A 57428-nucleotide genomic window follows, 5' to 3' on the forward strand; every position below is an offset into this window, starting at 1 on the left:
CCACTCCTTCTTCAGGACACCGACGCCGTGTTCGCCCGTGATCGTGCCGCCCAGGGCCAGGCCCAGCGCCATGATCTCGTCGAACGACTCGCGTGCGCGGCGGGATTCGTCCGGGTCGGTGGGATCGAAGCAGACGGTGGGGTGGGTGTTGCCGTCGCCCGCGTGGGCGCAGACGCCGATGGTCAGCGCGTACGTGCGGGCGACGGCGTCGATGCCGTGCAGCATGTCGCCGAGGCGTGAGCGCGGTACGCACACGTCGTCGATCATGGTCGTGCCCGTGACGGCCTCCAGGGCCGGCAGGGCGAGCCGCCGCGCCTGGAGGAGCAGCTCCGACTCGGCGGCGGTCTCGGCGGGGACCACTTCCGTCGCGCCTGCCGCCGTGCACAGTTCGCCCACGGCCGCCAGGTCGGCCGCCGGGTCCGGGGTGTCGAAGGCGGCGAGGAGCAGGGCCTCGGTGGTCTCCGGCAGGCCCATGGCGGCCAGCGCGTTGACGGCGCGGACCGTCGTACGGTCCATCAGCTCCAGCAGGGACGGTGTGTGGCCGCCCTCCATGATCCGGCAGATCGCTTCGCAGGCGGCGGCGGCCGAGGGGAACTCGGCGGCGAGGGCCAGTTGCCGCGGTGGGGTTGGCTTCAGGGCGAGGACGGCCTTGACGACGATGCCGAGGCTGCCTTCCGAGCCGACGAAGAGCCGCGTCAGGTCGTACCCCGCGACCCCCTTGGCGGTGCGCCGTCCCGTGCTGAGCAGGCGGCCGTCGGCGAGGACGACGTCCAGGCCGAGCACGTACTCGGCGGTCACGCCGTACTTGACGCAGCACAGCCCGCCGGACGCGGTGCCGATGTTGCCGCCGATGGTGCAGGTCTCCCAGCTCGACGGGTCGGGCGGGTAGCACAGGCCCAGCTCGCCGGCCGCGCGCGAGAGTGCGGCGTTGACGACGCCGGGCTCGACCACGGCGATCCGGTCGACCGCGTTGATCTCCAGGATCCGGTCCATCTTCACCAGGGACAGGACGACGCATCCGTCGGACGCGTTCGCGGCGCCGGACAGGCCGGTACGCGCGCCCTGCGGGACGACCGGGACGCGCAGCGCGGTCGCGGTGCGCATGACGTGCTGGACCTGTTCGACCGTACGGGGCAGGACGACCACGGCGGGGGCGCCGGCCGCGCAGAAGCTCGCCATGTCGTGCGCGTACGAGGCCGTCACGTCCGGATCGGTGATCAGGGCCTCTTCGGGCAGGCCGGACCGGAGCCGCGCGAGCAGATCGTCAGGATTGTCCATGATCCAAGAGTCGCACCCGGGGCCATCGGTGTGAACCCGAAAGCGATCCTCAGCACAACACCGGGTGTGTTCGTCGTATTGACGCACAGTAATCCGTATGAACGCCATGAAGACGGAGCAGGTCAAGCAGGTCCGAAGGGCGGCGCTGGCAGCGGGGGTGGGCGCTGTGCTGGTCGTCGGCGTCCTCGTGTTCGTCCCTGACAAGGACGAGGGGGCGCCACCGGCGGCCGGCCCCGAAGCCAGGGCGCTGGCGGCGGCGGACGCCGGGGCGCCGGCCTCGCCGGCGGATCTGACGGCCCTCGTCCACGACAAGGAGACCCGGGTGCGTGAGCATCCGGCGGACGACCAGGCGTGGGCGGTGCTCGGCTCGGCGTACGTGGAGAGCGGGGAGCGGCGGGCGGACCCGGCGTTCTACCCGAAGGCGGAGCGGGCGCTCCGGCGCTCGCTGACGGCGCGGACGGCGGCGCGGGGCAACACGGCGGCGCTGATCGGGCTCGGTGCGCTCGCCAACGCCCGGAACGACTTCGCCACCGCCAAGAAGTGGGGCGAGCAGGTACGCGCGCGGCAGCCGAAGCAGTGGGACGCGTATCCGGTGCTGATCGACGCGTACGACGGCCTCGGCGACTACCCGGCGGCGGCCAAGGCGCTGGACAAGCTCACGAAGCTCCGGTCGGGCGCGCTCGTGCTGGCCCGTTCCGCCGACGTCTTCCGGGCGCGCGGCTGGCGCGAGGACGCGACCGCGAAGGCGACCGAGGCGGTCGAGCGCGCCACGTCCCCGACGGAGAAGGCCGCCGCACTGCACGAGCTGGGTGAACTCGCCTGGGAGCGCGGCGAGCCGAAGGAGGCCCTGGCCCACTACGACGCGGCGCTCCAGGCCGCCAAGGACCACCACCCGTCCCTGGCAGGACGGGCGCGCGCGCTGGCGGCGCTGGGCAGGACGGACGAGGCGTACGGCGCGTACCAGTCGGCGATCGCGCGGCTGCCGCTGCCCGAATACTCCCTGGAGCTGGGCGAGTTGTACGACGCGGCCGGGCTGGACGGTGACGCGCGGAGCCAGTACGCGGCGCTGCGCTCCCGGGTGGCGCGCGCCCAGCGGAACGGCGTGGACGAGGAGTTGGTCCTGGGCCGGTACGAGTCCGACCACGGCGACCCGCAGGCGGCCGTCGACCGGCTGACGGCGGAGTGGGGTCGCGGCCACCGCAGCGTGGAGATGGCGGACGCGCTGGGCTGGGCGCTGTTCCGGGCGGGCGACGCGACGGGGGCGCTGCCGTACGCGACGAAGGCGACGGACAAGGGCCCGCAGAGCGCGCTCTTCGCGTACCACCGGGGGGAGATCGAGCGGACGCTGGGTATGACGGGCCCCGCGCGCCGCCACATCGACCAGGCGCTGCGCACCAACCCGCACTTCTCGCCGCTGCTGGCGCCGAGGGCACGGGAGGCGAGGGAGGCGCTGGGGCAGCCGGCGGCGGGCGGCCCGGCCGACATGTCGGGTGGCGGCAGCGGCAGTTCGACGGGTACGGGTACGGCGGATACGGGTGTCGGCGCGGGTACGGCGGGCAACGCGGCGCCGCCCGGCGCCGCCGCGTCCCCGCAGGCCGATCCGCTGGCGGAAGGACCGGGGTTCGTGGCCCCGGTCGCCCCCCAGCCGGACGTACCGGCCCCCAAGACCGGCGCGGCGGGACCACCGGCCCCTGCGTCAGCCCTCCCGTAACCACCGAACCGAGGCGAACCCCGGTCAGCCGCAGGTCACTTCTTCTTGCCGCTCGAAGCGACCTGCGCGAGCGTGCTCGCGGCGGCGGATTTCTCCGACTTGGTCGCCTTCTTGCTGTTCAGCACCTTCGCGGCGGCCGTTGCTGCCTTCTTGCTGGTCGTGCCCTTGTTCTTGGGCGCCTGGGAGACCGCACTGGCTGACGCGGTCTTCTTGGCCTTGGTCGCCTTCTTGTCCTTCAGCGACTTACCGGCAGCGGTAGCGGCCTTTTCTCCGGTCTGGCTTGTCTTCTTCGCGATGACAAAAACCCCCTTCAGAGTCAGGTCTTCTACGATTCGCGGTCTTTTGCCGTAGAGACCGAGTACCCCTCAACCGCCGGTGCACGCACGGCGGTTCTCAGAGAGCGGCGGTTCCGGAAGAGCGGGCGCCTCAGAGCGCGGCGGTGCCGATCAGCGCGTTGCGGGTGACGAGTCCCGCCAGTGCCTCCTCGTCGAGTCCCGCCGTGCCCTCGGGCCTGCGGGGCAGCACCATGTAGCGGGTCTCCGACGTGGAGTCCCAGACCGTGATCTCGGTGGTGTCGGGCAGGGTCACCCCGAACTCGCCCAGGACCGCCCGGGGTTCGCGTACCACGCGGGAGCGGTAGGCCTCGCTCTTGTACCAGCTCGGGGACGGGCCGAGCAGCCGCAGCGGATAGCACGAGCACAGCGTGCAGACGATGACGTTGTGGGTGTCGGGGGTGTTCTCGACGACGCGCAGCCGCTGCGGGTTCACTCCCCCCGCCGACAGGCCGAGTTCGGCGACGGCCGCCGTCCCGTCGGCGAGCAGGCGGGCGCGGAAGGCGTCGTCGGTCCAGGCCCTGGCCACCACGCGGAAGCCGTTGGCGGGGGAAGCGCCGGCCAGGAAGCCGTCGATGACCTCGTCCAGGGCCTCGCCCGAGACGATGCCGCGCTCCTCCAACAGGGTTTCCAGACGCCGTACCTGACGGGAGATCAAGGCGTCGTCGTGCGTACCGCTCACTGCGGATCGTCCTCCAGATAGCTCTCGAACAGGTCGAGTACGACGTGGTGTTCGCCCCGGCCCCACAGCTCGCTCGCCGCGAAGCTCACGGCGTACACCTGCTCAAGCGGCGCGTCCCCGCGCCCCTGTGAGTTGACGTCGGAGAGCGGCGACCGGCCCTCCGGCTCGACCACCGTGCCCCGCTTGCCCCGGGCGTAGCGCGGCAGGCGGGTGTGGTGCGGCGGGTCGTGGCGGCTGGTGCGTACGGCCGTACCGGGCGGATAGCGGTCGGGGCCCCGGCCGACCGTGTCAGTCATCGAGTTCCCCGGCCGCGACGACGCCCTTGCGCTCCAGCAGCGTACGGATGCCGTAGAACCAGCGCTCGTAGTACGAGGCGGCCAAGTACGCGGCGGGCGGCATGGATTCGATGGCGTCGCGGAACTCGTCGAGGTTGAAGACCTTTTCGGCGACGAGGGCCCTGTTGAGGGCGAACACCCGCGCCTCCCAGTCCGCGTGGAAGGGTTCGGTGTCGTCGGTGGTGTCGATGGGGCCGAAGCCCTGCATGCCGCCCACGTCGTTCATCCTGGCCATGCGTCGCACCTTACCGACAGCGCGGCCCCCCACGGGTCAGTTTCCGTGGGGGGCCGCCGGTGGCCGTTCGCGAGGGTGGGGCGCGTCAGAGATTGCCGCGCTTCTCCTGCTCACGTTCGATCGCCTCGAAGAGCGCCTTGAAGTTGCCCTTGCCGAAGCCCATGGAACCGTGCCTTTCGATCATTTCGAAGAAGACTGTCGGGCGATCCTGAACGGGCTTCGTGAAGATCTGCAGGAGGTAGCCGTCCTCGTCGCGGTCGACGAGCAGTTTCAGCTCGCGCAGCGTCTCGATCGGCACCCGGGTCTCGCCCGCCCACTCGCCGAGTGTCTCGTAGTACGAGTCGGGGGTGTCCAGGAACTGGACGCCCGCCGCACGCATCGCGCGTACGGAAGCGACGATGTCGTTCGTGGCGAGCGCGATGTGCTGGACGCCGGCGCCGCCGTAGAACTCCAGGTACTCGTCGATCTGCGACTTCTTCTTGCCCGCCGCGGGCTCGTTGATCGGGAACTTCACCTTGAGCGTGCCGTCGGCGACGACCTTCGACATGAGCGCGGAGTACTCGGTGGCGATGTCGTCGCCCACGAACTCCTTCATGTTGGTGAAGCCCATGACCTTGTTGTAGAAGCCGACCCACTCGTTCATCCGGCCCAGTTCGACGTTGCCCACGCAGTGGTCGATGGCCTGGAAGGTGCGCTTGGCGGCGGGCTCGACGATCGGGTCGGCCGCCGCGTACCCGGGCAGGTACGGACCGTCGTAGCCGGAGCGCTCGACGAGCGTGTGCCGGGTCGTGCCGTACGTGGCGATCGCGGCGAGCACGACCGTGCCGTGGTCGTCCTTGATCTCGTACGGCTCCTGGAGCCCGGTGGCGCCGTGCTCCGTGGCGTACGCGTACGCGGCGCGCGCGTCGGGCACCTCGATGGCCAGGTCGACCACGCCGTCGCCGTGCTCGGCGACATGGCCGTCGAGGAAGCGGCCCCAGTCGGAGGACGGCTTGACGACGGACGTGAAGACGAAGCGCGCCGAACCGTTGGTGAGGACATAACTCGCGGTCTCGCGGCTGCCGTTCTCCGGGCCCGCGTAGGCGACGAGTTTCATGCCGAAGGCGGTGGAGTAGTAGTGCGCGGCCTGCTTGGCGTTTCCGACGGCGAAGACGACCGCGTCCATGCCCTTGACCGGGAAGGGATCGGCCTCACGCGCGGTCGCAGGGGCGGTGTCGGGGGTGGGGACAGAGGCGGTGTCGGTGTGCATCGAGGTGTCTGCCATGGGCTCAGCGTCTCCTCGTTTGACAAGGTGCGCAACAGTTCTCGTATTCGCTGGGCACTTTGTACAGCGGATAGCGACAATGGTCGGGCTATCTGCACAGGCTGCCCTGCATGGGGGTGCCCACGGGTTTTCGAGGGAGGCGGCGGGTATGGACAGCGGTTCCGGCATCGACGCGCTGGACGGCAGGCTCATCGTGCTGCTGGCGCGCGAGCCGCGCATCGGGGTGCTGGAGGCATCGCGCCGGCTGGGGGTGGCGCGCGGGACCGTACAGGCGCGGCTCGACCGGCTTCAGTCGAATGGCGTCATCCGGGGGTTCGGGCCGAACGTCGACCCGGCGGCGCTCGGCTATCCCGTCACCGCCTTCGCCACGCTGGAGATCAAGCAGGGCCAAGGCGCCGACGTACGGGCCCACTTGGACACCGTGCCCGAGGTGCTCGAACTGCACACCACGACGGGGCAGGGGGACATGCTCTGCCGGCTCGTGGCGCGCTCCAACGCCGATCTTCAGCGGGTGATCGATCTGGTTGTCGGTTTTGATGGCATTGTGCGGGCCGCCACGGCGATCGTCATGGAGAACCCCGTACCGCTGCGGATCATCCCGCTGGTGGAACAGGCGGCGGCCGACGGCGACTGACGGACGGGAACCGACGGGCGGACAGGAACCGACGGGCGGACAGGAACCGGCTGACGGACAGGAACCGACGGGCGGACGGGAACTGGTCGGCCGGGTCCCCGGAGCGAGGAGAGCGCGTGAGCTTCTGGGCGTATCTGGGCAACCGGCACCAGCAGCTCGTCACCGACGCCCTGCAGCATGTCAGCGCGGTCTTCCAGTGCATGGTCATCGCGACGGCGCTGGGCGTGCTCATCGGGGTGGTCAGCTACCGCAGCCCCTGGGCGGGCAACCTCGCGATCCTCTCCACCGCTTCCCTGCTCACCATCCCCTCGCTCGCCGCGATCGGTCTGCTGATCCCGCTGGTCGGGCTCGGCGTACCGCCCACGGTCATCACGCTGACGCTGTACGGGCTGCTGCCCATCGTCCGCAACGCCGTCGTCGGGCTGCGGGGCGTCGATCCGGCGCTGGTGGACGCGGCGAAGGGCATCGGGATGTCCCGCGCCGCCCGGCTGCTCCGGGTGGAGCTGCCGCTCGCCTGGCCGCCGATCCTCACCGGGATCAGGGTCTCCACGCAGATGCTGATGGGGATCGCCGCCATCGCCGCTTACGCGTCGGGCCCCGGCCTCGGCAACGAGATCTTCCGCGGGATCGCCTCGCTGGGCAGCGCCAACGCGATCAACCAGGTGCTGGCGGGGACGATCGGGATCGTCATCCTCGCGCTGCTGTTCGACGCCGCGTACATCCTGCTCGGCAGGCTGACCATTTCCAGGGGGATCCGTGTCTGAGACGACGGGTTCTGCTGCCACGGGTGCTGCTGCCACGGGTGCTGCGTCCGGTGGCTCTTCTGCCTCAGGCGCCGGGATTCGGCTGGACGCCCTCACCAAGCGGTATCCGGGCACCCCCGAGCCGGCCGTCGACGCCGTCACCATGGACATCGCGCCCGGCGAGACGGTGATCCTGGTCGGTCCCTCGGGGTGCGGGAAGTCCACCACCCTGAAGATGATCAACCGGCTGATCGAGCCGACGTCCGGCCGGATCAGGATCGGTGACGAGGACGTCACGTCGATCGACCCGGTGAAGCTGCGCCGCAAGGTCGGCTACGCCATCCAGTCGTCCGGGCTCTTCCCGCACATGACGGTCGCCGAGAACATCGCCCTCGTACCGAAGATGGTCGGCTGGTCCAGGTCGAAGGTGCGGGAGCGGGTCGAGGAGATGCTCGATCTGGTCGGGCTCGACGCGCGGGAGTTCCACGGCCGGTATCCGCGCCAGCTCTCCGGCGGCCAGCAGCAGCGGGTCGGGGTGGCGCGGGCGCTCGCCGCCGATCCGCCGGTGCTGCTGATGGACGAGCCGTTCGGCGCCGTCGACCCGATCACCCGCGACCATCTGCAGGACGAACTGATCAGGCTCCAGCACGAACTGCACAAGACGATCGTGTTCGTCACGCATGACTTCGACGAGGCGATCAAGCTCGGCGACCGGATCGCCGTGCTGCGCGAGCATTCGCACATCGCGCAGTTCGACACCCCGGAGGCGATCCTCACCAACCCGGCCGACGACTTCGTCTCGGGCTTCGTGGGAGCGGGGGCCGCGCTGAAGCGGCTCAATCTGACCCGGGTACGGGAGGTCGGCGTCGCCGCGTTCCCGACGGTGTCGGTCGACGACCCGCTCGAAGCGGTCTCCGCCAAGCTGCGCGCGGGACCGCACAACGAGCTGCTGATGCTGGACGGGGCGCACCGCCCGTACAAGTGGCTGCGGCGCGGCGATCTGGCGCGCGCCGAGGGGTCGCTCGCGCGGGCGGGACAGCTCGTGGGTGACACGGTGACCAGGGACGCGACGCTGCGCGACGCGCTGGAGGCGGTGCTCACCGACAGCGGCGGGCGGGTGGCTGTGACGGGGCGGCGCGGCGAGTACCTCGGCGTCGTGGACATCGAGACGCTGATGGCCTCCGTGCAGGAGATGCTGGAGGCGGACCGGCGCACCGCTTTCGAGCACCAGGAATACCAGGAACACCAGCAGCACCAGCAGCAGCACGGGCAGCGGGAGTTGGCGGAGGACGGCGGTGCCGGGTGAGCGCCCCGGTCAAGGTCCCCGAGCGGCCGGAGCGGCCCGAGCGCTTCAACGACGAGCCGGAGCCGACCGCGTACGTGCCGACGGCGCCGAAGCGGCGGATCACCTGGCAGAAGCTGGTCGCCGTACCGCTGGTGGTGGCGCTCGTGCTGGCGGCGACGATCCTGTGGATCACCCATATCCACCTGGACTCCATCGCTGAGAACTCGCTGTCGGGCGGCAATGTCCAGCTACGGCTGTGGCAGAGCGTCCGGCTCACCGCGATCTCCACCTTCTGGGTGCTGCTCATCGCGCTTCCGGTGGGCATCGCGCTGACCCGGCGCCGGCTGACCAAGGCGGCGCCCGCGGTCACGGCCCTCGCCAACATCGGCCAGGCGACCCCGGCGATCGGGTTGCTGGCGCTGCTGGTGATCTGGCTGGGCATCGGCCCTTCGACGGCGATCACCGGCATGGTGATCTACGCCGTGCTCCCGGTGCTCTCCAACACGGTGGCCGGGCTGCGCGCCATCGATCCGGATCTGGTCGAGGCCGCCCGCGGCATCGGCATGTCGGCGGCGGGGACGCTCGGCAGGGTCGAACTGCCGCTGGCGGTACCGCTGATCCTCGCCGGCGTACGGACGGCGCTGGTGCTGAACGTCGGTACGGCGACGCTGGCGACCTTCGGCGGTGGCGGCGGCCTCGGCGACCTGATCACGTCCGGGATCCAGACCCAGCGGATGCCGGTCCTGATCATCGGCTCGGTGCTGACGGTGACGCTGGCGCTGATCATCGACTGGCTGGCTTCGCTGGTGGAGGTCGTCCTCACGCCGCGCGGGCTGGAGGACGAGTGATGCGGCGCCGTCTGCTTCGGTTCGCCGGGCCGGTGCTGGCCGGGGCGCTGCTGAGCGGGCCGTTGCTGGCCGGGTGCGGTCTGAAGAGCGGTTCGCCGCTGGTCGACGACGTGGTGCCGGGCAGGCTGGGCATCGGTCAGCCGCTGCGAGGCGCCTCGCTGACCGTCACGTCGAAGAACTTCAGCGAGAACATCATCCTCGGCGAGATGATCGGCCTGATCTTCAAGGCGGCGGGCGCCGAAGTGCTCGACCGGACGAATCTGCCGGGCTCGATCAGCGCGCGCGAGGCGATCGTGAAGGGCGACGCCGACGCCATGTACGACTACACGGGCACGGCCTGGATCACCTATCTGGGTAACGCGAAGCCCGTCCAGAACCCGCAGAAGCAGTGGGAGGCGGTACGGAACGCCGATGTCGCCCACGGCGTGACCTGGCTGCCGAAGTCGACGCTGAACAACACCTACTCGCTCGGGATCAGCCAGGCCAACAACAGGAAGTACAAGCTCAGGACGCTCTCCCAGGTGGCGGCGCTGGCGAAGAAGGACCCGTCGGCCGTGACGGTCTGCGTGGAGAACGAGTTCGCAGCGCGCGACGACGGACTGGTCGGGATGGAGAAGGCGTACGGCATGAAGCTGCCGGCCGGCAACATCAAGAAGATGGACGCCGGAATCATCTACACCCAGGTGTCCAAGGGCGGCTCGTGTCTGCTGGGCGAGGTGTACACGACGGACGGCCGGATCAAGGCCATGCACCTGGACACCCTGGACGACGACAAGCACTTCTTCCCCATCTACGACGCGGCGCCCGCGCTGCACACCGCCACCTTCAAGAAGCACCCGGAGATCGCCCGGCTGCTCGATCCGCTGTCGAAGCGGCTGACGACACCGCTGGCGCAGGAGCTGAACGCGCAGGTGGACGTGGCGGGCCGGGATCCGCACGACGTGGCGAAGGACTGGCTGATCAAGGCGGGCTTCATCAAGGCGGGCTGACCCGGGCGGGTGGTCATGGGCGGGTGGTCATGGGCGGCTGTCACGGGCGGCTGCGCCGAACGAGTGACCCGGCGAAGTTGCAAAGACTCTCTGCAAAAAATCCTTGCAATGGTGTCTTTGCAACTCTACTGTTGAGCCATGCCCGACGACAGCACCCCCGACGCCGAAACCGACGCTGACACCGACAGCACCTCGGAGCCCGAGCTGCACAAGCTCGATCCGCGCACCCTGCGGGGCCTCGCCCACCCGCTGCGGATGCGCATGCTCACCAGCCTGCGCCACAACGGACCCGCGACCGCCTCCCAACTGGCCGAGGAAATGGGCGAGTCCAGCGGATCCACCAGCTACCACCTGCGCCAGCTCGCCGCTCACGGCTTCGTCGAGGACGATCCGGAGCGCGGCAAGGGCAGGGAGCGCTGGTGGAAGGCGGCCCACGGCGGCGTCCTGGTCGACGCCGCGCTGTACCAGAACCCGAGTCCCGAGGTGCGCGGTGCCCTGGACGTGCTGGTCCACGAGGTCGCCACCATGCACGGCCAGGAGATCGGGGGGTTCCTGGGCACCCGGCACGACTGGCCCGAGGAGTGGTCCAGCAGGGCCGATCTCAGCGACTTCACCCTGCGCCTGACGCCCGAGCTCCTGGGCGAGCTGGACGGCAAGATCCACGCGCTCATCGACAGCTACCGCGACCGCGCCCTGCCGGAAGCGGACGAGAACACCGCGCAGGTCCGCCTGCACGTACACGCCTTTCCGCTGAAGAAGAACTGAAGGGATCACCGCCATGAATCCGCACACCGCACTCCAGCTCCACGCCCTGCGCTCGGCCGAACTGCGCGCCGAGGCCGCCGCGTACGCCACGTACCGCCAGGTGGTCGCCGACCGGCAGCCGGCCCGGCAGCTCCGCCCCCGACTGGGCTGGGCGCTGGTCGAGTTGGGGCTGCGCCTCGTCAACAACCCGGGTGCCGCGAGCCAGTTGGTCCGTACGGCATGAGCGCGCCGGGGGGACGCGAAACGGAACCGAAGGCGTCACGCGTACCGCTGACCACGGTGCTGGGCGCCAACGCCGTCTCCGCCGCGGGTACCGCGGTGAGTGCGGTCGGCATTCCCTGGTTCGTGCTGCAGACCACCGGCAGCGCGGGCCGCGCGGGTGTCGTGGCCTTCTGCGCCACACTCCCGATCGTCGTGTCGGCGGTGATCGGCGGCCCGGTGATCGACCGCATCGGCCGGCGGCGGGTCTCGATCGGCACGGACGCGATCTGCGCCTTCGCCGTGGCGGCCGTACCGCTGCTCCACCGGGCCGGGATGCTGCCGTTCTGGACGCTGTGCGTGCTGGTCGGCATCGTCGGCCTGGTCCACACACCGGGCAAGACCGCCCGCTATGTGCTCGTGCCCGACCTGGCGGCCCATGCCGGCACCACACTCCCCCGGGCCGCCAGCCTCTTCGACGCCGTCGAGCGCGGGGCCCGGATGATCGGCGCGGCGGTGGCCGGTGTGCTGATCGCGGTCCTGGGCGCGCAGTGGGCGCTGCTCGTGGACGCCGCGTCCTTCGGCCTGTCGGCGCTGCTGGTCGCCGCCGGGCTGCGCGGAATACGCTCCGCCGAACCCGTCAAGGCCGCCGCACCGGTCTCGTTGCGGACGTACGGCACCGAACTGCGCGAGGGCTACGCCTACTTGCTCAAGTCCCGGCTGCTGCTGGCCGTCGTCCTGATGGTGATGGTGATGAACGGCCTCGACCAGGGCTGGGTCGCCGTACTGCTGCCCGTCCACGCCGAGCAGGACCTCGGCGGCCCGACGGCGCTCGGCGTCGTCTCGGCGGTATGGGGCGCGGGTGGACTGCTCGGGGCGCTGCTGTACGGGGCGTTCGGCCACCGCTTCTCGCGCTACGCGGTCTTCGCGGTGTGCGTGGTGCTGTGCGGCGCGCCCCGGTACGCGACGGCCGGTCTCACGGACTCGGTGATCGCGCTGGCCGTCACGATGGGCGCCGCCGGTGTGGCGGCGGGGGCGCTGAACCCGATCCTGACGACCGTGACGTACGAGCGGGTGCCGCAGGCGCTGCGCAGCCGGGTGTCGGGCGCGCTGACGGCGGGCTGCGAGCTGACGATGCCGCTGGGCGGTCTCACGGCCGGACTGCTGGTCGCGGGGGCGGGACTCGGTCCCGCACTGCTGGTGATGGGCGGGGCGTTTCTGCTGGTGACGCTGAGTCCGCTGGTGTTCCCGGCCTGGCGGGGGCTCGGCGGGCGCGGGCTCGGCGACGAATCGATCACCGACGAGGTCAGGGACGCCGAGGTCGGCGCCACCGAGGTCAGCAGCTCGGGACGTGGGCTCCCCGGCCCAGCGCCCGCAGCGCGGACACCGCGCCCTTCAGCGTCGTGACGGGGATCAGCCGCATCCCCTTCGGCAGCTCCGAACCCGCCTCCCCGCACTCCGCCTTCGGGACGATGAAGACCGTCGCCCCGTCGCGGGACGCCGCCTGAGTCTTCAGGGAGACACCGCCGACCGCGCCGACCTTGCCGGAGCTGTCGATCGTGCCCGTACCGGCGATGGTGCGGCCGCCGGTCAGATCGCCGCCCGAGCCGTTGCCGTCGAGCTTGTCGACGATGCCGAGGGCGAAGAGCAGACCGGCGCTGGGGCCGCCGACATCGGCGAGATGGAGGCTGATGTCGACGCTCTTCGGGCTCCTGCCGAGATAGCCGAGCGCCGCGTCGACCGCGTCGTTCTGCGACTCCACCATGTCGTTGGTGTTGTGCTTCAGGATCTGCTTGTCCGACTGTCCCGCCGGATAGACGGAGTCGCGCGGCAGCACGGCGCGGTCCGTACGGAACCAGCCGTCGAGCACATCCCCGAAGTCGACGTCCTCCGAGGGCCCCGTCGCCACGATCGTCGTCATCCGCAGTTGCCCCTTGGTCTTGCGGGTGGGCGACTTCGTGATCGTGATGACCTGCTGCCCCTTGTCAGCGCCGAGCACATCGGCGGTCAGCCCGGGTCCCGCGACGGCGTACGGCAGCGGCGCGAGACCGACGACGACGAGCAGCGCGGCGACCGGGAGGGCACACAGGGTGAGGCCGAGGGGGCGCGAGAGACGAGAGAACACGGTGCCAATCTATCGGCCCCCGCCCGTCCCCCGTTCAGCGCAGTGCGTCGGCCACTTCGCGGGCGGCGTCGACCACGCGCGGACCGACCCGTTCCGGTACGGCGTCGGCGAGCATCACCACCCCCACACTCCCCTCTATGCCGGTCACCCCGATCAGTGCGGCGGCGGCTCCGCTCGCACCCGCCTCCAACTCACCGTGGGTGAGGGTGCAGCGCGGCTCGGTGAGGGTGCTGCCACGGGCGGCGAGGATCGCCTTGCCCGCGGCGCCCCGCTCCAGCGCGTGCCGGAAGCCGGCCCGGTAGGCGACGTGGTAGTCGGTCCAGGTCGGTTCGACGACGGCGACGGCCAGCGCCTCCGTACCGTCCACGAGCGTCAGATGCGCGGTGGCGCCGATGTCCTCGGCGAGCGAGCGCAGGGCCGGCAGGGCGGCTTCCCGCACGAGCGGATGCACCTGCCTGCCCAGCCGCAGCACACCCAGGCCGACCCTGGCCCGGCCGCCCAAGTCGCGGCGTACCAAGGTGTGTTGTTCGAGTGTGGCGAGAAGTCGGTAGACGACGGTCCGGTTGACGCCGAGCTTGTTGGACAGCTCGGTGACGGTCAGGCCGTGGTCGGTGTCAGCGAGCAATTTGAGGACACGCAGTCCTCTGTCGAGCGTCTGAGATGTCTCCGCGGTCACGACGCCCTCCCCCTTCGGAGTGTGTGACGGCGGCCGTCCAGCGAGGTGGCGGCACCGGTCCCACGGCGACGCACGCGAGAGGCCGCCGACAAAATCTGGCACACCGGCTGCGCTCCGAGGCTGCGTTGCCACGGCGCGTTTACATTTCCGCGAGATTATCGACCGGCACCGCTCACTGGAAGACCTCGTCCAGAATCCGGGCATCGAAGGGCAGTTGGTGGCTATTCGGGCTTCGAGTCCGACCGAATGCCGATGTTTCGTGACAATTCATGGGATGGAGGATGACAACGGGTCACTGCCGCAGGGCGCGACAGGCGCACCGCCGCAGGGCGCCACGGGCGCACCGCAACAGGACGACGGCGGCGCGCCGCCGCCCGGCCCGCTCAGCGCATCCGGGTGGCCCACTCCTGGACTTTCTTGATCCGCTCCCCGAGCTGCCCCGCCGTCGCCTCGGCGCTCGGCGGCCCGCCGCACACCCGGCGCAGCTCCGTATGGATCACCCCGTGCGGCTTGCCGCTCTGGTGGACGTAGGCCCCGACCATGGTGTTGAGCTGCTTGCGCAGCTCCAGCAGCTCGCGGTGGGAGACGACGGGCCGCCGCTCGGCGGGCAGCTCCAGCAGATCCGCCTCGTCGTCCGGCTTCTTGCGGCTGTGCGCGATCTGCCGCGCCTGCCGCTTCTGGAGCAGTATCTGCACCTGGTCGGGTTCGAGCAGCCCGGGGATGCCGAGGTAGTCCTGCTCCTCGGCGCTGCCCGGGTGCGCCTGCATACCGAACTCGGCGCCGTCGTACATGACCCGGTCGAAGACGGCGTCGGACTCCAGCGCCTCGAACGACATCTGGTCGTCCTCGCCGGTGTCCTCGTCCAGCTCCTTCTCGGCCTCCGCCATCTCCTTCTCGGACTCGGCGTACACGTCGTCCTCGCCGGCCTTCTTGGGCTTGTCGAGCACGTGGTCGCGCTCGACCTCCATCTCGCTCGCGAAGCCGAGCAGGTTCGGGATGGTCGGCAGGAAGACGGAAGCGGTCTCACCGCGCCGCCTGGACCGTACGAAACGGCCGACGGCCTGGGCGAAGAACAGCGGCGTCGAGATCGTCGTCGCGTACACGCCCACGGCGAGCCGCGGGATGTCGACGCCTTCCGACACCATGCGGACGGCGACCATCCAGCGGTCCTCATTGGCGTCGAAGTCCTCGATCCGCTTGGACGAACCCGTGTCGTCGGAGAGGACGACCGTCGCCTTCGTACCGGTGATCTCCTTGAGCAGCTTGGCGTAGGCGCGCGCCGATTCCTGGTCGCTCGCGATGACCAGACCGCCGGCGTCCGGAATGCCCTTGCGGACCTCGGTGAGCCGCTGGTCGGCGGCGCGCAGCACGTTGGGCATCCAGTCGCCGCGCGGGTCGAGCGCGGTGCGCCACGCCTGCGAGATGGCGTCCTTCGTCATCGGCTCGCCGAGCTTGGCCTCGATCTCGTCGCCCGCCTTGGTGCGCCAGCGCATGTTGCCGCTGTAGCTGAGGAAGATGACCGGCCGGACGACGCCGTCGCCGAGGGCGTTGCCGTACCCGTACGTGTAGTCGGCGGCGGAGCGGCGGATGCCGTCGTTGTCTTCCTCGTACGCCACGAAGGGGATGGGGTTGGTGTCGGACCTGAACGGCGTACCGGTCAGGGCGAGCCGACGGGTGGCGGGCTCGAAGGCCTCAAGACACGCATCGCCCCAGGACTTGGAGTCCCCGGCGTGGTGGATCTCGTCGAGGATGACGAGGGTCTTGCGCTGCTCGCAGCGGTTGCGGTGCAGCATGGGCCGTACGCCGACGCCCGCGTAGGTGACGGCGACGCCCTGGTACTCCTTGCTCACCGGGCCGGCGCTGTAGTCGGGGTCGAGCTTGATCCCTATCCGCGCCGCGGCGTCGGCCCACTGCGTCTTCAGATGCTCGGTCGGCGCGACGACGGTCACCTGCTGCACGACGTGGTGGTGCAGCAGCCAGGAGGCGAGGGTCAGCGCGAAGGTCGTCTTCCCTGCGCCGGGGGTGGCGACGGCGAGGAAGTCACGCGGCTGCTCCTGGAGATACCGCCCCAGCGCCGTCTCCTGCCAGGCGCGCAACTTGTTGGCGGTACCCCAGGGGGCCCGGCCGGGGAAGGCGGGTGAGAGGTGATGCGAGGGGGAGGCGGAAGTAGTCACGGTCTCCGGTTCGGACGTGGGTGGCGCGGGCGGGGGTTACTGCGTACGACAACCGGGCCACCCTACCGGGGGCGCGGCGCGGTCCTCGTAGGAACGCGGACGGCGGCCGGGATGGGACGGGAGTCACACGCGCGCGGCTTGAGGCGTCCGCTCCCGGGTGGGCGCCCCGCCAGGCGCCCATATCGCCGGGGCCCCACGCGTGCGGCTGCGGCGTCCGTGTCCGAGCGGCCCGGGGAACGACCCGGGCCCCGGGCCCCGGCCCCAGTCCCCCGGCCGGCGCGACTGCCGTCAGACGGCCGCCGGAGTCATACGGGCGCCGGCGCCGGCCCGCGCTCCGGTTATCGGGTCCGTATCCGAGAAGCCCCGAGTGGGCGCCCCGCACCCGCCGGACGCGACCGGCGCGGTGCCCGTACCGACACGCCCCTGTGCCTACGGCTACGGCTGGGGCTGGGGAGTCCGGACCCGAGTGGCGACCCAGACCCCGGCGAGCGCGACCGCCGCCATCGGCAGGAACACCCCGACGAAGGCGGCCGGGTGCGCGGCTGTCGCGTCCGACGCGTGCACCGAGGCCTCCCCGACGGCGCCGCCGCCGAGCGCCGCGAAGGCCACGCCGCCGACCACCAGCAGGAGCACGTTCGACAGGCCGTCGGAGATCTGCAGGGACGCCGAGTTGGCGCCCGCCTCCTCCGGCGCCGACAGCTTGAGCATCAGCACGCTCGTGGAGGCGGTCACCGCGCCCATGCCGAGGCAGCCGACGCCCCACGCGACCGCGAGTGTCCAGACCGGTACGGACTCGATCAGCACGCTCGGCGCCGCGGCGACGGCCGCGGCGACCAGCACCATGCCGGCGGCCATCAGCCGCTCCCGGTGCCGCTCCATGCGCGGCCGTGACTGGAGGTACGAGCCGAGCGCCCAGGTCGCGCCGCCGGCCGCGAGCGAGAAGCCCGCCATCGTCGGCGACAGGCCGCGCTGGGTGACCAGCATCAGCGGTACGAAGCTCTCGGCGGCGATGAACGACCCGGCGGCCACACCGCGCAGCAGGATCACCGAGGGCAGCCCGCGGGCCGCCCGCCAGGTGCCGGCCGGCAGTAGGCCGAGGACGGCGGGCACGAGCAGCGCCACCCCCGCGGCGGCGGGGAGCAGCGAGAGCCAGCGCAGGTCCTGTCCGGCGTACTGGAGCAGCCCGGCGCCGAGGGAGATGCCGAGGGCGAGCCGGATCCTGGGCCGGTCGAAGGCGCGGACGGGGGCGGCGAGGTCGGCGGGGCCCGCCGCCATCCGCCGGATCGCGGGCAGGGCGAGGACCAGCGGCGCGACGATCAGGACGGGGATGGCAAGGAAGACCCACCGCCAGCCGAGGTGTTCGGTGATCGTGCCGGCGGCGAGCGGCCCGACCACGGAGGGGACGACCCAGCTCGCGGCGAAGGCCGCCATGATCGAGGGCCGCAGCCGCTCGGAGTAGGCGCGGCTGACGACGACGTACAGCGCGACGATGACGAGCCCGCCGCCGAGCCCCTGGACGGCGCGGCCGAGGATGAAGAGCCACATCGAGGACGCCGTCCCCGAGATGACGAGCCCGGCGGCGAAGGCGCTGATCCCGGCGGCGAGCGGCGCGAGCGGACCGTTCCTGTCGGCCCACTGGCCGGAGAACACCATGGCGAACAGGCTGGTGGTGAAGTACGCGGAGAAGGCGAAGGCGTACAGCGGAATGCCGTGCAGCTCCCGCGCGGCCACCGGCATCGCCGTACCGACGGCGGTCGCCTCGAAGGCGATCAGCAGGACGACCGAGACGATGCCGATGCTCAGGGCCCGATGGGTCTTCCCGAGCACCCCGCCGGTGTCGTCGACGAACGCGCGCGGCTCGGTCCCGCTCGCGGTCGCGGGGGCGAGGACGTCGGCGCGAATCACATCGGCGTGCACGACATCGGCGTCGCGCGGTTCCAGGGCGGTCATGGGCTCAGCGTAAGGGGCTCAGCGGCCGATGACCCCTGTCGCGGGTCGGAGCGAGGCTGGTCCCTTGGTCGTACGACCGGGGCCCGCGCACTGTGAACGGCGTATGGCGGTCGTATGGCAGGGCGCGAGGCACTCTTGAGCGGGACGGCACGACGGCCGTACGGTCATGGAAGTGAAGCGCTCGGCCGTGTGCCCGAATGGCTCAGGGGCTCGTCTGCAAAGCGAGTTACGCGGGTTCGATTCCCGCCACGGCCTCGGACTGCCTGAACTGGCAAGACGAGAGGGTGGCACCTCAGGCAGGGTGCCACCCTCTCGGCGTCCGTCTCAGTTGACGGATACGAGCGAAGACGGCGCGATGCCCGGCACCGTAGCTAGCGAGCGGGGCAGCGCGTCAGACGGAATTACTCGAAGATGTTCGGGACGGGGATGCGGTTGACACGACGGTTGGCGTTCCAGGCGGAGGCAACCGCCAAGTGAGCCGCCTTGAGGCGGCCCTTGGTGCCGTCGTGGCGCGTGTTGTTGTTGGTGGCGATGGTCTGGATCTTGGCCCTGAAGGATGTGGGGTCACCTTGGCGCTTGAGCTTCTGCGCCAGCTCCTGGGGATCCAGTTCACCGGAATGCTTGGACATCACCGTGGCAATGCCTCCGATAGTGACGGAGTGCCAGGTGTCCGGGGTACGACCCCAGGCATCCTCAGCAATGGTGAGCGACTGGTCCAGGATGTCGGGGCCGTGCTCCATGACGATGCTGAGGATCCCCTTGATGCCGCGCACGCCGTTGACGCTGCTGCTGCCTACCTTGAGCTGGTGCTTCTCCAGGACGGTGTTGGTGTCCTGGAACAGCGGATGCCCAGCCAATACACCGATCCTAAACTCGTCATTCGGACCGACCTTCGAGGACTCCTTGTTCTTGATGATGAACAGTGACGCCTCATTCGCCATAGAGACTCCGGAGTGGACCTCACAGGTGATCGTCTGGATAGCCTCGCGAACCTCCTCCGGGACTGAAACCTTCCCGGTCAGGATAAGTTGGCAGGCGTAGACGCGATGCATACCGTCCACCGCGTAAAGACCGTCATCGCGCTGAGAGAGGATCGGCGTCCCGAGTGCGGTGGGAACCAGCTTCTCAGCGATGGCTGCCGCACGGGCCTTGTTGAGGTTGCGCTGCGCGCGGTGGTCGAACTTGATGGTCCTCGGGTCCACCTTGGTGTACTCAATCGGGTGGTCCGGGATGTCGTAGCTGTAGTCCTTGCCGGGCAAGGCTCCTCCTCCTGTGTCAGCACTCCAGCGGGGGTGACGACGACACATGTCAGCTCCCGTATGCGGGAGACGATGACTAAGCGATGATCAGACTATCGGGCAACGGGGCTATTGAGCGCCCGAATTACCGACTCAGACGGCACGCCCACACATGCACGTAAGGCACTCCCACAGACTCGCCGAACGAGATGGCTTGTCAGGTCAGGTACACCTGTCTCGCGTCGTCCGTCCGCAAGTCATCCAGCACGCGCCGATGGCGGTTGGCAATGGCCGTGGTTGACCAACCCAGGAGGCCCACAACGGCACACTCCGGAACGCCGAGAATCAGTCGAACTGTCGCGGCCAGATCGCGGGTGTCATGTAGACGTCCGTCGCAAACGCGCCTCCTTGAGCAGGGCTTTCCATTCGGTCCGGTCCCGGCGGTGGGACGGGCTGGGGCCGTCTTCATCCGAGAAGACCAACCCGGTTCTCCTCTCAGTGCTCAGAGGTCGTCGAAGCCTCTGCGGGTAATGTCCAGCGGCCTTGCACCCGCAGGGGTCCACGCACGCATGGGCGGACTGCGGCCGGTGTCGGCTATGCCGGACAACAAGGAGTCCATCGCCAAGGTCCACCTCCTCCCGTCTCAGACCGAGCACTTCCCCGTGGCACAGTCCGAGGGCGAGGGGTGCAGGCGTGAGCCTGTCGAGCCGATGGGCCCTCAATCCGGGGATCAAGTGCCTGCGCGCGGCGACGCCGTACTCGACCATCGTGTTGTCGTTGACGGCGAGGGGCGCGACGATCTCACTCCAGTGCCTCAGCCACGCGTGGACCCTCCACGCCTTGCCGGGCTTCTTCACAGTCTTGGCGCGCGTTGCTACACCAACTCACCTACAAGGAAGCTCGCTTCAGCGTGGTCTTGCGTTCGACACGGCCTCGGTCGCCCGGCGTGCCGTCGTGTAGGAGGCCGACCATGCCGCTTACCGGCCTTGCCGGCGAGGGCGGGGGCTGTCCTGGTGGGGACTGCCGCCGCCCCGGGCGTCGTAAAGCGGCGCGTTGGGCTGCGCGGAGACGGGCGACGTACGCGGCCGGGGCTTCGGTGGAGGCGGCCCACGGCTCACTCCTGTGAGGCTAAGTCCAGGCAAGTCCTGCCGCCCAACCGCAATATCCGGAAACGCGGGGATGGCCGTTGAGCTGCGGTGATGTCGTGCACGGGGTGGTAACGGGCCGCGCTCCGCAGAACGCCGCGATACTGCGAAAACCAGGGGCAGCCGACAGCCGGTCCCCAAGGGCGAGGTGATGCCCGATTTTCAGCCGAATGTCGCGGCATTGCACGACGGGACCCGTCCCGGGTTGGCTTGGGAGCCCGTCGCAGTCAGCGTGGGTGCCCGGTGTTTCTGCGGTTTCGCGGTTTGCGAGGGGTGATGTGTGCCTGGGCGGGGGAGTCCCCGGCCGCCCTGGTGCAGGACGGGTGGACCTGTAGCGGCGGGGGCGGGCGATGTCGACGCTTGCCGGTGTGCTCTAGCAGGTAGGACTGCAGGTATCGGCAGCCTTTCAGCAACGCGGTCACCCGACGGAATCGAGGGGACGTCGCCCCTCCACCGCCCGACGTCCGGCGCCCGCAGGATCAGCCTTGGCCAAATCACCCCCCGAGGCGATCGCGACCACCGGTTTGAGCGGGAGAGTCGGCTTGACAAAGTCGACCACCCCGAGGGCACCGAGGGCGACACCACTGACCGGCGGCGCTCACGGAACGCATGACGGACGCGATTAAGACGACCACTATCAGTAGGGGGCAAGAAGCCCCAGCCGTCCGCCGCCTTTCACAGCGTCTCGGCAATGATCAGGTAGGTTCGGCGCGGACTGGCCTGGGCGCTTCGACGCCTCTCGCAACGCCTCATCGCTCACCAGCTCACGCGAATGGCCCCACGACCCAACGACATGCACCTTCTACAGACGGTCACGGACCGCGCCTCCAAGCCGGCCCTCGCGTCGCCAGCGGTGCCACGCAGTTGCGCGTTTGGCACAGAAATCATCGGTAGCCCCGCTTCGGGGATAACGCTACGTCTACGATCAACCACGGGCCAGCGAGGCACTTGGCCCCCTGGACCGCTCTACAGCAACCTGCCAATAAGGCTGGTAAGGAGATCTCATGGCGGACAACGAACAGCCCGGCGCTGAAGTCGAAACGGAAGATGATGAGCAGGTTCTAGATATCGACGCAGAGGAGGAAGTCCTTTCCGTCACATATGAGATCACATCATACGGAGCAGACTATCCGGTCGATGGCCTAGTTAAGCGCCTCGATCGAGGCGATGTTCAGATCCCCTCATTTAATCCCGCATATACAGAAAGTGACGAGATCCGAGGATTTCAGCGAGGGTTCGTTTGGAATCGACCTCAAATGGATCGATTCATCGAGTCTCTTCTCCTCGGACTGCCAGTCCCGGGCATTTTCCTGGTTCGCGAGAAATCCAATGCACTACTTGTTCTCGACGGACAGCAGCGACTCCGATCTCTCCAATCCTATTATGCCGGAATTCACGCCGGTCGCGAATATCGCCTAAAGTACGCGCAAGAGCCGTTCTATGGTAAGACATACGAAGAACTGGATGATGAGGACCGACGTCGCCTTGACGACAGCATCATCCACGCGACGGTACTGAGGCAAGAATCCCCTACCGGATCTCAGCAAGCAGTCTATTCAATCTTCGAAAGGCTCAACACGGGTGGGAGCCCCCTACAGCCTCAGGAAATTCGAATTGCACTCTTCAACGGACCCTTCCTTCAGCTCCTCGGGGAGCTCAACGAAGATCCTAACTGGCGCGAGCTGTACGGCCCCCCATCAAAGCGCTACAAAGATCACGAGCTAACTCTTCGAGTGTTCGCACTGTTCGAAGACTTCGATTCATACTTCCGCCCCGTAAAAGGGTTTCTCAACCAATATCTGGAAAATAATCGAGACCGAACCCCTGAAGACTCAGAAGAGATTGCCGGGCTATTTCGATCCGCATGCCATCACATCAACAAGGCGATTGGCGCACGCGCCTTCAAGCCGGTTAGAGCACTCAACGCCGCCGTCCTCGACTCGGTGATGGTGGGTGTTATGCAGCGACTTGCATCCGGCGACATCACAAGTCATGAGCAGCTCAAGCGAGCATATGAAGCGCTCATGATAAACAAGAAATATAGAGCTGCCACCACCTACTCGACAGCCGGTGAAGAGTCAGTCGCCGAACGCATCCAACTGTCCACCGATGCGTTCGCGAGCGTCGCATGACCTCGCGCGGAAGAGCGGAAGTCACTCGAAGAAAGCAGCGCCTCACATCCCTGTTTAAAACAATCGACGGGGCAGATTTGAGCGGGGAGTTAATATCTCACTACTCTCGCTACCTCTGCATCCTCACTTCCGGATTCGTAGAGCAATCCGTCAAAGAACTCGTCACCGAATACTGCAGGAAGCGCTCCTCAGAACCGATCCAGCGGTATGTTGGAAGCCAGCTAAAAAGACTACGCAACATCGACTCCGAGAAACTGAAACAGCTTATCGAGTCTTTCAGCGTAGAATGGTGGCGAGAAATTTCGGACAAATATCCGGACCAGCTCGAATCAATCGGCAGTATCGCAACCGTTAGGAATAACGTTTCCCACGGCGGAGACACTGGCATCACCATGTCAACGATGCTGCAATACTTCAATGACGCATGCATCCTAATGGACAAGCTGTCAGAAGTTTTCGATCCGGAGTGATCCTGGAATTTCTGTCAAGCGCCCCAGGAGACGCAGGCACGCAACGCAGATATCCCACATTTGGAGACTTGAGCCGAGTCGGGGCGCGAGCCTCGCAGAATGCTCGCGCTCACGTCTCACCTTAGGTCCCGTTCCTAGCCGTTCACGAACGATCGGGCTCGTTCAGGGAGCCCGCGCCCTCTCTGTCCACGGATGGATATGGTCCCCTCTGAGCGAGGCCGAATCACGCCCCCACCGAGCCCGGACAAACCTACAAAGCGAGTTGCAGGTCGATTCCCGCCACGGCCTCCACCACAGCCGAACGACCGGACCACTCAGGGGCCCGGCCGTTCGGCTTTTTCTTATGGCTCGGGGGCGTCATCCGGTCGCTGCGGTGTGGGCGGCGGCGCCGGCCCGGGCGGCCTTGGCCATGTCGATGAGCTGGTTCTCCTCGTCGTGGCTGAGCGAGGTCTGGACGAGCTGGCCGCCGAACTGCGCCAGCTCGGGCACGACCTTGTCGCGGGCCGCCTGCTTGACGAGTACGAAGACGGCGGCGGCCCCGGGCCGCAGGTTCTCGCTCAGCTCCCGCATGAAGTCGTCGTTGACGCCGGTGTCGGTGGCGGCCCCGCCGGCGGCTCCGGCGGCGGCGCCCACGGCAGCGCCGAGGAGTGGCACGAGGAACAGCAGCCCGATGACACTCCCCCACAGCGCCCCGCCCACGGCCCCAGTGGCGGCGTGGTTGACGGTCTGGTGCAGCTTGACCTTGCCGTCCTTGGCCCGGCGCTCCACGACGACGATGTCGTCCAGCTCGACCAGGTGCTCCCGGTTCATGGACAGAAGCTTGTCCCGGACCTGCTGGGCGGTGGCGAGGTCGTCGTAGGCGACGACGAACAGATTGCTCATGGGGCTGGCTCTCCTCATCGGATACGGCACGAGGCCCGGCGAGGACCGGGCCAGATCATCCCATCACCAATATATGAATAAGTCGCAAATAGGGCACGCGGAGCGCACCCCTCTCGAGCCGGCCGGGGGCGACGGGCCGGAGATGCCTGGCAGATCCCGGGATCAGCCCTTGCCGGTGCCCTGCGGGGCGGCCTTGAGCGCCGGATTCGCGGTGAGGCCGCCGTTGTCCGCGCAGCCGAGTTCCTGCGCCACCTTGAGCGCGACGGAGTTCACCACGGTCAGATTGGCCTCGCGGAACGCCTTCGACGCACTCTTCGGCTGATACTTGCCCCGCACCGTAGGACCGGCCTGCAACGCCGCCGCGACGATCGCCGGCTTCTCCTTCGTACTTCCGGGCAGCTTGCCGCTGACGCAGTCGAAGTACAGGTCGGCGAAGCCCGGCTTGGTGAAAGCACTCCGCCCCACCGCGTACCGCACAAGATCGGCAGAGGCCCCGACCCCGTTCGACTCGTCCGCGGACCCGAAACGCAGATCGATGCTGAGGTACGCGTTCCCTGCCTGCGTCGCGTCGTCGATCGAACACGCCTGCTCGGCCGAATCGCTCGCTGTCCCGGGCACATATGTGTCCGCCAACGCGGAAACCGCCTTGGCAGGATCGTCGCCGCCCGGGGAATCCGGCGCGAACGTCTTCACTCCTGTCAGGAACTCAACCGACTTCGCCGCATCCGGGGAAACGACACCGTGGCACGCGGCACCGGCCGCGATCGTCCTGGGCTCAGCAGGCCTGTCACCGCCGCAGCCGACGACAACGCCGATACCGAAGACCACAGCCCCCACCCGCACCCCCCGTTGTCCCATCACCGGGTGGCGGGTTTGAGGGGCAACTTCGCTTCGGGCCGCCGTTGTTCGCGCAGGCGAGTTCCTTGGCCATGCCCAGGGAGAGGGAGTGCAGCACGCTGAGATTGGCTTCGCCCACCTTCTCCGGCCCGCCCCTCGGCTGGTACCGGCCCTTTCCTTCCGCGTTGTTGGTCAGTTCCCCCCGCACGACTGCCGCCGAGCTTGGGACTCACGCAGTTGAAGTACAGATACATGCGCGCGATACCCACGAAGGCGTCGTGTCCCACGTCGGTCACGAAGGCGACCGACAGGTCCGCACTGCCGCCCTTCGGCCGATCGGTGAGAGCTCCTTCGTACCGGTCAGGGAGGTCCGCTCCCAGACCGCATGCCAAAGCACCCGCCCGTACCATCCCGCGCCCCGTCACCCGGCGTCCGGGGCGGGGCGGAGGGTCGGGTTCGCGGTGAGGCCCGCGTTGTTCTCGCACTGGAGTTTGGTCGCGACCTTGAGGGCCACCGAGTTGAGCACCATCAGGTTGGCCTCGTTTATCTGCTGTTGCGTGCCCTGCGGCTCGTTCCGGTGCTGACTGAGCACGGCGTTCGACAGGATCGCGTTCACGATGGCCGGCTTCTTCGCTGTGCTGCCCTTGAACTTGGGGCTCACGCAGTCGAAATAGAGGTATGCCCAGTCGGAGTTGACGAACGAGGCACGGCCCAGTTCGTACCGGGTGTGTTCCGAGAAGGTCTTCCTGTCGGCTTCCTCGGCTGTGGCGAAGTTGAACTGCACGCGCACGTCGGAAGTGCCGACCGTCTTGAGGTTGGGGATGGCACACGCGGTTGTCGTCCGCACATGGAGGTCGTCAGCGTCGACCCCGGCAACGTATCCGTCTGCCAGATCGGCGGCACTCCCCGAGAGGTCGGCCTCGCTGCCGCTGGACGGCAGGTACTCCTTCGAACCCGTCAGAAAATCCAGCGACTTCGCAGCCTGCGGCGAAAGCGCCCCGCCGCAGACCTCGGACGCCGAAATCGTCTTCTGCGAACCGTCTTCGTCACCGCTGCAGCCGAGAACGCCTGCCCCTAGACCGACAACCAGCCCGGCGGCCCCGACTGCCCTCCATGCGCGCACGTCAATTCCTATCGATCAGCTTGAACCATCGCCTGCCACCATCAGTCTCAGCCGGTCTGGGACTGATTTCCCTGCTGAACCTCCCGGAGGTTTCCGGTGTTGTATCCGTCCTGGGCGCTCTGCCGCAGATCCTCTGCGAAGTTGCCGTTGCCGACATGGTTGAGGTTGTGCCGGTCGATGAAGACGCTGGCGGGGACTTCGACGTTCTCCTCGCCCGCCTTGAAGACCGCGGCCCGCTCCTGGTGTGCCTTGTCGCCGAGACCGTCCGTGTACTTGTCCTGCGAGGCGTCCGACCAGTCGCCCATCATCTGACCCGCGTACTGCTCGATGACTCCCCGGCCGTTCTCCACAGCGAGCGGAACGAGCACCGCTGCCGCGCCGGCGGCCGGCGCCGAGATCGGCAGGAACGCGGCGCCTGCTCCCACGGCCGCGCCGACGCCCAGATCGATCCAGCCCGACTTCTTCTCCATGGCCTTCGAGTAGTCCTCGGCGGTCTTGCCGTACTCGGCCCCGATCTGGTCCGCGCGGGACTGGTCGAGGATGCCCTGCGTCTGCGCACCGATGTTCACCGCGTGCCGCGCAAGACCCTCGTTGGTGATCGTGCCGTCCGGATTCACCTGCGCCTCGAGCACCGAAGTGGTGTAGATCCGCTGCGCATCGGTGACGGAGGCGTAGGCATCGGGATGCTGGCCGAGCGAACTCAGGAACCCACGGGCGTCGGCGCGACCGAACTCGGCGTGCGAGCCGGTGTTCTTGCCGGGTGCGAAGACGCTGTCGTCGGCGTTCTTGTCGAGTCCCCAGTCCAAGTCGTCGATGTATCCGGCCCCCATGTTGCCGAGACTGTCGGACAACGACTCCTGCTTCTTGAGCAGTTCGGCGTCACCGCCGTACTGCGCCACGACCTTCTCCATCACCTTGGCGCCGTCGTCGGTCCGTACCAGCGCGGCGTTCGGGTCGTCGTACGAGTGGCCCAGGGTCGCCGACTCCAGAGCGTGGCCGAGGCTGTCGTAGCCGTACTTGTTGCTCTCGCCGCCGTCGACGACGTCCTTCGGCCAGTCCCGGTCCTTCGTGAAGTAGTCGAAGGCATCGAGCTTCTTGTCGTCCGTCGTGTCACCGGGCGTCAGGTCGATACTGCTGTTGAAGAAGTCGGCGGACGCCTTGGGGTTGTGTCCGAGCGACTCCATGAACCCTTCCATCGGGTCACGCCCGATGTCGGTCCCGCTCCAGTTCAGATGCGTCATGCCGCCGAGACTGGACGTCCAGAACATGCTGGGCTTGCCCATGCCGTTCTTCGTCATCTTGTTCTCCGTGACCACCAGCGCGTCGCCGTAGTCGTGGAGGAACTTGGAGTCGAAGTTCCCGTACCGCATCAGGTTGCTCATGACCTGGAAGCCGTACGGGGACGTCGCCCGCGTGCGGATCAGATCGTCGCCCGCGTTGATGGTGTCGGTCTTCCACTGGTTCATCGCCGGGCTGTCGGAGTGCGTGGCGCTGGCCAGCGTCAGACTCCAGTTCTTCTGGAGTTCCTTGAGCATGTCCTGGTGGTCCGCGCCGAGACGCGAGCCGTCGCTCGGGTCGCCCATGTCGGCCCAGAAGTCCAGGTTTCCCTTCGCACCGACGTCCAGGGCGAACTGCTCGGCGAAGTACTGGTCGCCCTTGTTGTCCCTGAGGTACTTGTTGAGCCGCTGAATCTCGGCGGGAGTCGCGTCGTCCCCCTTGGCCACGATCGCCGCCGCCGCTTTCGCGTCCTCGGCGTCCTGCGCCTTGGACGCCGCCTTCAGGGAGTTGTAGTCCGTCCCCGAGAAGTCGTTCTTGTCCTTGCCCACGAGCGTACGCAGAGCGCGCGACGCGATCTCGTCCGCGTCGTTGGCCCGGTCGACCGCCGACTTGATGGCGGACCTGGTGGCCTCGAACTGCTCCTGCGTGGGCTTGGGCCCGTCGTAGTCCTTGGGCCTGCGGTCGGGATGGATCAGATAGCTGACGACACCGTCGGGATCTATGCGTATCCCTTTGGCAGGAGCCTCGTCCACGACCGTGTTCAGGCTCTTCTTGGCCTCCGCGAACTCGGTGTGCGCGTCCCGAAGGATGTTGCGGATGCTGCTCGCTTCCGTCTTCGCGTCGCCGAACTCCTTGGCCGTCTTCGCCACGAACTCGCGAGTGACCCCGGCATTCTCCCCGGCCCAGTCCGCCTTGTCGGCCTTGGACTTCATATCGCCTGCCGATTCCTCGATCGTGGCAAGCTTCGTGATCGTGGCGTCCCAGTCCTTCACCGCTCCGTCGAGACCGGTCAGGTTCGCATGAAGGACCTGCTCAAATTTCAACATGCGCGGCCCTCACTTGAAGTGCTTGTTGATCTGGGACATGGAGAAGTTGCTGATCAGGGTCTCTTCGTGGTTCTTGTGGCTGACGACGGTGTCTTCGAGATGATTGTGGATATGCGCGCAGGCGCTCAGCAGGGTCTCCGCCTGGCTCCGCCAGGTGTCCCAGGCGGCCCAGAGAGCCGAACCGGTCGCGAAACCGTCCGAGTTGAGGGCGCTGGCGGCGGTGTCCGTCTTCGCACCGGCGTGGAACGCGTCGGTCTCGAAGCTGTGGAAGAGCCCTTGGGCGTCATTCCCGATGGACCGCAGGTCGGGCGAGGTGACTTTGTAGTCGGCGGCTCCCCCGCCGCCCCCTCCCCCGCCTCCGTCGCCACGAGCCGCACTGTCGAGCCGCATCTTGGTGTTGTCGGCGGCAGCGCTTCGGACAGACGCCCATTCTTGATCGAACGACATGTGTTCCCCGTTGGTGAGAATCTCGAACTGGTCGCACCGCCCCGTCCTCTACCGGTTCCCTCGGCGGGGGCGGGCCGTGCTGCTACTGCGGACGTCCCTGCTCCCGCTGATGGCCGGGCGGCGGGGGGCCGTATTGGGGCGGGCCGCCGTACTGGGGCGGGCTGCCGCCGTGTTGGGGCGGCCCGTAGCCGTACGGGGGCGGGCCCTGGGGCGGTGGGTACGAGGCGTACGGCGGCGGGGGCGCGGCGGCGGCGGCCTGGCGGCGCGCGTTGACGCGCAGGGCCACGGCGGCCGCGGCGATGACGACGACCACGCCGATGCCGATGCCCACCCACAGACCGGTGTTCCCGCCACTGTCGGACGCTGCGACGGCGGCCGGCTGCGTCGTGCTGTCGCCCTTGGGCCCGGCTGCGGGCTGGGAGGCGGGCGCGGAGGGGGACTTGGACGCGGCGGCGGCGAGGTCGGGGAGCGGGTACTGGTCGGCGGGACCGGGGTCGCCGGGATCGTTCAGGGCCTGTAGGGGGCGTACGGCGCCGTAGCCGAGCCCGTCACTGCGCTTGGCGCCGTCCTCGGCGCCGCCTGCGGTGTTGAGCATGACGCGAAGTACTTGGTTGTTCGTCCAGTCCGGGTGCTTGGACCAGATGACGGCGGCCGAGGCGGAGGTGAGTGCCGTTGCAGGACTGGTGCCCGTACCGTGACAGATCTCGCTGCCGCTGCTGCAAGCATTGTTGATGTCCTCGCCAGGCGCTGAAATATCCACCTGCGGACCGAAGTTGGACACAGGCAGGTGGGATGCCTTCTTGGTGAGCCCGCCGACCCCGACCACACCCGGCGTTGCCGCCGGATACTCCGGAAAGTTTCCCTTCTTCGCGTCGTTCCCTGCTGCAGCAAAGATGAGCGCACCCTTGTCATGCGCATACCTCGCTGCTTCAGCGAGTTCAGGCCCCGTCGAGAGCGACCCGACCGAGATATTGATGACCTTCGCATGCTGATCAACGGCAAAGCGGATGGCCTTGCTCATGCTCTGCGCGTAGCTGTCCTTGACTCCGTCCTTCCCGAGACGCTCCTGTGAGTAAGGAACACGGATGGGAAGGATCTTGGCGCCAGGCGCAAGTCCATAGGAGCCGTTCTGCGCGCCGCGCTTACCGGTCGCCGCAATCAGCGCCGCCATGGCCGTGCCGTGATTGTCGATGTCGTTGTTCTCATCACCGGCCAAGCCCGACAGGTCCTCCCCCTTCAGAACCTGGCCCCGGAGATCGGCGATCGAATCATCAACACCCGAATCGACCACAGCAACGATGACGCCACGCCCCGTGCTGAGCTTCCAAACCTCGTCGGCCTGCATGGCATCCAGATGCCACTGGGCTTCCCGCACGGTCTGGGCATGCGCAGGGGTTGCTGCCAGGCCGAACAACAGCAACCCCAGCGCGGACGCCACAGCAGACTTGAACCCGAGCGACCGCCCGCGACTACTACGCATTTCCCCTCAACCCACTCGGTACGGACGCGATCAGTCGATGACAGGTGGTACGACCCGACGGTCGCCCTGCTGCCAGGTCTCTTCGTCCTCTGTCAGGTATTCGGGACGCTCGCCGTGCTCGTCCTCGCCGTGCCCGCCTCGGCCACGACCCGCGCCAGCCATGCCACCGCGCCCCATCGCTCCGGATCCCGGGCCTGTGCCCGTACCCGATCCCGATGTGCCACCACGGACCAGCCCTGACCCACCAGGAGTGAACGGCCTGCCACTGTTCCTGCCGCCCGCTTGGGGACGGCCGCCGACCACACCGCCGGTCTCGGAGGCGAGCCGACGCCCGCCTGCCATGCCACTGCCGGCCCCACCCGCACCACCGCGGCCCATACCGCCGCCGGCCATGCCGCGGCCCATCATCTGACGACCGTTGCCCTCTTCGCCGCCGATGACCATCCCGCGCGGGATCCTGTTCGGTGGACGACCGGAAGGAGACTGCACCGGACGGCCGCCGACGATTCCGGACTCACGTCCCAGCGGTGCTCGCGAGTTGAGCCCACCAGGACCGAGTGCCGACGGGCGGCCGGCGACACCACCGGGAATCGTTCGTCCCGGCGCCAACGACCCGGTCTTCCCGCCACCCTGGCCGTACGAGCCGCCGAAGGCGGGCGGTATGGCTCCGGGAGGCGGCAGCGGCGGACCCTCCGGCCGAGGAGCCACCTGGTTCATGTTGCCGGGAGGAGTCGTCGAGTGCGCCGACGGCAGCGTCCCTGGCGGCGCTGTGTCCACGCTGTCGATACCCATGTGCGCAGGCGGGTCCTGAGGCACGTGCCCCTTGATCGGGACATCGTGCGAACCGCCATGGCTGCCGCCTACCGCGACGCCGAGTGCACTGTCGCTACCAGGAGGCCGGTAGTGCTTCGATCCGCCGGAGGAACCACCGTCGGAGTACATGGCACTGCCGACCGCGCCCCCCATGCCTCCGCCGGTGTACTTGGAACCACCGCTGATTCCGTCCGACTGAGGAGCCTGCCAGGCAGTGCCCAGGTAACCCGCCGGCGGCGGAAACGTCGGCGGCTCGAACCTGTTTATCTGCGTGCCCGACTGCACATACGTCTCAGCCAGCTTCTGCATCTGCTGCGCCGCCTGAAGCCGCGTCGACTCCAACTGCGCCTCCGCACCCGTCGCCTTGGTGTGGTACGTCGCGGTCAGCGTCTGTCTGTCCGGGTCGTGCCGGTTCGCCGGGTCCTTCAGTGCGTCCAAGTTGCTGTTGGCCGTCTTGAGGGCCGCCTTGGCGTCGTCCGTGTCCGACTGCGGTGGCATGTTGGCGTGCGCCTCGGCGATGGCCTGGGAGACGTCTTCCATCCACTTGCCGGCGTTGCTCGCGTACTCCGACAGGTTCAGCGTGGCGCTGGCCGTCTGGTCGCCCCAGTCCTTGAACGCCTCGGCGCCGGTGCCTTCCCAATTGACCAGTTGGACACGGGTCTTGAGCTCGTCACCGATGTCGTAGATGGTCTTCGCCGCCGCCGTCAGCTTCCCGGCCAGGCTCATCGCCGTACTCATGTCGGCCGAGGACAGCAGCGCCCTCAACTGCTCGTGCGTCATGGACTCGAAGGACGTGCTTCCCGGTCCTGACTTCCCTCCGTGTGGTGCCTCAGGCATGTCTCGTCATCCCCCTGTGTGCCCACTGACTGATCTGTATTCACTGGAGCCGTGATGCTTGGCATACGGATCGCGCGACTGGTCATAGTGCGCGTCGATCTGCGTGTTCAGCGCCTGCATCTTCTGCTTGACGTCATCGTCCAGGTTGTCGTAACTCGCCTGCGACGCCTGTACCGCGAGGTGCATGCTCTCGATCTGCAGGCCCAATACCTTCGACAGAGTCTCCAGTTGGTCATGGACCGTGCTGTATGCCGCGTACAGGAACTCCGCCTCCGCGAAATCGCCGCCCAACTTGGCGCGCGCGATGCGGTCCTGGCCCATCTTGGTGGGGGCCGCCTGCGAGTCGTTCAGGATGTTCAGTAGCTCGTCGACGCGGCTCTTGAACGAGTCCATCGCCGTCAGGTCGACCATCATGTCCATGGCGTTCTGCGCCATCGACTCGACCATGCCGAAGATGCCACCCGGTCCCGCCGGCGCTCCTCCGCCTGCCCCGTTGTCCAGCACTGCGCTTCCTCCCCGTTGCCCGACCGCTGCACCGATCACTGTAGCGAGCACCGGTGACAACGCGCATCCCGGGATTGCAGATGCAACGGGATTGATACGGTCACGAGTTGGGAACAGCCACCGCTGCCTGCGGGCGGATCGGGAGTCTGCTGACCGGGCGGCCCGTTGCCGCGCGGACGGCGGAGGCGACCGCTGCCGGGGACGTGACCACCGGGGCTGCGCTGGCCGGTTTGGCGCCGAAGGGGGCTACCACGTCGCGTTCTTCCACCAGTTTGACGATGCGAATGTCCGGCGCGTCCAGCGACGTCGGCAGGGCGTAGCCCGTCAGGTCCGGGCGGCGGACCAGGCCGCGGGTGGTGCGGAGGTTCTCCGTCAGGGCCGTGCCGATGCCCTGGGTGATGCCCGCCTCGATACGGGTGGCGAGCTGCGCCGGGTTGAGTACGCGGCCGACGTCCTGCGCGACCGCCATCTCCACCACCCGGATCGAGCCGAGTTCGATGTCGACGTCCACGACCGCGCGGATCGCGCAGAACGCCAGGCCCACGAACGCGTCGCCCTGGCCGGAGCCGTCGAGCGGCTCCGTGGGGTGGGGGCGGCACTGGGCCGTCGCCCACAGTTCCTTGCCGTCCATCGCCTCCATGACGGTGGTGGACAGCACACCGTCGTACGAGGTGATCTTGCCGTCGGTGATCTGCAGCAGCTCGGTCGACATGCCGAACTTGTGGGCCAGCGGCTGGAGAAGCTGCGTACGGACCATCTTGGCCGCCCGCTCCACCGCGCCGCCCGACACCCACGTGTGTCTGCCGTGCGCCGCCGCGCCCGCCGGGGGCTGGTCGGTGTCGACCGACGCGACGTGGACCTCGTCGATGCCGAGCGTCTCCTGCACGATCTGCCGGGCCAGCGTGGAGAAGCCCTGGCCGGTCTCGACCGCGGCGCAGATGACGGTGGCGATCCCGTCGTGGACCTTGACCGTGGCCGTGGACACCTCGTCGGCGCCCTCCGCGCCGAGCATGTGGACCATGCCGAGCGCGTAGCCGACGCCGCGCCGTACCGCGCCCGGTTCGCCCGCGCCCTCCGGGCCGCCGGGCAGCAGCCAGGCCGCTTCCGGGGTGTCCTTGGGCAGCGGCGGCAGCGGGTAGTCGCGTACGGCGCGCAGCAGTTCGGCGACGGGCGCGGGGCAGGTCACCGTCTGGCTGGTGGGGAGGATGTCGCCGGTGGCGAGGGCGTTGCGCAGCCGGAGCTCGGCGGGTTCGACGCCGAGTTTGGCCGCCAGCTTGTCCATCTGGCCCTCGTAGGCGGCGCAGACCTGCATGGCACCTTCGCCGCGCACATGCCCCGAGGGCGGGTTGTTGGTGCGTACGGCCCAGCCTTCGATGAAGGCGTGCGGTACGACGTACGGGCCGCAGGCGAACGCGACGGCGGCGGCCAGGGATTCGGACGAGGAGTCGGCGTACGCGCCCGCGTCGAGCAGGATCTGGGCCTCGACCTTGACCAGCCGGCCCTCGGCGTCCGCGTGGTGGCGGTAGCGCAGCAGGGTGGGGTGGCGGTGCGCGTGGCCGAGGAACGACTCCTCGCGGGTGGCCGCGAGTTTGACGGGGCAGCCGGTGCGCAGCGCGAGCAGGCCGAGCGGGATCTGGAAGCCGGGGTCCTCGCGGTCGCCGGTGGCGCCGGGGACGCCGGTCACGACGAGCTTCACCCGGTCCTGGTCGAGGCCGAAGCAGGCGGCGGCGAGGTCGCGGTCGGTGTGCGGGTCGGTGGAGGCGGTGTAGATCTCCACGCCGCCGTCGGGGCGCGGTACGGCGAGGCCGGCCTCGGCGCCGATGGGGGCGGGGTCCTGGCGGCCGATGCGGTACAGCCCTTCGACGATGACGTCGCCCTGGATGTCGGGGTCGCCGTAGCGCAGCGGGATGTGCCGGATCAGATTGCCGTCGGGGTGCAGCGGTTCGGCGGCGAACGCCTTCTCCGGGTCGGTGACCGGGTCGAGTACTTCGTACTCGACGGCGATGGCGGCCGCGGCGAGCCGCGCGGTGTCGGGGTGGTCGGCGGCGACGGCGGCGATGGCCTCGCCGTGGTGGCGTACGACCTCGGAGGCGAAGACCGGGCGGTCGACGACATGTCTGCCGTACGCCGGGTCGCCGAGGACGTCCTCGTGGGTCACCACGGCCCGTACACCGGGCATTTCGGCCGCGGCGGCCGTGTCGATCGACACGATGCGCGCGTGCGGGTGCGGGGAGCGCAGGATGGCGGCCCACAGCAGGCCCTCGGCCCACAGGTCGGCGGCGTAGGGGAAGGTGCCCTCGGTCTTGGCGCGGGCGTCGGCGGGCGGCAGCGAGGCGCCGAGGCCGTGCGCCGGCGGCTCCTGCTGGGGACCTTCGAGCGTCGGGGCCTCGGTGGCCGCGTCGTTGCTCACGCCATGCCTCCGTCGTGCGAGTTCGGGTGCGGTGCCTGGGCGCTGCCCGCCCCTGCCGGTGCCTGGTGCGGGATGCGGGCTTCCTCGGAGGCGGCGGCAGCGGCTTCGGAGCTGGCCGCGCGCGCCGCGACGACCTCGTTCACCGCGTCGAGCACCCCGCGGTAGCCGGAGCAGCGGCAGAGGTTGCCGCAGAGGGCCTGGCGGGTCTCCAGCTCGCTGGGGGCGTGGTTGCCTTCCAGCAGGTCGTGGACGGTCATGGCCATGCCCGGGATGCAGAAGCCGCACTGCACGGCGCCGCAGTTGGCCAGCGCCCGCTGGACGTCGGACGGTTCGCCGTCCACGGCGAGTCCTTCGACCGTACGCACTTCGGAGCCCGCGGCTGTGGCGGCGGGTACGAGGCAGGAGGCGACGAGCCGGCCGTCGACCTGGACGTTGCAGGCGCCGCACTCGCCCTGCGAGCAGCCGTCCTTGGCGCCGGCGAGGCCGAGGCGCTCGCGCAGCACGTACAGCAGCGACTCGCCGATCCAGGCGTCGGTGACGGGCCGGTCGGCGCCGTTGACCCGCAGGACGTAGGAGTTCGCGGCGTGTTCGGCGCTGTCGTTGCTGCTGGTGAGGGGCGCGGGCTCGGGCTCGGGTTCCGGAAGGGGCTCCTGGAAGGACTCAGGTTCCGGGGCGGGCTCGGGCTCCGCCTCCTCCGCCTGCGACACCGGGTCGGGTACGGGCTCCTCAGCGGCCGGCTCGACCGCCTCAGGCTGCGGCTCCGGCTCCGGTTCCGGCTCCGGTTCCGGCTCCGGTTCCGGCTGCGTCGCCCACGGGGCGGGCGCGCCGCCCGGCAGGGTCGCCGGCGGTGCGCCCGCGCTCCAGGGGGACGTGTGCAACCCGGCGCTGTACTCGCCCGATTCGTCCAGCAGGTCGCCCTCGGCGACCGGGATCCGCCACTGTCCCGTGAGATCGGCAGGACGCTCGCCGGTGCCGGTGCCGGTGCCATTGCCCGTGTCCTGTCCGGCGCCCGCAGCGCTGAAGTCCCAGTGCCCCGTCACATAGCCGTCGTGCATGGCCTGCGCCTGGTGCTGATGCTGGTGCTGGCCGGACGCGGGCGCGTGCTCGGCGCCCGGCTCGGGCCAGCGCACACCGCCCGTGTCGCCCTGGTCCAGGGGCTGCTGGGCCCAGCTCCCCGCCACCGAGGGGTCGGGCGTCAGGGGGACGATCTGCGGGGGTACGTATCCGTGGCCAGGCGCCGCCAGCGGGGCGTCCATGGCGTCCTCGGGCGGCAACTGCACGAACGCGGTCGCCTCGGCGTCGTACTCGCCGCCGTGCGGCACGGGCCGCCAGCCGCCCTGCCCGTCGGGGCCGGGCCCCGGGCCGGGGCCCGACCTGGGATCGGAGCCGGAATTCTCTTCGGTGGTCACGACAGCGCCCTCCCCAGTGCTCGTCGGGCCAGGGCTGCGACGGTACGCCGCAGATGCAGTACGGCGGGCGCCGGGGCGGGGGGCTCTCCGCCGTCGGCCGGCGGCGCCGGGTCAGGGATGCAGGCCGCCGCCACGTACTCGCCGAAGGCCACCAGGGCCTCCTGGGCGAGCCCGCGTGCGCCGTCCCAGTCGATCAGTGAAGCGATCCAGCGCTCCGCCTCAAGGGGGCGCAGGGGCATCGGGGCGATCGCGCCGACGGCGCAGCGCACTCCGCGGCGCGCCGGGTCGAGCACGACGGCCACCGAAGCGGTGGCGCGGCCGGGGCCCGTGCGGCCGGTGGCCTTGAGGAAGACTTGGGGGGCGTGCAGCAGCGGGACCCGTACGAAGCCGATGAGTTCGGCCGGCTCCAGCATCTCGCGGCCCGCCAGCAGATGGGTCGCCGGGATCTCGCGGCGGGAGCCGCCGGGGCCTGCGACGACGAGATCGGCTTCCAGGGCGGCGAGGACCGGCAGCGCGTCGCCGGTCGGGGCGGCGGTGGCGATGTTGCCGCCGAGGGTGCCCGCGTTGCGGATCTGCGGCGGTCCCGCGGCGCGCGCGGACGCGGCGAGCGCGGGGATGAGCGCGGCGAAGTCGGGCCTGCCCATGCGCGCGTGGGTGAGACCGGCCCCGAGGAGGGCGTGGCCGTCCTGGTAGTGCCAGCCGCGCAGCTCGCTGATCCTGCCGAGGCCGACGAGCCCCGCCGGCCGCAGCAGGCCCTTGTTGACGGACGCCATCAGGTCCGTACCACCCGCGACGGGCACGGCGGCAGGCATGGCGGTCAGCGCCGCCACGGCCTCGTCGAGCGAGGTCGGCAGCGTCACGGACTGCGCCGTCTGCGGTGCGTGCGTGGTCAACCCACTGCCCCTTTCCGGTGTCCCGGCTGTCCCGCCTGTGTGCCGTACCGTACGTGCTCACAGGCCGGACGTGGCAACTCTGGCACATGTTGAGGGCCGCCCGACGCGAGGGTCCGCGAAGGGCGCATCCGTCCCGGACCAGGGTGTAGGTCCGCTTTCGCCCGCCTTCGGCGGCACACCCGGAATGCCACCCTTCGGCAGTCCTTGTACGACTTATCCGCACGGTTCCGGCGCGGACTTCGTCAGCCGCGCGGGGCCGTCCTCAGCCGCGCGGGGGTTGTCCCTCGCGCGGGCGGCCGAGCACGCCGGGCCGCCGCTGCCACGGCAACGGGCCGCCGGGCGGCCGGTATCCGACGCCGAGGACGTCCAACCGCGCGTAGTGCGCCGCCATCCGCCGCTCGAAGCCGGCGAAGTCGCGGTCGGCGGGGGCGGGCAGCGCCGACCAGGCGACCTCGGCGAACGCGGCGAGCCGCGGGAAGACCTGGTAGTCGACGCGGGAGCGGTCGTGCATCACCTCGGTCCAGACGTTGGCCTGGGTACCGAGGACGTGCGCGGCCTCGGCCTCGGTGAGTTCGGCCGGTACGGGCTCGAAGCGGTAGACGTCCTCCAGCGTGCGGACGTACCCGATGGGAATCGGCTCGTCGTCGCCGGCCGCCTGCCGGTGGTCCAGGTAGACGTACTGCTCGGGGCACATGACGACGTCGTGGCCCGCCCTGGCCGCCGCGATGCCGCCGGAATATCCGCGCCACGACGAAACGGCGGCGCCGGGTGCGAGTCCGCCTTCCAGGATCTCGTCCCAGCCGATGAGCCGCCGGCCCCTGACGCCGAGCCAGTTGTCGAAGTGCCGGATGAACCAGGACTGCAACTCGTCCTCGTTCGCCAGGCCCTGTTCCTGAATCCGGTCCTGGGCGGTCGGTGAGTCCTTCCACTGCTCCTTCGGGCATTCGTCGCCGCCGACGTGGATGAAGGTCGAGGGGAACAGTTCGAGGATTTCCTCGAACACGTCCTCGTAGAACCGGAGGGTGATGTCAGTGGGGGCGAGTACGTTCGGATTCACGCCCCAGTTGTCCCAGACGGTGAGGGAGGTCGTGTCGATGACGTCGGTGTTGCCCAGTTCCGGATACGCGGCGATGGCTGCCTGCGAGTGCCCGGGGATGTCGATTTCGGGGACGACGGTGATATGCCGCTCGGCCGCGTACGCGACGATCTCGCGGATGTCGTCCTGCGTGTAATAACCGCCGTGCGGCTTCTCGTCCCACAAGTCGGAAGCGCGGTGGCCCCATTTGGTGCGGGAGCGCCAGGCCGCGGTCTCCGTCAGCCGCGGCTTGCTCTTGATCTCTATCCGCCACCCCTGGTCGTCGGTGAGGTGGAAGTGAAAGACATTCAGTTTGTGGGCGGCGAGCAGATCGAGATAGCGCAGCACGCCGTCCTTGGGCATGAAGTGCCGTGCCACGTCGAGCATCAGGCCGCGCCAGGCGAAGCGGGGGCTGTCCTCGACGGTGCCCACCGGCAGTTCCCAGCCACGCGCGGGGGTGACGGGCGCGCTGCGGTACGCCTCGGGGCCCAGCAGTTGACGGAGCGTCTGGACGCCCCAGAAGACACCGGCAGCGCCGCCGCCCTCGATCGTGACGTCCCGCGCAGGGCCTGCCTGGTCGGCTGCGGGGACGGTGAGGCGGTAGCCCTCGGGGCCTGACGCGCGCTCGACGGCCGGGCTGATGCTCAGGGCGATCCGGGGCCGCCCCGCGCCGTCAACGCCGTCAGCGCCGTCAACGGCCGCAGTTTCTGCGGCTCCTGCGGGCTCCAGCGGCAGTCCCGTCGCCGCGCCGACGCTCGCCCGCAGCCAGCGCGCGACGCCCTCGGTGCCGGGCCCGGCGGCGAGCCGCGTCCCCGCGTCGATGACCAGCCGTCCGGTCCCCTCCGCCCCCTCCTCCGCGCGGACGGTGCGGGCGGCCGGTATGAGATCCGCCGCTGTCGCCGAAGACGTCACGGAAGCGGAAGAGGTCATGTTCATCAGTCCTTCACCCGAGGTACGGACGCGAGATACGCATGCGCACGGCCCTCGGGGACGCGCAGACACACGCGTCCCCGAGGGCCGTCACCAGACACCGGAGCACCAGACGGAAGCAGCGACGGCTACGTCACTACTTCTTGCTGCTGTCCTTGCCGCCCTTGCCCTTGTCCTTGTCCCCGCCGGGGCCCATGGACTCGTAGATCTCCTTGCACATCGGGCAGACCGGGTACTTCTTGGGGTCGCGCCCCGGTACCCAGACCTTGCCGCACAGCGCCACCACGGGAGTGCCCTCCAGGGCGCTCGCCATGATCTTGTCCTTCTGAACGTAGTGGGCGAAGCGCTCGTGGTCGCCGTCGCCGTGCGACACCTGCGGTGTCGGCTCCACGAGGGTGCCCGTACCTGCCCCGCGCTCGGGCTCAAGAGTGCTCATAGTCGTCAAGGGTACCCACGCATGAGCCGACCCGGCCTCTCCGGGGCCGTGCTCTCCGCAGCCGGCCGCTCACCCATCGCTCGCTCAGGTCAGTTGAGCGAGGGGTCGTCGGGATACGTAGCGATCATGGCCAGTTCGCCGCGCTGCCTGCGCAGCACCGCGCGCCACAGCCCCTCGGGGCGGGGGGACGACACGTCGCCCGGCTCCGACTCGACCACGTACCAGGCGCCCCGCTTGAGTTCGTCCTCCAGTTGGCCGGGGCCCCAGCCCGCGTACCCGGCGAAGATCCGCAGCGAGCCGAGCGCCTTCACCAGCAGCTCCGGCGGGGTCTCCAGATCGACGAGGCCGATCGCGCCGTACACCCTGCGCCAGCCGAGCGGCCCCTCGTCGCCGGGGATCACGGCGAGGCCGAGCGCCGAGTCGAGTGAGACGGGGCCGCCCTGGAAGACCACCCCCGGCTCGCCGGCGTGGTCGGCCCAGCTCTCCAGGATGTCCCCGACGTCCACGGGGGTCGGCCGGTTGAGGACGACACCGAGCGAGCCCTTGCCGTCGTGGTCGAGCAGGAGGACGACGGCACGGTCGAAATTCGGGTCGGCGAGGGCGGGTGCGGCAACGAGCAGCCGCCCTGTGAGCGAGGACACCTCCGTCATGCGAGCCATGATCTCGCACATTCGCCTTATCCGGGGTACGAGCGGCAGAGTGTGCGTGCGCGCAGCTCAGGGCGCACCGTCGCACCGGGAGCGCACAGCCGCCCCCGCAACCGCCCGGTCACTGTCAGCCAGTGATCGCGAACAGAACGTGTTATGCCCAATTCATTACACCCTTGGGGCCTCCTCGGCCTTACGGGACAGGGGCCTTGGCCCCTTACCCTTTTCCTTGGCCACCCGCCCGCCCACTCCGGAACGCGAGATTCATGACCGGCACAGACGATGTAATGCTTGTCCACGGTGGGACCCCGCTGGAGGGCGAGATCCGCGTCCGCGGCGCGAAGAACCTGGTGCCGAAGGCCATGGTGGCCGCGCTGCTCGGCAGTGGTCCGAGCCGGCTGCGCAACGTGCCCGACATCCGCGACGTGCGTGTCGTACGGGGGCTGCTGCAACTGCACGGGGTGACGGTCCGCCCGGGTGACGAGCCCGGCGAGCTGATCCTCGACCCCACCCATGTCGAGAGCGCCAATGTCGCCGACATCGACGCCCACGCGGGCTCCTCGCGTATCCCGATCCTGTTCTGCGGCCCGCTGCTGCACCGGCTGGGCCACGCCTTCATCCCCGGTCTCGGCGGCTGCGACATCGGCGGCCGGCCGATCGACTTCCACTTCGACGTGCTGCGCCAGTTCGGCGCGACGATCGAGAAGCGGGCCGACGGCCAGTACCTGGAGGCCCCGCAGCGGCTGCGCGGCACCAAGATCCGGCTGCCGTACCCGTCGGTGGGTTCGACGGAGCAGGTGCTGCTGACCGCCGTGCTGGCGGAGGGTGTCACGGAGCTGTCGAACGCGGCGGTGGAGCCGGAGATCGAGGACCTCATCTGCGTCCTGCAGAAGATGGGCGCGATCATCTCCATGGACACCGACCGGACGATCCGGATCACCGGGGTCGACCGGCTGGACGGCTACAACCACCGGGCCATCCCCGACCGGCTGGAAGCCGCGTCCTGGGCCTCGGCGGCGCTGGCCACCGAGGGCAACATCTACGTGCACGGCGCGCAGCAGCGCTCGATGATGACGTTCCTCAACACGTACCGCAGGGTCGGCGGCGCCTTCGAGATCGACGACAAGGGCATCCGCTTCTGGCATCCGGGCGGCTCGCTCAACGCCATCGCGCTGGAGACGGACGTCCATCCGGGGTTCCAGACCGACTGGCAGCAGCCGCTGGTGGTGGCGCTGACCCAGGCGTCGGGACTGTCGATCATCCACGAGACGGTCTACGAGTCGCGGCTGGGCTTCACCTCGGCGCTGAACCAGATGGGTGCGCACATCCAGCTCTACCGGGAGTGCCTGGGCGGTTCGCACTGCCGCTTCGGGCAGCGCAACTTCCTGCACTCGGCGGTCGTCTCGGGACCGACCAGGCTGCAGGGCGCGGATCTGGTCATCCCGGACCTGCGCGGCGGTTTCTCGTACCTGATCGCGGCGCTGGCCGCGCAGGGCACGTCCCGGGTGCACGGCATCGACCTGATCAACCGCGGCTACGAGAACTTCATGGACAAGCTCATCGAGCTGGGCGCGAAGGTCGAGCTGCCGGGCGGCGCGCTGGTCTGACCGTCTGTCACCGCCGGACCGGCCGTCACCGCCGGACCGGCCGTCACCCGCCGCCGTAGGGCTTGGCGGCCGGTGTACGGCTTTCTGCCGGGCGAACGACACAGGGGCGGCCACCTGAGAAGGTGGCCGCCCCTGCGTACTGCTGTGTTGCTTGTACTGCTTACTGCCGTGGGATTACTTCCCCTTGGCGGCTTCCTTGAGCTTGGAGCCCGCGGAGACCTTCACGCTGTAGCCGGCCGGGATCTGGATCGGGTCGCCGGTCTGCGGGTTACGAGCGGTGCGAGCGGCACGGTGGGTGCGCTCGAAGGTCAGGAAGCCGGGGATGGTGACCTTCTCGTCGCCCTTGGCGACGATCTCGCCAACGGTCTCGGCGAGGGCGGCCAGCACGGCGTCGGCGTCCTTGCGAGTCACCTCGGCGCGGTCGGCCAGGGCGGCCACCAGCTCACTGCGGTTCATGTTGTTACTCCCGTGTTCTTCTTGCCTGTGAGGCGTGAGATCGAAGCCGATGCTGCCAGGGCCCTCGGACAGTCCCCGGACCCGGGTCTGCTGACAGACCCTCGCGCCCGAATACGCATCCTGCCCCCACCAGCGGCGGGAAAGCCAATCCGGCACCCACCGGCGTCACTCCTGTGGAGACACCTTGGGAACCCCTTAGCCCCCTGAAGGCCCTGAAACCTCCGAGGAGTGGCGGGCTCATGGTCCGCCACCCTAGACGGGGCCCAGCGGCCCCGCGAATCGCGACGCGCCGGACAGATCGGGCAGAGCGGACGTGTCAGGCGGACACCGAGGTGGCCACCGTCACACCTGCGGCTTTCGCGGCTTCCCTGACGGCTCCCGCGACCGCTCCCGCGACCTTGTCGTTGAAGACCGAGGGAACGATGTAGTTGGGGTTGAGTTCACCCTCGGTGACGACATCGGCGAGCGCCTTGGCGGCTGCCAGCATCATTTCGGTGTTGACCGTACGCGACTGGGCGTCCAGCAGGCCGCGGAAGACCCCCGGGAAGACCAGCACGTTGTTGATCTGGTTGGGGAAGTCCGAGCGGCCCGTGGCCACGACGGCGGCCGTCTCGCGGGCGATCGAGGGCTCCACCTCGGGGTCCGGGTTGGCCAGCGCGAAGACGATCGCGCCTTCGGCCATGGCGGCCACGTCGGCGCCGTCCAGCACGTTGGGGGCCGAGACGCCGATGAAGACGTCGGCGCCGACCACGGCCTCTTTCAGGGTGCCGGTGATGCCCTCGGGGTTGGTGTTGTCGGCCACCCAGCGCAGCGGCGACTCGGGGGCGGCCTCGACGAGGTCCGCGCGGCCCGCGTGCACGACGCCGTGGATGTCGGCGACGACCGCGTGCTTGACGCCGGCGGCGATGAGCAGCTTCAGGATGGCCGTACCGGCCGCGCCGGCGCCAGACATGACGACGCGTACGTCGCCGAACTCCTTGCCGACGACGCGCAGCGCGTTGGTCAGGGCGGCGAGCACCACGATGGCCGTGCCGTGCTGGTCGTCGTGGAAGACGGGGATGTCCAGGGCCTCGCGGAGTCTCGCCTCGATCTCGAAGCAGCGGGGCGCCGAGATGTCTTCGAGGTTGATGCCGGCGAAGCCGGGGGCGATGGCCTTGACGATCTCGACGATGGCGTCGGTGTCCTGGGTGTCCAGGCAGATCGGCCAGGCGTCGATGCCGGCGAACCGCTTGAACAGGGCGGCCTTGCCCTCCATCACGGGCAGCGCGGCCATGGGGCCGATGTTGCCGAGGCCGAGCACGGCCGAGCCGTCCGTGACCACGGCGACGGAGTTGCGCTTGATGGTCAGGCGCCTGGCGTCCTCGGGGTTCTGGGCGATCGCCATGCAGACCCGGGCCACTCCCGGCGTGTAGATCATCGAGAGATCGTCACGGTTGCGGATGGGGTGCTTGGACTGCATCTCGATCTTGCCGCCGAGGTGCATGAGGAACGTACGGTCGGAGACCTTGCCGAGCACGACCCCCTCGATGCCGCGCAACTGCTCCACGATCTGGTCCGCGTGCCCGGTGGAGCTCGCGGCGATCGTGACGTCGATCCGGAGCTTCTCGTGCCCGGACGCCGTCACGTCGAGGCCGGTCACCGAGCCGCCGGAGGACTCCACGGCTGTGGTGAGCTGCGACACCGCTGTACCGCTAGCGGGCACTTCCAGACGGACCGTCATCGAGTACGAGACGCTTGGCGCCGTTGCCATGCCGAGTTCCTCTGCTTTCCCTGAGCCTCATTGCCACTCCGCCCGACCGACGTCGCGCGGAGCCTCCCGATCGTCGCACCTACCACCCGGTAATCGGTAAAGTCCAACTTTTTCGGAAAGTGTTTTCCGTCAGGCGAGAGAGCGTAACAGCGGCGCCCCCAACAGAAGCAGGCCCCCACCGATTTCCGGTGAGGGCCCGTTGTCGTGCTGTTGTCGTACTGGTGAAGAAGTCGTACCGGCGAAGAAGAGGTGGCACCGACCCGCCATGCTCGCCTCGCGGCAAGTGGTCGCTCGAAGCGACGAAGGTTGGGCCCGGGGGCTTGGATCGAGTCGGTGCCACTACCAATCTAACAAAACACTCCGGGAAGTGATCCCCTCCGCGCGAGTTGACTCGAAGTCAATCCCGCAGGAGGTCGGGTACTCCCTCCGCGTCAGGTTCGTCGCGGGCCGCCGAAACGACCGTGAGCTGCTGCGTCGCCCTGGTCAGCGCCACATAGAGCACCCGCAGCCCCGCCGGTGACTCGTCCGCGATCTCGGCCGGCGAGACCACCACCGTCGCGTCGTACTCCAGTCCCTTGGCCTCCAGGCTGCCCAGGGCCACGACCCGGTCGCCGAGCCCGGCGAGCCAGCGCGCCGCCTGCTCGCGCCGGTGCATCGCGACGACGACACCGACCGTGCCGTCGACCCGCTCCAGCAGCCGGGCCGCCTCGTCCCGTACGGCCGAGGCGAGGTCGTCGTCCCGTACGACGCTGAAGCGCGGCCGCACGCCGGTGGAGCGCACGGCGGTCGGCGACTCCATCCCCGGCATGGCGAGCGCCAGCACCTTCGCGGCCAGTTCGGCGATCTCGGCGGGGTTGCGGTAGTTGACGGTCAGGGTGAACTTGCGGCGCGGCCGGGTGCCGAGCGCCTCGTCGCGCGCCTCCGCCGCCTCCTCCGGGTCCGACCACGACGACTGGGCCGCGTCGCCGACCACCGTCCAGGTGGCGTGCCTGCCCCTGCGGCCGACCATCCGCCACTGCATGGGGGTGAGGTCCTGGGCCTCGTCGACGATGACATGCGCGTACTCGGTGCGCTCCGCCGCCAGCCGCTCGGCGCGCTCGCGCTGCGACTCCTCGCGCTGCGGCATCAGCTCTTCGAGCCCGGTGAGCTGGTCCAGCGGGTCGAGTTCCCTGCGCTGCTTGCGCTGCCTGGGCGGTGCGCCGAGCAGCGTCTCCAGCTCGTCCAGGATCGCCACGTCGTGCACGGAGAGCGGTCCTGTGCCGTCGGGGCCCACCCGCCGCAGCGAGCGGGCGAGCCGGCGGATCTCGCCCTGGCCCAGGATGCGCCGGGCCCAGCGGCCGAGCCGCCGCTCGTCGGCCATCGCGGCGAGGACCCCGCGCGGGGTCAGCTCGGGCCACCAGGCGTCCAGGAACTCCAGGAAGCTGTCCTCGGACGTGATGTCGTCGTCGAAGCCGCCGCGCAGCTCCGCCGCCAGCTCGGCGTCGCCGCGCGACGCGTACTCGCCGGCCCGCGCGGCGGCGCCCGACTTCGCCCACAGGGCGTCCAGCAACAGCTTGCGGGCGCGGGGCCGCAGCAGGTTGACGGGGGCCGTGCCGCCGAGCACGGACTGCCGGATGCGGTTCAGCTCGTCGGCCTCCAGCTCCAGCCTGCGGCCGAAGGCGACGACCCGGAGCCGGTCGGTGGCCACGGGCCTGCCGGGCGTCTCGTCGCCGTCGTCACCGGCCCCGCCGGACGCCTCGGTCTCGCCGAAGGCGAGCTGTCCGGCGCCGGGCGCCTGCTGACGCGCCTGGGCGCCGCCCCTGCCCCGTCCACGCGCGCCCCGGCCTCCCTGGTCACCGGCGCGCGGCGCGGGCTCCAGCGCGCCCCTGGCGGCCTTGCGCAGCACCTTCAGCATGTTCGCCGAGCCCTTGACACGGGCCACGGCCGGATCGTCGTACGCGGTGGCCTCTGCGCCGTCCACCAGCGAGCCGACAGCGCGGATCGCGACCTGCCCCTCCTCGCCGAGCGAGGGCAGCACGCCTTCGGTGTACGCGACGAGCAGCGGCGTCGGTGAGACGACGAGGATGCCGCCCGCGTACCTGCGCCGGTCCTGGTAGAGCAGATACGCGGCGCGGTGCAGCGCGACAGCGGTCTTGCCGGTGCCGGGGCCGCCCGCGACCTCGGTCACGGACGCCGCCGGCGCCCTGATCACCAGGTCCTGCTCGGCCTGGATCGACGGGACGATGTCCCGCATGGTGTGGCTGCGCGCCTGGCCGAGCGCGGCCATCAGCGCGCCGTCCCCGATGACGGGCAGCGCGCCGCCGTCCAGCGAGGCCGTCAGCTCGGGCCGCATCAGGTCGTCCTCGACGCCGAGGACCTTGCGGCCCTTGGAGCGGATGACCCTGCGCCGGACGACCCGCCCGGGATCGACGGGCGTCGAGCGGTAGAACGGGGCAGCGGCCGGCGCGCGCCAGTCGATGACCAGCGGCGAGTAGTCGGAGTCGAGGACCCCGATCCGGCCGATGTGCAGCGTCTCAGCGATGTCGGCGGTGTTGTCGGGGCGTACGGCTTCGTCGGCGGGCTCGACCGAGGTGTACGCGCCGTCGGGGCCCTTGTCGCCGTCCTTGCCCGGCAGCAGGTCGATCCGGCCGAAGAGGAAGTCCTCGAACTCGTTGTTGAGCCGGCTCAGATGGATACCGGCCCTGAAGACCTGGGCGTCCCTTTCGGCGAGTGCGCCGGGCGTGCCGACCTGGCCACGCTGGGCTGCGTCCTTCATCAAGAACTCCGCCTCGTGGATCTTCTCCTCAAGGCGGCGGTAGACCTGATCCAGATGGTCCTGTTCGACACCGATCTCGCGGGCGCGCACGGAGTCGTTCCCCGTGTCGCGTCCGGGATCGGAGGCGGGTCCTGCGGATTCAACAGCGGCATCCTGCGCGGCCACCGAGGCCCCCTTCGTGACGTGCATCGGGCAGCCGTCAACCGTACGCGAAGGGGGCGGGGATGTCAGGCGCCGACCTGGACCAAACGCTTGCCGTCGAATGTCCGTACGTCGAAGTGGTCGATGTCGTTGGGCTGGATGGCCGCACCGCCGTGGATGTACAGCGGCTTCTGCGCCACCTCGTGCGGGCTGCCGGGGATGCCGTACCCCCACTGCGGCACCGACCAGGAGGAGACGACCTGCTCGTCGCCCGACTTGGACACGGCCACCAGACTGCACTTCAGCGGTCCTTTGACGTTCTTCAGCTCCAGTACGGCGTTGGTGCCCCAGCCCCGCTCCTCGAACCCGACCGTCGCACTGACCTTGGTCGTCGGATCGGTGCCCGAGACCTTGTCCGGCATCTTGGCGAACGCCTCGGCGTCGGTGGGACCGCCGGACGGCCGGACCACGGCCTCGTTGCGGACCGGGTCGTCGCCGGAGGTCGCGACGATCGCGATCGTCGGACCGCCGATGATCAGCGCGGCGGCGGCGGCGATCAGATAGAAGCCGCGCCTCTTGCGCTGCGCCCGCTTGACGGCGACCTCGTCGACCAGCCGGTTCAGCAGGTGGTCGCTGGGCTTCACCGAGACGGACGGGGTCGGCGGCAGCGGCACGGCCCGCGGCGGGTAGCCGCCCTGCCGGGGGAACGGCTCGGCGGCCGGGGCCTGGGGCTCGGCGGTCGCGAAGGTGCCCGGGGTGTCGGCGAGCATGGCCAGCATCGGTTCCATGCCCGAGAACTCGGCCATGTTCGCGGTGCACAGTTCGCAGGCCGCGAGATGCGCTTCGAAGGCGGCGGCATCGGCCTCGTCAAGAATACCGAGCACGTAGGAGGCGACCGCGTCGTGCACAGTGCCCTCGCCGTCCAGTCCGTACTGATCGTGCGTGGTCATGCCGAGACCCCCCTCTCCTCCAGAGCGAGCTTCATGGAACGCAGTGCGTAGAACACGCGTGAACGCACGGTGCCACTGGGAATGCCGAGCGTCTCGGCAGCCTCGTTGACCGTGCGCCCCTTGAAGTACGTCTCTACGAGCACTTCCCTGTGCGCCGGGGTCAAATCTTCGAGCGCATCTGAGAGCGTCATCAGCCACAACGCCTTGTCGATCTCGTCCTCCGCGGGCATGACCTCCAGCGGCGACGGATCGACCTCCTGCGGCCGGGCCTGCCGGCTGCGGTGGCCGTCGATGACGATACGTCGAGCTACCGTCACCAGCCAGGGGCGGACAGAGCCGGTAGCCCGATTGAGCTGACCGGCGTTCTTCCAGGCACGGATGAGCGTCTCCTGCACGACGTCCTCGGCACGCTGGCGGTCGCCCGCCACGAGACGCAGCACATACGCCAGCAACGGCCCGGCATGTTCCCGGTACAGGGCGCGCATCAGCTCTTCGTCGGGGACGGAGAGGTCGGTGCGCGGTGCCTCGCTCCGGTGTCGGGCCCGTTGAGGACGGTCATCGGCCACGGCCGCATCCTTGCGCACCTGAACCTCCCGGTCGAGACCTTCTTGACTGCTTCTCCCTCATCACTACGGAGGAACATCAAGGAGCACTCAACGGCGGGCCGAAAACTTTTCAGGTTCTTCGCCGCGGGACGCCCCCGTCGGACGCCCCGACAGGTGCGCCTGTCAGGTACGGGCCAGGGCCGCCCTGCGCCGGTGCCGGGCGACCCGCTCGCGGTTTCCGCACACCTCGCTGGAGCACCAGCGCCTGCGCCGGCCGCGCGATGTGTCGAGATACACACGCCGGCAACTGTCGCCCTCGCACTCCCGCAGCCCCGCCCCGGCCTCCGGATCGGTCAGCAGCTCCACCGCGTCCCGCGCCACGGCGGCGAGCAGCGCCCCGCAGTCCGGTTCGGCGCTCAGCGCCCGTACGAGCGCGCCGCCGGTGTCCCGTACCGCCCTGATGGGCGGCGGCGCCCCCGCGGCCAGCTCGTTGACCCGCTCCAGGGCCTGCGGCGACTGCCTGCCGTCGATCTCGGCGCGTACGAGCTGCCCGACGCTCTCGCGCAGCTCGGCGAACCGGCCGACCCAGCGGGCGTCGACACCCGGGAGGGCGGTGCCGGGCGGCACGAGCCCCGAGGCCGTCAGCCACCGGGCGAGCTGGTCGGCGTCGGTGAGCTGCGTGTCTCCCTTGGCCGTCGGTTCCTCGGTGGCCACCAGATCAAGGCAGATCCGCCCGGAGTCGAACCGCCATTCGTACGAGCCCATGCCCGCCGCCATGTCCCTGCCACCGCCTCGGGTTCACCTGTGGTGCCGGCCCGTTCACTCTCAGAGTGCCTTCCCCGTGGCACGGCCGGTACCCCGCCACCCGAAGCGGCCGGCAGCCCCGCGCGCCGGAAGCAGCCCTACTCGCCCGAGACGGACAGCCGGTAGCCGCGTTTGACGACCGTCTGGATCAACCGCGGGTCGCCGAGGGAGGTGCGCAGCCGGGCCATCGCGGTCTCCACGGCATGCTCGTCGCGCCCGGCGCCGGGCAGCACCCGCAGCAGCTCGGCGCGGGGGACGACCCAGCCGGGCCGCCGGGCCAGCGCCCCGAGCAGCGCCATCCCGGTGGGCGGTACGGGGCGCAGCTCGCCGTCGAGCAGCACGGCGTGCCCCCGGATCTCCAGCCGCCGGGCGGCGACCTGGAGCGTACGGGCACGGGCCGGCAGTTCGTCGCAGAGCACCTGGACGAGCGGGCCCAAGCGGAAACGTTCCGGCTGGACGGTTTCGATGCCGCGCTCCCACAGCGGCGCCGCGGTGACGGACCCGACGCACGCCGTCAGCACGTCCCCCTTCAGCGCGCCGAGCAGCTCGGCCAGTTGGCCCCGCTCGTCGGCGCGGGCGAGCAGCGCGGTGGCGGCGGGGGCGCTGGTGAAGGTGACGGCGTCCAAAGCGCCTGCCACGGTCGCCTCGATGAGCCGGTCGACCGGCGCCAGATCCTCCGGAGGCATCCAGCGGTAGACGGGTACGACGACGACATCGGCGCCCCCGTCCTCCAGCGCCTCGACGAATCCGGGCAGCGGTACGCCGTGCAGTTGGAGGGCGATCCGGCGGTGCGCGACGCCCTCGCCGAGCAGCCGCTCCAGCACCTCGGCCATCGACTCGGACGCGGGCGACCAGCTCTCGGTGAGTCCCGCCGCCCGGATGGCGCCCTTCACCTTGGGCCCGCGGGCGAGCAGTTCGACGCCGCCGAGGCAGTCCAGCAGCTCCTGCTTCTCGCCCCAGCCGCCGGCCGCTTCCAGCCAGCCGCGGAAGCCGATCGCCGTGGTGGCCACGACCACGTCGGGCGCCTTGGCGATCAGCTCCTCGGTGGCGGCGCGCAGCTCCGTGTCGTCGGCGAGCGGCAGGATCCGCAGGGCGGGCGCGTGGAGTACGGCGCCGCCACGGCGCTCGATGAGCGCGCCGAACTCCTCGGCGCGTCTGGCTGCGGTGACTCCGATGGTGAATCCGGCGAGGGGGCCGTGCGGCTGGTCGTTCATGGTCGCCATTTTCCCGTCCCGCCCGCGGTACGGATGTTTCGGGTGGGTTACCGCGGACCTGACGGCCGCGGGGCGGGCAGTACGGGGGGCTGTACGGCTGCCCGTACGACGGCTGGCCTACGGCTGCCCGTACGAGAAGCCGAGCAGCCAGCCGAGCAGCCGCCGTACGGCCCGTCGTACGGCCCGTCGTACGGCCCGCCCGCGCCCGTACAGCCCGTCCCGTACACCCGGGCCGGGCATCCGGCCGAACTGCCGCCGTATGGTCCGCCCCGTACGGCCCGCCCGTGCCCGTACAGGGGGGCGGGCCGCCCCTCAGCGTCGGTGCGTGTGCGCGCCTCCGACGGCCGGCTGCGGCGGCTGAGGGGCGGGCGGTTTGCCGCCCCCTGCCGCCCTGCCGGACGTGACTCCGTTCGGCCACAGCCGCGGTCTGCGCTTGGCCGCCAGATCCTCCACCCACCCGATGGCGATGATCATGATCCCCAGCATCGGCCAGATCAGGATCAGCGGCAGTGTGGAGTACGAGGCGTCCAGCACGCCGTTGAACCGGTCCATGCCCGGCACGTTGTAGAGCTGGTCCAGCAGCGGGAACGTCGCCATGATCAGCAGGTTGTGCCAGAGATAGATCGTCACCGCCCGGTTGTTGGCGAGGGTGATCACCGAGTCGTACGAGGCCAGCCTGCCCGGGAGTTTCTGCCAGGACGGTGCGTACTGGAGCAGGATGGCGACGAACCCGAGCGACCAGATCGCCTGCACCAGCGGCATCTCGTCGAAGTTCCACCCCTCGTCGCCCAGATGCCCCTGCGCCCACCAGAGGGCGAAGGCCATCGCGAAGGCGGCGAGCGAGACCGTGATGTAGCGCGGGACCTTCTTGAACAGGCCGTCGTTGTGGGCGAAGCCGAGCACCCAGCAGCTTCCGTAGACCCCGAAGTCCGTGAGCGCCAGCCCTGTTTCGCCGGGGATGTTCACCACGCCCGTGGTGATCACGGCCGTGAGGGCGATCGGGAAGGCCAGCGCCGCCCACGGCACCTTGCGGAAGGCCCACAGCAGCAGCGGGGACGCCAGCACGAACCAGAGATAGGCCCTGATGTACCAGAGCGGTCCCGCCGCTTGGTCCGCCCAGCTCGAATCCAGCCAGCTCATCGGGGACCCGGCGGGGTCCGGATACGGCGGAGCGCCCAGCGGGAAGATCCAGTTGGCGAGCTTGATCAGCCCCCAGATGCCCTCGTCCCTGGCCGGCTTGAAGCCGGCGGCGAAGAGCAGCGGCACGATCAGCAGGCCGAACGCCCACATCGGCGGCAGCAGCCTGCGCAGCCTGCCCCGGATGACGCTCCACGAGGTGCGCTGCGAGAGCGACCTGGCCATCAGCGAGCCGGCCAGCGCGAACATCACGCCCATGGAGGGGAAGAGGATCGTCAGCCAGGCCCAGCCGAAGATGTGGAAGACGACGACACGCACCAGCGCGACGGCCCGCAGCAGATCCAGATAGCGGTCGCGGCCCGCCGCCTTGGGCGCCTCGCCCCCGGCGGCCACGGGTGGCCGCTCAAGCGTCGGGTCGGGGCCCCTGGGCCCCGCCTTGTGCCGCGCGTGCGGCACGGGCCCCGGCGCGGCCACGCCGCCTGCCTCGTAGCCGCCTGCTTCGTAGGGGGTGGTCATCCCACCGGCCTCCTGTCAGCCCCCGCGCTGTGACCGCGCTGGGTGGGGATCGAACCGGGGGCCTGGACGGCGCCGGTACGGCGGAGCTTCTGCCAGCGCAGCCGGCCGCCGGTGAGCGCGGTGATCCAGGACTGCACCAGCACGACGTACATCAACTGCCGGTACAGGACCTGCTGGAGCGGCAGCGAGATCAGATGCACCATGCGTTCCTTGTCGAGCCGGAACGCGTACGCGGCGCAGACCGCCTGGAACGCCAGGACGCCGAGCCAGGCGATGATCGTCTTCTCCGTGGGCCCGAAGATCAGGCCGTAGATCAGGAAGAGGTCGATCAGCGGTGCGAGCAGCGGTGCCACGATCATGAACAGCGCGATCAGCGGAAGGCCGATCCGGCCGAAGCGTCCCGAAGGCCCCCGCTCGATGAAGGAGCGGCGGTGCTTCCAGATCGCCTGCATCGTGCCGTAACTCCAGCGGTACCGCTGGGACCAGAGCTGCTGTACGGACTCCGGTGCCTCCGTCCAGGCACGCGCCTTCTCCGCGTAGACGACACGCCAGCCGTCGCGGTGCATGGCGATGGTGATGTCGGTGTCCTCGGCGAGAGTGTCCTCGCTCATCCCGCCCACCCGGTCCAGCGCGGTGCGCCGGAAGGCGCCGATCGCGCCGGGGATGGTGGGCATGATCTGCAGCAGGTCGTACATGCGGCGGTCGAGGTTGAAGCCCATCACGTACTCGATGTGCTGCCAGGCCCCGATGAGCGAGTTGCGGTTGCCGACCTTGGCGTTGCCCGCGACGGCGCCGACGCGCGGGTCGCCGAAGGGCTGCACCAGCTCGCGCACGGTGGCCGGTTCGAAGACGGTGTCGCCGTCCATCATCACGACCAGGTCGTAACTCGCGTGCGCGATGCCATTGTTGAGCGCGGCCGGCTTGCCCGCGTTCTCCTGGCGTACGACGTGTACGTTCGGCAGCCACATCGCCTCGACGATGTCGGCCGTACCGTCCGTCGAACCGTCGTCGATGACGATGACCTCGATCGGATGGTCGCTCTGCATCAGCGAGTTGACCGTCTTGGCTATGCACTCCCGCTCGTTGTACGCGGGGACGAGGACCGAGACGGGTTCGGTGATACGGGCACCCCAGCGGAACCTGCGGCGGCGCACCTTGCGCGAGTGCGCGAAGGACAGCACCAGCATCAGCCCGAACCGCAGGATGACCAGGAAGCCGACCACCGAGAGCCCGATGATCAGCACGTCGGTGCCCCGGTCGGCGAAGCTGACGGCGCCGATGAACGCGCGGCCCTTCCACTTGTCGATGCCGGCGACCGGCGTGTGGGCGCTGGGCGCGCCGAGCGCCTGGGTCACCGTGTCGAAGGAGTAGCCGTCCTTCTGCATCTGCGGCAGGAACGTGTCGAGCGCCTTGACGGTCTCGGACCTGTCACCGCCGGAGTCGTGCATCAGGACGACGGCGCCGTCGCCGTGCTTCGGTGTCGCGTTCTCGATGATCTTCGAGACACCGGGGCGCTGCCAGTCCTCGCTGTCGGTGCTGTCGAGCACCGTGATGTAGCCGAGGGTGCCGATGTACCGCGTCACCGGCCAGGACTTGTCATCCATGGCGTCGGCGAACGAGGAGTACGGCGGCCGGAAGAGCGAGGAGCGAATCCCGGCGGCCCCGGCGAGCGCCAACTGCGTCTGCGAAAGCTCCCACTTGATCCGGGACGCGGACTGGTAGGAGAGGTCGGGATGGTCGAAGGTGTGCACCCCGACCTCGTGCCCCTCGGCCACCATGCGCCTGACCAGCTCGGGGTGTTGCGAGGTCATGGTGCCCGTGACGAAGAAGGTCGCGTGCGCGCCGTACTTCTTCAGCACGTCGAGGACCTGGGGCGACCAGGTCGGGTCCGGGCCGTCGTCGAAGGTGAGGACAAGTTTGTGCTTCGGTATGTTCAGCGACTTGGGCTTGGCCGTCTTGTCGCGCGAGTCGATGACGGGGCCGCCCTCGAGGATGCTGTCGGGCACCTGGCTGACGGGCGCCGGGGGCCGTACCCGGTAGTCCGGGATGATCTCGTTGTGCACGTAGCCGCGTAGCAGCATCATCGCCACCATGCCGACGAGCAGAAAGGTCGGGAGCAGGTACCGCATGGGCAGCCTGCGTCTCCTGGCGGGCCCGCCGCTGCGCTTGCGGGTCCGCGTGCCGGTTGCAGTCATCTACTGAGCGCCTTCCGCGGCCATGGCCTGGGTGTCGCCGGCCGGCGGGCCCGCGGGTTCGGTGGGCTCCGTGGTCTCGACCGGCGTGGTCGGCGGGTCCACGGGCGGCGTCTCGACCGGCGGGGTCTCGACGGGTGTGTCGCCGGGCGTACCGGGACCGCCCGTTTCCACCGGCGGCGGGACGGAATTACCGGGAGCGGGCTTCCCGGGAACCCCGGGCGCCTGCTTCGGCGGGGTGGCGGAACCCGAGACGCCGGGGGCGGGAGCCCCCGTGGCGCCGGCCGTACCGCTGGCCGAGGCCCCCGGGATCGGGGAGCCGTTGGAGTCCGTCGGCACCGGCAGCGAAGGTCCGCCCGGCAGTACGCCGTTGGCCGCGCTGCCCGAAGGAGCGGGCTTCTCGACCTTGACGGAGTCCGACTTCTTGTCGACCTTGACCCCGGGTATGTTCAGCCAGGGCGCGCTCGAATTGCCGCCCATCAGCGCGACGACCAGCGTCACCGCGTAGCAGGCGCACACCGCGGCCAGGATCCAGCCGGCCCGGCGGAACTTCTTGCTCCGCCGGCCCGAGGCGTCGACAAAAACGGGCCCGTCGGAGCTTTCCCGATCTACTTCTTCCGCAGAACCTGATTTCTGCGCATGCTTCGGGCCCGAAGGCAGCTCGGAGAGCTGACGCCCCAGGCCGTCGAGTTCGACCGTGACATCACTCGGCTCATGCATATGCCCCGTGCGGGCATTCTCTCGCCAATTTTCCACAGGTGTGTGCACATCCCCCACTTAATGTCCCATGGGTGCGTGCACGGCTGACCGGAAATGCCGACGATCAGGCCCCCACCTGACCGACCGCCCCCTACCCCACTGCACCCGGACCACGAATGTAGCGCACGCCAGTGACACCAGTAGTTCCGCTTGACAGGTTGCTGTGCATCAATGCTGTGACAAGGATGCGTGCAACCATCCGGGGCCGACTTCTTACTGACAAGTATTTATCTCAACTGCGGCCACGGTGACAGGAATTGGTTTCTTCGGACCACTTCTGTCCCTTCCGTTCACCGTGGCAGAGGTCACCGGCTATTCGACCGGCCGTCGATCATTGTTCACGGCGTTACCCGACGTCACAGCGGTACGACGGCACCCACGACGCCCCAGGGCCCACCCAACGAGGTGGACCACTCCCGGCAGCCCTGCCGCACCCGCAGCGGGAGTTGCGGATGATCCCGCCCTCACACGGGTAGAGCGGGCACCGCGCCGCACACAGCTCGTCCACCTTGGCAAAACCCGAGCCCAAGTAAAGCCCGGAAATTCCGATAGGAATTCCAGGTTCGGCGCGCTGACTGGACACTCCCCCGATCAGCTTGAGCACTTTACGGCCCGAGCCCCGGACCATACGCGTTCGAAGCTTTCCGCATAGGTCGCGGCAAGCATGCCGTCCGCAGTGGGGCGGGCATGCAGGACAGGTGCGTTTGCCGCAGGCTGGCCATAGATATGGGGAGTGACAAGCAAGTCGTCGTCCGCACGATAAATAGAGTTGTACAACGCGGCTCGGTGCAGGCGGAGTTCGACGCCGGCCAGAGCGGTAACCGGTCGGAGCAGGACGAGTGCCTTGCGGATGCGAGCGGCCCTGGCGTCGCCGGTTATCCCGTCCTCACCGTATTCGGCCACATCGGTACTGCCGGGGTCACCGAGCAGTATGCGGACCTTGACTCCCTCACCCGCTTTGCCGGCGAGGGTGTGAGTGATCCCGAGGTCTTCGACAAGGAACAGTGCGCTGTGGGCGAGGACGCCGATCTCGCGTTCGGCGTACGCGAAGTGTCTGAGCCACGTCTCACGCGGCACGGCCCAGCGGTGGGGGTGGATCGTACGGATCTCGCCACCAAGAGGGACTCTGGGCCGCGGGCGTCCGGCGGTGGGCCACAGTTCGTGCTCACCGCGGCCGACCAGGGCGGCGAGCGCGACGCGGTTGCGCGAGTAGGGGAGGCGCCCCGCACACCACTGCTCCACGGTCTTGGGATCGACCAGGAGTCGCGCCGCGACATCGGCATAGTCGAGGCCGGCGGACATCAGGGCACGACGGAGCACGTCGTTCACGCTGTCCCCCTTGTTCAGGATGCGAACGACCCCAGCGTAGCCAAGAAATCCCTAGACGTCCCTCAAGACGCGGTGTCCGCGACTCGGCATCGAGCCGACCCTCATGGCACAGGTTCAATTCCGCGAAGGAGCAGCGATCTTGATGGATTCCAACTGTTGCCCGAACAGGTGGACGGGGTCATGGCGATGACCGCCGAAGGGCCGACCACGGTCCGCGAAGAACGTCCGTCCGTTGTCATGAGAATGTGGCCGCGCAGTCCCCGATCAGTAAGCAAGGCACGGAAGTTCGTCGCCGAACACCTTGACGCATGGGGACTACCGCAGCTTACGGAGACAGCCGAGTTGATCGTCTCCGAGTTGGTCACGAACGCTGTCAATCACGCGCACCCACCCACCGGGCGATTGATCGCAACGCAGTTTCAACGGCTGCGAACCGGTGTACGGATCGAAGTCCACGACGCCAACGACAGCAAGCCGGAGCTTCGAGAAGCGTCCATGGACGCCGAATCCGGGCGCGGTTTGGCTTTGGTGGACGCGCTCACCAATGGGCAATGGGGAGTGAGTGACCGGAACGGGCCCGGGAAAATGGTCTGGGCGATGTGCACCGACAACAGCTCGCCTGAGAACTCTCAGTGATCATCCGCAATGCGCCATGGTCGGGCGACTGTCCGACGAGAAGAGGACGGTACGAGTGGACTCGCGGGCAACACCGTGGGGCGTGTACAAGACCATCGCAGACGCCTTGCGCCGCCGCATCACCGAGGGAGAGTGCCCACCGGGTACCCGACTCCCCAGTGAGGCCGAACTCAGCTCGGAGTACGGAGTCGCGCGCAGCACGGTGCGGAGGGCGCTCGCCGATCTTGAGAGCGAGGGCTTGCTCGTCACCATGCCCGGACGCGGACGCCTCGCCTCGGCTCCGGACAGTCGTCAGTCACCGCTCCCAGCCCCGGCCCCGGCGTTCCGCCGGATAGCGACGGACCTGCGCGCCACGATCGAGCGTGGTGAGCTGCGACAAGG

At 69.3% G+C, this 57428-nt stretch carries 51 protein-coding genes and 1 tRNA gene (2 of these 52 running past the window's edge); 16 read left to right on the plus strand and 36 right to left on the minus strand.

The features are described from left to right. Positions 1-1278, minus strand: the 5' portion of a protein-coding gene (locus tag ACZ63I_RS16160) for an FAD-binding oxidoreductase (RefSeq protein ID WP_469339090.1). Its footprint begins 99 nt before the window's first position; the window shows 1278 of its 1377 coding nt (coding positions 1-1278); it begins with the start codon at positions 1276-1278; its stop codon lies off the left edge, out of view. 97 nt (positions 1279-1375) lie between these two features. On the opposite strand from ACZ63I_RS16160, the gene ACZ63I_RS16165 reads away from it, so the two are divergent. Continuing rightward, positions 1376-2989 carry a tetratricopeptide repeat protein gene (locus ACZ63I_RS16165; RefSeq protein WP_469339091.1) on the plus strand — a complete coding sequence of 538 codons (1614 nt, stop codon included), beginning with the start codon at positions 1376-1378 and terminating at the stop codon, positions 2987-2989. A gap of 45 nt (positions 2990-3034) precedes the next feature. After that, positions 3035-3340 (plus strand): hypothetical protein, encoded by a 306-nt coding sequence (locus ACZ63I_RS16170; RefSeq protein ID WP_469339093.1) that lies wholly within the window; start codon positions 3035-3037, stop codon positions 3338-3340. A gap of 75 nt (positions 3341-3415) precedes the next feature. Here ACZ63I_RS16170 and nthA read toward each other — a convergent pair whose 3' ends face one another. From nthA to hppD, 4 genes are all read right to left on the minus strand, one after another. Continuing rightward, on the minus strand, positions 3416-4003 hold the full coding sequence (nthA, locus tag ACZ63I_RS16175; protein WP_469339095.1) for a nitrile hydratase subunit alpha: 588 nt from the start codon (positions 4001-4003) through the stop codon (positions 3416-3418). Beyond that, positions 4000-4299: an SH3-like domain-containing protein gene (locus tag ACZ63I_RS16180; RefSeq protein ID WP_469339097.1), complete on the minus strand. Its 300-nt coding sequence runs from the start codon at positions 4297-4299 to the stop codon at positions 4000-4002. Before ACZ63I_RS16180 ends, nthA begins: the two co-directional genes overlap by 4 nt. Then, positions 4292-4573, minus strand: a complete 282-nt coding sequence (locus ACZ63I_RS16185; protein WP_469339098.1) for a hypothetical protein — start codon at positions 4571-4573, stop codon at positions 4292-4294. The genes ACZ63I_RS16180 and ACZ63I_RS16185 overlap by 8 nt, the downstream gene beginning before the upstream one ends. Before the next feature lie 85 nt (positions 4574-4658). After that, on the minus strand, positions 4659-5837 hold the full coding sequence (gene hppD, locus ACZ63I_RS16190; RefSeq protein WP_469339099.1) for a 4-hydroxyphenylpyruvate dioxygenase: 1179 nt from the start codon (positions 5835-5837) through the stop codon (positions 4659-4661). Between the two features lie 148 nt (positions 5838-5985). On the opposite strand from hppD, the gene ACZ63I_RS16195 reads away from it, so the two are divergent. The 8 genes from ACZ63I_RS16195 to ACZ63I_RS16230 all read left to right on the plus strand — a co-directional run bounded on the left by ACZ63I_RS16195 (position 5986) and on the right by ACZ63I_RS16230 (position 12706). Further along, positions 5986-6471 (plus strand): Lrp/AsnC family transcriptional regulator, encoded by a 486-nt coding sequence (locus tag ACZ63I_RS16195; RefSeq protein WP_469339101.1) that lies wholly within the window; start codon positions 5986-5988, stop codon positions 6469-6471. A 116-nt stretch (positions 6472-6587) separates the two neighbouring features. Further along, positions 6588-7235 carry an ABC transporter permease gene (locus ACZ63I_RS16200; RefSeq protein ID WP_469339102.1) on the plus strand — a complete coding sequence of 216 codons (648 nt, stop codon included), beginning with the start codon at positions 6588-6590 and terminating at the stop codon, positions 7233-7235. Positions 7236-7311: 76 nt separating this feature from the next. After that, a complete protein-coding gene (locus ACZ63I_RS16205; RefSeq protein WP_469339258.1) occupies positions 7312-8520 on the plus strand; it encodes an ABC transporter ATP-binding protein in 1209 nt (402 codons plus the stop codon). 74 nt (positions 8521-8594) lie between these two features. Next, positions 8595-9347 carry an ABC transporter permease gene (locus tag ACZ63I_RS16210; RefSeq protein ID WP_469339259.1) on the plus strand — a complete coding sequence of 251 codons (753 nt, stop codon included), beginning with the start codon at positions 8595-8597 and terminating at the stop codon, positions 9345-9347. After that, a complete protein-coding gene (locus tag ACZ63I_RS16215) occupies positions 9347-10336 on the plus strand; it encodes a glycine betaine ABC transporter substrate-binding protein (RefSeq protein ID WP_469339104.1) in 990 nt (329 codons plus the stop codon). Before ACZ63I_RS16210 ends, ACZ63I_RS16215 begins: the two co-directional genes overlap by 1 nt. A gap of 138 nt (positions 10337-10474) precedes the next feature. Further along, positions 10475-11101, plus strand: a complete 627-nt coding sequence (locus ACZ63I_RS16220) for an ArsR/SmtB family transcription factor (protein ID WP_469339105.1) — start codon at positions 10475-10477, stop codon at positions 11099-11101. 13 nt (positions 11102-11114) lie between these two features. After that, on the plus strand, positions 11115-11324 hold the full coding sequence (locus ACZ63I_RS16225) for a hypothetical protein (protein ID WP_469339106.1): 210 nt from the start codon (positions 11115-11117) through the stop codon (positions 11322-11324). Continuing rightward, complete coding sequence (locus ACZ63I_RS16230; protein ID WP_469339108.1) at positions 11321-12706, plus strand: MFS transporter; 1386 nt, start codon at positions 11321-11323, stop codon at positions 12704-12706. Before ACZ63I_RS16225 ends, ACZ63I_RS16230 begins: the two co-directional genes overlap by 4 nt. Here the strand turns inward: ACZ63I_RS16230 and ACZ63I_RS16235 are convergent. The 4 genes from ACZ63I_RS16235 to ACZ63I_RS16250 all read right to left on the minus strand — a co-directional run bounded on the left by ACZ63I_RS16235 (position 12636) and on the right by ACZ63I_RS16250 (position 18224). Further along, positions 12636-13424: a S16 family serine protease gene (locus ACZ63I_RS16235; RefSeq protein ID WP_469339109.1), complete on the minus strand. Its 789-nt coding sequence runs from the start codon at positions 13422-13424 to the stop codon at positions 12636-12638. The two genes, ACZ63I_RS16230 and ACZ63I_RS16235, sit on opposite strands and share 71 nt — an antisense overlap. Positions 13425-13458: 34 nt before the next feature. Next, positions 13459-14100: an IclR family transcriptional regulator gene (locus ACZ63I_RS16240; RefSeq protein ID WP_469339111.1), complete on the minus strand. Its 642-nt coding sequence runs from the start codon at positions 14098-14100 to the stop codon at positions 13459-13461. 383 nt (positions 14101-14483) lie between these two features. Beyond that, on the minus strand, positions 14484-16274 hold the full coding sequence (locus ACZ63I_RS16245; protein WP_469339112.1) for a DEAD/DEAH box helicase: 1791 nt from the start codon (positions 16272-16274) through the stop codon (positions 14484-14486). 435 nt (positions 16275-16709) lie between these two features. Further along, positions 16710-18224, minus strand: coding sequence for an MFS transporter (locus ACZ63I_RS16250; protein WP_469339114.1), 1515 nt, complete (start codon positions 18222-18224; stop codon positions 16710-16712). Between the two features lie 183 nt (positions 18225-18407). On the opposite strand from ACZ63I_RS16250, the gene ACZ63I_RS16255 reads away from it, so the two are divergent. Beyond that, positions 18408-18479, plus strand: a tRNA-Cys gene (locus ACZ63I_RS16255). A 146-nt stretch (positions 18480-18625) separates the two neighbouring features. Here ACZ63I_RS16255 and ACZ63I_RS16260 read toward each other — a convergent pair. Then, a complete protein-coding gene (locus ACZ63I_RS16260) occupies positions 18626-19483 on the minus strand; it encodes a DUF6551 family protein (RefSeq protein ID WP_469339115.1) in 858 nt (285 codons plus the stop codon). Positions 19484-21611: 2128 nt separating this feature from the next. Between ACZ63I_RS16260 and ACZ63I_RS16265 the strand changes: the two genes are divergently transcribed. Beyond that, positions 21612-22739 (plus strand): GmrSD restriction endonuclease domain-containing protein, encoded by a 1128-nt coding sequence (locus ACZ63I_RS16265; RefSeq protein ID WP_469339116.1) that lies wholly within the window; start codon positions 21612-21614, stop codon positions 22737-22739. Beyond that, positions 22736-23209, plus strand: a complete 474-nt coding sequence (locus ACZ63I_RS16270) for a HEPN domain-containing protein (protein ID WP_469339118.1) — start codon at positions 22736-22738, stop codon at positions 23207-23209. Before ACZ63I_RS16265 ends, ACZ63I_RS16270 begins: the two co-directional genes overlap by 4 nt. Positions 23210-23566: 357 nt before the next feature. On the opposite strand, the gene ACZ63I_RS16275 is transcribed toward ACZ63I_RS16270, so the two are convergent. The 14 genes from ACZ63I_RS16275 to ACZ63I_RS16340 form a co-directional block, all read right to left on the minus strand. After that, positions 23567-24091: a DUF1269 domain-containing protein gene (locus ACZ63I_RS16275; RefSeq protein WP_469339120.1), complete on the minus strand. Its 525-nt coding sequence runs from the start codon at positions 24089-24091 to the stop codon at positions 23567-23569. 162 nt (positions 24092-24253) lie between these two features. Continuing rightward, positions 24254-24919 carry a hypothetical protein gene (locus ACZ63I_RS16280; RefSeq protein ID WP_469339122.1) on the minus strand — a complete coding sequence of 222 codons (666 nt, stop codon included), beginning with the start codon at positions 24917-24919 and terminating at the stop codon, positions 24254-24256. Positions 24920-25349: 430 nt separating this feature from the next. Continuing rightward, complete coding sequence (locus ACZ63I_RS16285; protein ID WP_469339123.1) at positions 25350-26051, minus strand: hypothetical protein; 702 nt, start codon at positions 26049-26051, stop codon at positions 25350-25352. Between the two features lie 47 nt (positions 26052-26098). Further along, on the minus strand, positions 26099-28375 hold the full coding sequence (locus ACZ63I_RS16290) for a hypothetical protein (protein ID WP_469339124.1): 2277 nt from the start codon (positions 28373-28375) through the stop codon (positions 26099-26101). Between the two features lie 9 nt (positions 28376-28384). Beyond that, entirely contained in the window at positions 28385-28822 is a 438-nt protein-coding gene (locus ACZ63I_RS16295; RefSeq protein ID WP_469339126.1) for a hypothetical protein, read from the minus strand. 82 nt (positions 28823-28904) lie between these two features. After that, positions 28905-30260 (minus strand): type VII secretion-associated serine protease mycosin, encoded by a 1356-nt coding sequence (gene mycP / locus ACZ63I_RS16300; protein WP_469339127.1) that lies wholly within the window; start codon positions 30258-30260, stop codon positions 28905-28907. A 72-nt stretch (positions 30261-30332) separates the two neighbouring features. Beyond that, positions 30333-31952 (minus strand): WXG100 family type VII secretion target, encoded by a 1620-nt coding sequence (locus tag ACZ63I_RS16305; RefSeq protein WP_469339129.1) that lies wholly within the window; start codon positions 31950-31952, stop codon positions 30333-30335. A 6-nt stretch (positions 31953-31958) separates the two neighbouring features. Continuing rightward, positions 31959-32456 carry a hypothetical protein gene (locus tag ACZ63I_RS16310; protein ID WP_469339131.1) on the minus strand — a complete coding sequence of 166 codons (498 nt, stop codon included), beginning with the start codon at positions 32454-32456 and terminating at the stop codon, positions 31959-31961. A 100-nt stretch (positions 32457-32556) separates the two neighbouring features. Next, a complete protein-coding gene (locus tag ACZ63I_RS16315; RefSeq protein WP_469339133.1) occupies positions 32557-34866 on the minus strand; it encodes a xanthine dehydrogenase family protein molybdopterin-binding subunit in 2310 nt (769 codons plus the stop codon). Then, positions 34863-36275 carry a (2Fe-2S)-binding protein gene (locus ACZ63I_RS16320; protein ID WP_469339135.1) on the minus strand — a complete coding sequence of 471 codons (1413 nt, stop codon included), beginning with the start codon at positions 36273-36275 and terminating at the stop codon, positions 34863-34865. The genes ACZ63I_RS16315 and ACZ63I_RS16320 overlap by 4 nt, the downstream gene beginning before the upstream one ends. Beyond that, the gene (locus tag ACZ63I_RS16325; protein ID WP_469339136.1) at positions 36272-37168 is read right to left on the minus strand and encodes an FAD binding domain-containing protein; all 897 of its coding nucleotides are present in this window, start codon (positions 37166-37168) and stop codon (positions 36272-36274) included. Before ACZ63I_RS16325 ends, ACZ63I_RS16320 begins: the two co-directional genes overlap by 4 nt. Before the next feature lie 262 nt (positions 37169-37430). Next, on the minus strand, positions 37431-39173 hold the full coding sequence (locus ACZ63I_RS16330) for a beta-N-acetylhexosaminidase (protein WP_469339138.1): 1743 nt from the start codon (positions 39171-39173) through the stop codon (positions 37431-37433). Positions 39174-39309: 136 nt separating this feature from the next. Continuing rightward, positions 39310-39609 carry a DUF3039 domain-containing protein gene (locus ACZ63I_RS16335; protein WP_041989128.1) on the minus strand — a complete coding sequence of 100 codons (300 nt, stop codon included), beginning with the start codon at positions 39607-39609 and terminating at the stop codon, positions 39310-39312. 89 nt (positions 39610-39698) lie between these two features. Beyond that, entirely contained in the window at positions 39699-40259 is a 561-nt protein-coding gene (locus tag ACZ63I_RS16340; RefSeq protein ID WP_328582191.1) for a YqgE/AlgH family protein, read from the minus strand. 263 nt (positions 40260-40522) lie between these two features. On the opposite strand from ACZ63I_RS16340, the gene murA reads away from it, so the two are divergent. Then, on the plus strand, positions 40523-41863 hold the full coding sequence (murA, locus tag ACZ63I_RS16345) for a UDP-N-acetylglucosamine 1-carboxyvinyltransferase (protein WP_469339139.1): 1341 nt from the start codon (positions 40523-40525) through the stop codon (positions 41861-41863). Positions 41864-42037: 174 nt separating this feature from the next. On the opposite strand, the gene ACZ63I_RS16350 is transcribed toward murA, so the two are convergent. The 12 genes from ACZ63I_RS16350 to ACZ63I_RS16405 form a co-directional block, all read right to left on the minus strand. Then, complete coding sequence (locus tag ACZ63I_RS16350) at positions 42038-42319, minus strand: HU family DNA-binding protein (RefSeq protein ID WP_003954777.1); 282 nt, start codon at positions 42317-42319, stop codon at positions 42038-42040. A 316-nt stretch (positions 42320-42635) separates the two neighbouring features. After that, positions 42636-44069, minus strand: coding sequence for an NAD-dependent malic enzyme (locus tag ACZ63I_RS16355; RefSeq protein WP_469339141.1), 1434 nt, complete (start codon positions 44067-44069; stop codon positions 42636-42638). Positions 44070-44466: 397 nt separating this feature from the next. Then, positions 44467-46989, minus strand: a complete 2523-nt coding sequence (locus ACZ63I_RS16360) for a HelD family protein (RefSeq protein ID WP_469339142.1) — start codon at positions 46987-46989, stop codon at positions 44467-44469. A gap of 62 nt (positions 46990-47051) precedes the next feature. Further along, entirely contained in the window at positions 47052-47915 is an 864-nt protein-coding gene (locus ACZ63I_RS16365; RefSeq protein ID WP_469339144.1) for a zf-HC2 domain-containing protein, read from the minus strand. Next, positions 47912-48499, minus strand: a complete 588-nt coding sequence (locus ACZ63I_RS16370; protein WP_078863621.1) for a sigma-70 family RNA polymerase sigma factor — start codon at positions 48497-48499, stop codon at positions 47912-47914. Before ACZ63I_RS16370 ends, ACZ63I_RS16365 begins: the two co-directional genes overlap by 4 nt. 144 nt (positions 48500-48643) lie before the next feature. Continuing rightward, positions 48644-49237 (minus strand): CGNR zinc finger domain-containing protein, encoded by a 594-nt coding sequence (locus tag ACZ63I_RS16375; RefSeq protein WP_469339146.1) that lies wholly within the window; start codon positions 49235-49237, stop codon positions 48644-48646. A gap of 125 nt (positions 49238-49362) precedes the next feature. After that, a complete protein-coding gene (locus ACZ63I_RS16380) occupies positions 49363-50478 on the minus strand; it encodes a uroporphyrinogen-III synthase (RefSeq protein ID WP_469339148.1) in 1116 nt (371 codons plus the stop codon). Positions 50479-50595: 117 nt separating this feature from the next. After that, positions 50596-50718, minus strand: a complete 123-nt coding sequence (locus tag ACZ63I_RS16385; protein ID WP_469339150.1) for a hypothetical protein — start codon at positions 50716-50718, stop codon at positions 50596-50598. 72 nt (positions 50719-50790) lie between these two features. Next, entirely contained in the window at positions 50791-52131 is a 1341-nt protein-coding gene (locus ACZ63I_RS16390) for an acyltransferase family protein (protein WP_469339151.1), read from the minus strand. Continuing rightward, positions 52128-54260, minus strand: coding sequence for a bifunctional polysaccharide deacetylase/glycosyltransferase family 2 protein (locus ACZ63I_RS16395; RefSeq protein ID WP_469339261.1), 2133 nt, complete (start codon positions 54258-54260; stop codon positions 52128-52130). Before ACZ63I_RS16395 ends, ACZ63I_RS16390 begins: the two co-directional genes overlap by 4 nt. Before the next feature lie 66 nt (positions 54261-54326). Next, on the minus strand, positions 54327-55043 hold the full coding sequence (locus ACZ63I_RS16400) for a hypothetical protein (RefSeq protein ID WP_469339152.1): 717 nt from the start codon (positions 55041-55043) through the stop codon (positions 54327-54329). 630 nt (positions 55044-55673) lie between these two features. After that, the gene (locus ACZ63I_RS16405; protein ID WP_469339154.1) at positions 55674-56411 is read right to left on the minus strand and encodes an XRE family transcriptional regulator; all 738 of its coding nucleotides are present in this window, start codon (positions 56409-56411) and stop codon (positions 55674-55676) included. Positions 56412-56591: 180 nt separating this feature from the next. Here ACZ63I_RS16405 and ACZ63I_RS16410 point away from each other — a divergent pair, with 180 nt between their 5' ends. Beyond that, a complete protein-coding gene (locus ACZ63I_RS16410; protein ID WP_469339155.1) occupies positions 56592-57047 on the plus strand; it encodes an ATP-binding protein in 456 nt (151 codons plus the stop codon). A gap of 82 nt (positions 57048-57129) precedes the next feature. Continuing rightward, on the plus strand, positions 57130-57428 hold the 5' portion of the coding sequence (locus tag ACZ63I_RS16415; RefSeq protein WP_469339156.1) for a GntR family transcriptional regulator. Its footprint extends 136 nt past the window's final position; the window shows 299 of its 435 coding nt (coding positions 1-299); the start codon lies at positions 57130-57132; the stop codon falls past the right edge of the window.

The organism is Streptomyces sp. NPDC087906 (assembly GCF_055584925.1).

Excerpts from the sequence above, each read along its gene's own strand:
- ACZ63I_RS16165 (WP_469339091.1), top strand. The coding sequence starts at position 1,376 with ATGAACGCCATGAAGACGGAGCAGGTCAAGCAGGTCCGAAGGGCGGCG.
- ACZ63I_RS16180 (WP_469339097.1), bottom strand. The coding sequence starts at position 4,299 with ATGACTGACACGGTCGGCCGGGGCCCCGACCGCTATCCGCCCGGTACG.
- ACZ63I_RS16185 (WP_469339098.1), bottom strand. The coding sequence starts at position 4,573 with ATGGCCAGGATGAACGACGTGGGCGGCATGCAGGGCTTCGGCCCCATC.
- hppD (WP_469339099.1), bottom strand. The coding sequence starts at position 5,837 with ATGGCAGACACCTCGATGCACACCGACACCGCCTCTGTCCCCACCCCC.
- ACZ63I_RS16195 (WP_469339101.1), top strand. The coding sequence starts at position 5,986 with ATGGACAGCGGTTCCGGCATCGACGCGCTGGACGGCAGGCTCATCGTG.
- ACZ63I_RS16215 (WP_469339104.1), top strand. The coding sequence starts at position 9,347 with ATGCGGCGCCGTCTGCTTCGGTTCGCCGGGCCGGTGCTGGCCGGGGCG.
- ACZ63I_RS16220 (WP_469339105.1), top strand. The coding sequence starts at position 10,475 with ATGCCCGACGACAGCACCCCCGACGCCGAAACCGACGCTGACACCGAC.
- ACZ63I_RS16225 (WP_469339106.1), top strand. The coding sequence starts at position 11,115 with ATGAATCCGCACACCGCACTCCAGCTCCACGCCCTGCGCTCGGCCGAA.
- ACZ63I_RS16230 (WP_469339108.1), top strand. The coding sequence starts at position 11,321 with ATGAGCGCGCCGGGGGGACGCGAAACGGAACCGAAGGCGTCACGCGTA.
- ACZ63I_RS16250 (WP_469339114.1), bottom strand. The coding sequence starts at position 18,224 with ATGACCGCCCTGGAACCGCGCGACGCCGATGTCGTGCACGCCGATGTG.
- ACZ63I_RS16265 (WP_469339116.1), top strand. The coding sequence starts at position 21,612 with ATGGCGGACAACGAACAGCCCGGCGCTGAAGTCGAAACGGAAGATGAT.
- ACZ63I_RS16270 (WP_469339118.1), top strand. The coding sequence starts at position 22,736 with ATGACCTCGCGCGGAAGAGCGGAAGTCACTCGAAGAAAGCAGCGCCTC.
- ACZ63I_RS16275 (WP_469339120.1), bottom strand. The coding sequence starts at position 24,091 with ATGAGCAATCTGTTCGTCGTCGCCTACGACGACCTCGCCACCGCCCAG.
- ACZ63I_RS16290 (WP_469339124.1), bottom strand. The coding sequence starts at position 28,375 with ATGTTGAAATTTGAGCAGGTCCTTCATGCGAACCTGACCGGTCTCGAC.
- ACZ63I_RS16295 (WP_469339126.1), bottom strand. The coding sequence starts at position 28,822 with ATGTCGTTCGATCAAGAATGGGCGTCTGTCCGAAGCGCTGCCGCCGAC.
- ACZ63I_RS16305 (WP_469339129.1), bottom strand. The coding sequence starts at position 31,952 with ATGCCTGAGGCACCACACGGAGGGAAGTCAGGACCGGGAAGCACGTCC.
- ACZ63I_RS16330 (WP_469339138.1), bottom strand. The coding sequence starts at position 39,173 with ATGACCTCTTCCGCTTCCGTGACGTCTTCGGCGACAGCGGCGGATCTC.
- ACZ63I_RS16335 (WP_041989128.1), bottom strand. The coding sequence starts at position 39,609 with ATGAGCACTCTTGAGCCCGAGCGCGGGGCAGGTACGGGCACCCTCGTG.
- ACZ63I_RS16340 (WP_328582191.1), bottom strand. The coding sequence starts at position 40,259 with ATGACGGAGGTGTCCTCGCTCACAGGGCGGCTGCTCGTTGCCGCACCC.
- murA (WP_469339139.1), top strand. The coding sequence starts at position 40,523 with ATGACCGGCACAGACGATGTAATGCTTGTCCACGGTGGGACCCCGCTG.
- ACZ63I_RS16350 (WP_003954777.1), bottom strand. The coding sequence starts at position 42,319 with ATGAACCGCAGTGAGCTGGTGGCCGCCCTGGCCGACCGCGCCGAGGTG.
- ACZ63I_RS16355 (WP_469339141.1), bottom strand. The coding sequence starts at position 44,069 with ATGGCAACGGCGCCAAGCGTCTCGTACTCGATGACGGTCCGTCTGGAA.
- ACZ63I_RS16365 (WP_469339144.1), bottom strand. The coding sequence starts at position 47,915 with ATGACCACGCACGATCAGTACGGACTGGACGGCGAGGGCACTGTGCAC.
- ACZ63I_RS16375 (WP_469339146.1), bottom strand. The coding sequence starts at position 49,237 with ATGGCGGCGGGCATGGGCTCGTACGAATGGCGGTTCGACTCCGGGCGG.
- ACZ63I_RS16380 (WP_469339148.1), bottom strand. The coding sequence starts at position 50,478 with ATGAACGACCAGCCGCACGGCCCCCTCGCCGGATTCACCATCGGAGTC.
- ACZ63I_RS16385 (WP_469339150.1), bottom strand. The coding sequence starts at position 50,718 with ATGCCCGGCCCGGGTGTACGGGACGGGCTGTACGGGCGCGGGCGGGCC.
- ACZ63I_RS16390 (WP_469339151.1), bottom strand. The coding sequence starts at position 52,131 with ATGACCACCCCCTACGAAGCAGGCGGCTACGAGGCAGGCGGCGTGGCC.
- ACZ63I_RS16395 (WP_469339261.1), bottom strand. The coding sequence starts at position 54,260 with ATGCGGTACCTGCTCCCGACCTTTCTGCTCGTCGGCATGGTGGCGATG.
- ACZ63I_RS16400 (WP_469339152.1), bottom strand. The coding sequence starts at position 55,043 with ATGCATGAGCCGAGTGATGTCACGGTCGAACTCGACGGCCTGGGGCGT.
- ACZ63I_RS16410 (WP_469339155.1), top strand. The coding sequence starts at position 56,592 with ATGGCGATGACCGCCGAAGGGCCGACCACGGTCCGCGAAGAACGTCCG.